Genomic DNA, 56,987 nt, shown 5'->3' with positions numbered 1-56,987 from the left:
GCTGCGACCGGGACGAGGACGCGGGGCTTGAGCGAGAACATCGTGTTCGCAGTCCTTGGGCGGCAAGCCGCGACATGTCGAGATGGGGTGTGCGGCCGCGTTTAGACAGGGTTTGGCCGCGCGGCGATGAGGCGGAGCGCCTTGGGCAGGAGCCGGTACGCCAGCGTGCCGGCCTTGCGCTCGACCTCACCATCGAAGGTGATGTGCCCGCGGCGCTTGTCGCGACGCGTCAGCGTAACCTCGTCGCCGGTGAAGGATTCGAGGTTATGCGACTCGCGCCATGAGCCCGAGACCACGGACAGCGCCGCCTTGCAGCGCGAATAAAGCCCCCCAGCGTTGAGTATGTGGACCTCGAAGACGCCGCCATCGAGCTGCGAGCGCCGCCACTCTGCACCGTCGAAGCTGTTGATGGTGACGAGCACGGCATCGGCCTCGACCTGCCGGACGGCATCTCCGATGCGGATCTCGACGCTGATGGGGCGGGTGAACAGGATCGAGCGGGTCGCTGCGAAGGCAAAGGCGATCGCACGGCTGAAGGGGAAGCGGCGGCGCGCATGCTCACGCTCCCGCGCCATGAGACTGAAGAAGCCCATGCCGGAGATCGAGTGGAACAGCCGGTCATTCACGCGGCCGATATCCATCACCACGGGTTCGCCCTTGCAGAGCGCCTCGATCTGATGCTCCAGCGCGCCATAAAGCCCGAGGTCGCGACCAAGTACATTCACCGTTCCGAGCGGAAGTATCCCGATCGGGCGCTCGGCCTTCAACAGGATAGGGAGCACGCGATTGATGGTGCCGTCGCCGCCAGCGATGACGGGAATAGCCGCCTGGTCCTCGATCGCGAGCGCCAGCGCGTCATCGAGTTCGCGCGGCGGCACAAGCTTGACCTCGGCCGAACAGCCATGGGCCTCGAACGCCGCGCAGACGCGGGCTGCGAAGGCGTCTCCGCCCGCCTCCAATACCGTGCCTGCCCGCGCATTGATGATGATGGTGTGACGCATCGCCCCCCGGCTCAGTGTCCGCACCGTATCGGAGCGGGCCGATTGCTTCCGTTCTATCCCGGAGCAACCAGCAGATTACGACAATCGCGGCTGCGGCGACCAATGGCCGTTGATCGCGAGCATCGGAGCCTCCGCGACCGCCTCCTCGACCTCCTCGGTGATGACCTCGAAGTGCCTGAGGCCATGGAGGCCGAACGAATTCACCATCGCGACATCGGTGGCGTCGCGCCCGCGGGCAATTACCACACGACCGATCCGTCGCATGTTATGGCGTGCATCGAATGTGTACCAGCGCCCTTCCAGGAAGACCTCGAACCAGGCGTTGAAATCCATCGGAGCCGGATCCTTGGGCACCCCGATATCGCCGAGATAGCCGTTGCAATAGCGGGCGGGGATATTGAGGCAGCGGCAAAGCGTGACCGCAAGATGCGCGAAATCGCGGCAAACGCCGATGCGCTCCTCGAACGCTTCGGCGGCCGTGCGGGTATTGCGCGCAAAATGATAGCCGAAGGTCAGGTGGTTATGGACGAAGTCGACCACCGCCTGAACCCGCTGCCAGCCCGGCTGAACGCCACCGAACAGGCTCCAGGCCTGGCCGGCGAGCTTGTCGGTCTCGCAATAGCGACTGCCGAGAAGATAGACGAGCGCCTCATCGGGCAGTCGCGACGGCACAACCTCGCGCGCATCCGGGTTGCACGCGTCGAGTTCACCTGAATCGAGCACTACGCCCTCGGATTGCAGCACAACGCCGCCCGCCGGCGCGACCAGCCTCCGGCAGATGTTGCCGAACTGGTCGAGATACTGTCCCACCCGCACCTGGCGCGAGGGATCGGCCAGCGCGGTTGCGACCATCTCGTCGGGCTTGATCAAATCATGACGGCGCGAAGGATGGACGTCGAGCATCGTGACGATGGGCAGGTCCTGCTCGCAGGTGATCTCGATGCGGTAGCCGTAGCGGATCTGCATTGCGCTCTCCGTGATGGCGCTGCCAAGCGCTTCCGCTCGGCCGCTTCGTCGAGAGGGCCGTGCGTGATCGCTGTTCGACACGGCGCTCGGCGCCGCATCAGTTCCTACAAAAGGGGAAGATGCGGGCCTTTCGGCCCGCATCCCGCCGCCACGACGGTTCGGCTGGGGGGATAGCAACCGCCGCGACTTGCGTCGGGCCGCCTACATCATCCAGTAGGGCATGGTTCCGTAGTAATCATGGACGCGCTTGCCATAGGCCTTGTCGTCCCAATCAGGTTCGCCCTCGCTGTCGTACATCGGCGCAGCTTCGAGCTTTTCCTTGGTCAACGGTACGACATAGCCACCGCGACTGGTGTCGTAGTCGAGCACGCTCCAGGGAATCGGATGGTATTTCTCGCCCAGCCCGAGGAAACCGCCGAAGGACATGATCGCGTAGGCGACCTTCCCAGACTGCTTGTCGAGCATGACGTCGTAGATCTCGCCGAGATGGTCGCCGGACGCGTTGTAGACGTCGGTTCCGGCGACACGTGCACCAGCGATCAGCGGATTCGATGAGATGGCCATGGTTTGGTCGGTCATCAGCTTTTCCTCCGTATTGCAGCGGCATGGATCGCCGCGGTGCTGATCGAAAAACGTCGCTTCCGCACAAAAGGTTCCTGTCCAAATTCATCCGATGTTCAAAACCGGCGCGGCAGGTTGTCGCCGTCTGGAGCCCGCTCGCGGAACCTTTACCGCCGGCTCCAGTTGACCGCGCAAGGCATCGGCCGATGCCACGACGCCAAGGAGAAACCTGATGAAAAAGATACTGATCCTCGCTGCATTGGCCGCCTCGATCGGCGCCTGCACCCCTCGGGAACAGAATGCGGGTTCGGGTGCCCTCATCGGCGCAGGGACAGGAGCTGTGATCGGCGGCCTCGCCACGGGCAGGGCCGGCGGCGCGCTTGCCGGAGCGGCGATCGGCGGCGTCGGCGGCGCGATGATCGGATCGGCGGCTACACCCGACCAGGTCTGCTACGGCCGCGATGAGTATGGCCGCCGCGTGCGCTTCGCCTGCTGAGCCAGGCACGTTTCAAAGACATGAAGGCCCGCCTTTCGAGGCGGGCCTTTTCGTTTGCGGGCGCTCTTGCCGGGCAGCCTCAGACCGCACCATAGGGGCCGAAGCGGCCGACGAAGCGGTGTCGTGTGCCGGGATAGAGCAGGCGCACCGCCGTGACCGGCGCTCCCTGGTTCCAGGTGCGCCGCTCGACCAGCAGGCAGGGCACGCCGGGCTCGACCGCGAGAAGCCGCGCTTCCTCGACTTCGGCCGCGACCGCGCTGATGGCATGCTCGGCCTGGGACCAGAGGCTGTGGAGCAGGAGCCAGTCGCCCGCCGGTGTCTCGGCAAAGTCCTCCTGCGCGGCGCCCGGCACTGTCCCGAGATGGATGACACGCTCTTCGAGCACATGCGGAGTGCCGTCGCTCAGGTGGAGCGTGACGACATGGGTGACCTTGTCGGAGCGCTTGAGCTCGAAGCGCGCGGCCACCTCCTGCGATGGGCGACCGTCGCGACGCGACAAGATCTGGTGCGAATAGGCGTGACCAAGACTCCTGACCTCATCGGGAATCGAGAGGATATCGAGCATCGCGTGGCTCGCCGGCGGATTGGCGACGATGGTCCCCGAGCGGCGGCGGCGGGTGATAAGTCCCTCGCGGGCGAGCTGCACCAGCGCGCGATGCACCGTCATTCGCGAGGCGCCTAGCTGTTCCATCAGTGCATGCTCGGGCGGAACTGGTGTTCCCGGCGGCCAGACGCCGCCCAGGATGAGATCGCGTACCGCGCGCCTGATCTGGTCATAGACCGGGCCGACGCCGTCGAGCGCTACAGCATCCAACCGGGTTTCCGCCGAATCCATGATCTCAAGCCGCCGTCAGTCGAGCAATTGCCGCATCACCTGCGCGAAACGCGCCTTGACCCGTTCGCGCGCGAGATGCCGCCCGTCGCGAACCAGCGTCCTGCCACCCACACGGACTTCGCGCAATGGCAGCGCATTGCTGGCGAAGATCGCACTGTCGAGCGCGGCCTCGCCTCCCCTGCCGACCAGCGCGGGATGATCGAGGTCGAGCGTCACGAGATCGGCGCGGCAGCCGACCGCGATGCGACCGATGGCGCGTCCGCAGGCCTGGGCACCGCCGGCGCAGGCATCCTGCCAGAGGCTGACGCCAGTGGCACCGCCGACATCGGCCATGAGGGCGCGGCCGAGATCGCGCAGGCGCTGGGAGTATTCCAGTTGTCGCAGTTCCGCCCCGGCATCGATCTGGATATTGGAATCGCTGCCGACACCAAACGCTCCACTCGCAGCGCGATAATTCACGCCGTCGAAAATGCCGTCGCCGAGGCTGGATTCGGTGATCGGGCACAGGCCAGCCACCGCCCCGCTGCGCGCGATGCCGTCGCGCTCCTCGGCGGTGAGATGGGTGGCGTGGATCAGGCACCAGCGCTGGTCGAGTTGGGTATGCTGCATCAGCAGTTCCACGGGCCGCTTGCCAGTGATCCTCAGGCTATCCTCGACCTCGCGCATCTGCTCGGCGACATGGATGTGGAGCGGCCCGTCAGGACGCAAGCCGGCCAGCCAGTCGAGATTCTCGAGCGCAACGGCCCGCAGCGAATGCGGCGCGAGGCCAAGCCGGGCGTCGGGCAGCGGACGCAGCTTCGCATCGCTGGCCTCGATCAGGCGCTGGTAGGCGTCGGGCTCGTTGACGAAGCGGCGCTGGCCGTGGACCGAGGGCGCACCGCCAAAGTTGCCGAAGCGATAGAGCACCGGCAGCAGCGTCAGGCCGAGCCCCGTCTCATCCGCCGCCCCTGCGATGGCGCCGGCCATCTCGGCGATGTCGGTATAAGGGCGGCCGTCCTTGTCGTGATGCAGATAGTGGAACTCGGCCAGCGCCGTGAACCCGCCCTCCAGCATTTCGACGAAGGCCTGCGCGGCGATCGCCTGCACGGCGTCGGGATCTAGCCGGTCGAGGAAGCGATACATCACCTCGCGCCAGGTCCAGAAGGAATCGCTGCTGGCGCCGCGCTTCTCGGAAAGCCCGGCCATGCCACGCTGGAAGGCGTGGCTGTGCAGGTTCGGCATGCCCGGCAGCGTCAGTCCGCGAACCGTCTCGGCATCAGCGGCAGGGGCCGCTCCCCGTTGGATGCCCGTGATGAACCCATCCGCGATCGTCAGCTTCACGCCGTCGGCAAAACCGTCGGGCAGCAGGGCCTGTGCGAGATGCAGGGTCTGGGTCACGGCGCGGCTCCGTCTCTCGTCAGGACGTCAATTGCATATGCAATTAAGCGCTTGCCATTTGCATATGCAATTGGCTATTATAATCGTCAACGAAGATTAGTCGAGAGGATGCGACGTGGCGAAGGTGCAAGACGGGCCCCTGCCCTGCGACAGGCTCTGGACCAATGCGCGACTGGCGACGATGTCCCGCGCCGTGGACGCGCCCTATGGCGCCATCGAGGACGGCGTCATTGCCGCCCGCGACGGTCGCATCGTCTACGCCGGCCCCCGCGCCGAGGCTCCCGCCTTCGCTGCCGCCGAGACCATCGATTGCGCCAGCCGCTGGATCACGCCGGGGTTGATCGACTGCCACACGCATCTGGTCTATGGCGGCGACCGCGCCCATGAATTCGAGATGCGCCTCCAGGGAGCGAGTTATGAGGAGATCGCGCGCGCCGGCGGCGGCATTCTCTCCACCGTCAAGGCGACGCGTGCCGCCAGCGAGGACGAGCTTTTCGCCAGCGCCGACCGCCGGCTGGGCGCCCTGCTCGCCGAGGGCGTGACCACGGTCGAGATCAAGTCCGGCTACGGACTGGAGCAGGCGGCGGAGCTGAAGCAGCTCACCGTCGCGCGACGGATCGGCCGCGAGCGCCCGGTGCGGGTGCGCACGACCTTCCTCGGCGCCCATGCGGTGCCGCCGGAATATAAGGGCCGCTCCGGCGATTATGCCGATCTCGTCGCGGGGCCGATGCTCGATGCTGTCGTGGCCGGTGGGCTGGCGGATGCGGTCGATGTATTCTGCGAAGGCATCGCCTTCTCGCCCGAGGAAACCGCGCGCATCTTCACCGCCGCCAAGGCCAAGGGGCTGGCGATCAAGGTCCATTCCGAGCAGCTCTCGAACCTGTCGGGGACGAAGCTCGCGGCCGAATTCGGCGCGCTTTCGGCCGACCATCTCGAATATCTCGACGAGGCCGGCGTCGTGGCGATGGCCAAGGCCGGCACGGTCGCGGTGATCCTGCCCGGCGCGTTCTATTTCCTGCGCGAGACGCAGAAGCCGCCGATCGAGTTGCTGCGCAAGCATGGCGTGCCGATCGCGCTCGCCACCGACGCCAATCCCGGCACCTCGCCGCTGACCTCGCCGCTGCTCGTGCTCAACATGGGCTGCACCCTTTTCCGGCTGACGCCCGAGGAGGCACTCGCCGGCATCACCCGCAACGCCGCGCAGGCGCTCGGGCTGCAGGACGAGATCGGCACGCTGGAAGCCGGCAAGGCCTGCGACCTTGCGATCTGGGACATCGAGCGCCCGGCCGAACTCGCCTACCGCATGGGTTTCAACCCGCTTCACACCCGCATCTGGAACGGACAATGACAACATTTCCCCTGACCCCGGGCGGCGCTGCTCTCACCGCCTGGCGCACTGTGCTCGACGGCTCCTCCATCACGCTCGCCCCCGAAAGCGCTGCCGCGATTGCAGCCGCGCAAGCTGTCGTCGATGACATCGTTGCCGCCGGAACCGTGACCTATGGTGTCAATACGGGCTTCGGGAAGCTGGCGAGCGTGCGGATTGCCGACGGCGATCTGGCGACCCTGCAGCGCAACCTGATCCTTTCGCATGCGGTCGGCACCGGCCCGGCTCTGCCCGACAGCGTCGTGCGCCTGATCCTGGCGATGAAGGCGGCGAGCCTGGCGCGCGGCGCCTCCGGCATCCGCCCTGTCGTGGTCGAGGCACTGCTCGGAGCGCTCTGCCACGACGCCCTGCCGGTCGTGCCCGCCAAGGGCTCGGTCGGTGCGTCGGGAGACCTGGCGCCGCTGGCCCATCTCACCGCCGCCCTGATGGGTGTCGGCGAGATCAGGCTCAAGGGCATTCCGCTGCCAGCGGCCGAGGCGCTCTCGCAGATTGGGCAGGCGCCGCTGGCGCTGGGCGCCAAGGAAGGGCTTGCGCTGATCAACGGCACGCAGGTTTCGACCGCGATCGCCCTCACGGCACTCAACGACATCGCCCGCGTCTTCGATGCGGCGCTGGTGGCCGGCGCGCTGTCGGTCGATGCGCTGAAGGGGTCCGACACGCCCTTCGATCCGCGCATCCAGGCGCTGCGCGGCCAGCCCGGCCAGATCAAGGTCGCCTCGATCCTGCTGCAGCTCATCGCCGGCAGCGAGATCCGCGACAGCCACCGCTTCGGCGACAGCAAAGTGCAGGACCCCTACTCGCTGCGCTGCCAGCCGCAGGTGATGGGCGCGGTGCGCGATATCCTGGCAAACAGCGCAGCCACGCTTGCGATCGAGGCTAATGCCGTCACCGACAACCCGCTGGTGCTGGGGCCGGGCGAGATCGTCTCCGGCGGCAACTTCCACGCCGAGCCGGTCGCCTTTGCGGCCGATATCCTGGCGCTCGGGCTCTGCGAGATCGGCAACCTCTCCGAGCGGCGCATGGCGCTGCTGGTCGACCCCGTGATGAGCGGCCTGCCGCCCTTCCTGGCGCGCGATGCCGGGCTGAACTCCGGCTTCATGATCGCTCAGGTGACTGCGGCGGCGCTGGCTTCCGAGAACAAGCAGAAGGCCTACCCGGCCTCCGTGGACACTATCCCCACCTCCGCCAACCAGGAAGACCATGTCTCGATGGCGACGCATGGCGCCTACCGCCTGCTCGACATGGCGCGGAACGCCGCCAGCATCGTCGCGGTCGAGTTGATGGCGGCGGCGGAAGCCATCGAGCATCACCGCCCGATGAAGACCAGTGCCCGGCTCGAGCCCGTGCTGGCGCTGCTGCGCTCGCGCATCGCGCCGCTCGAGGCCGATCGCTATCTCGCGCCCGATCTCGCTGCCGCCACCGACATGGTGCTCAGCGGCGCCGTCGCCAGGGCGGCTGGGCTCGATACCTTCGCCGAGTTCTCCGCGCAGTAGCGCACACCGCCTGCGTCATTGCGAGCGCAGCGAAGCCATCCAGCCCATGCCCCTGGATCGCTTCATCGCTACGCTCCTAGCAATGACGTTTCAGCCTTCAGCCAGGAACGGACCTGTCATGACCCGCATCGACAATAGCCGCGTCATCCGCGCTGCCCGCGGCACGGAACTCTCAGCCAAGAGCTGGCTGACCGAAGCAGCGCTGCGCATGCTGATGAACAATCTCGACCCCGACGTCGCCGAAAAGCCGGGCGAGCTCGTGGTCTATGGCGGCATCGGCCGCGCCGCCCGCACCTGGGAAGACTTTGACCGGATCTGCGCCAGCCTGCGCTCGCTCGAAGCCGACGAGACGCTGCTGGTTCAGTCGGGCAAGCCGGTCGGCATCTTCCGCACCCATGTGGACGCGCCGCGCGTGCTGATCGCCAATTCGAACCTCGTCCCGGCCTATGCGAACTGGGAGCATTTCCACGAGCTCGATAAGCTCGGACTGATGATGTACGGCCAGATGACGGCCGGCTCCTGGATCTATATCGGCACCCAGGGCATCGTTCAGGGCACCTACGAGACCTTCGTCGAGGTCGGCCGCCAGCATTTCGGCGGCTCGCTCAAGGGCAAGTGGATCCTCACCGGCGGCCTGGGCGGCATGGGCGGCGCGCAACCGCTCGCCGCGACCATGGCCGGCGCCTCGATGATCGCGGTCGAGTGCAAGCCGTCCTCGATCGATTTCCGCCTGCGTACCGGCTATCTCGACGAGAAGGCGGCCAGCGTCGACGAGGCGCTGAAAATCATCGAAGCCGCCCATGCCAAGGGCAAGGCCGTCTCAGTCGGCGTGCTCGGCAATGCGGCCGAAGTGTTCCCGGACCTCGTCCGCCGCGGCATCCGGCCGGACGTCGTCACCGATCAGACCTCCGCGCATGATCCGCTCAATGGCTATCTGCCGGCCGGCTGGACGCTGGAGCAGTGGGAGGAGCGCAAGGAGCGTGATCCCGCGGGCACCATCGACGCCGCCAAGGCCTCGATGGCGACGCATGTGCGCGCCATGCTCGACTTTCACCGCATGGGCGTGCCGACGCTCGACTACGGCAACAACATCCGCCAGATGGCCAAGGACATGGGCGTTGCAGACGCGTTCGACTTCCCGGGCTTCGTGCCGGCCTATATCCGGCCGCTGTTCTGCCGCGGCGTCGGTCCCTTCCGCTGGGCGGCGCTTTCGGGCGACCCGGAAGACATCTACCGCACCGACCAGCGCGTGAAGGAGCTGCTGCCGGACGACACGCACCTTCACAACTGGCTCGACATGGCGCGCGAGCGCATCAAGTTCCAGGGCCTGCCGGCGCGCATCTGCTGGGTCGGCCTCGGCGACCGCCACCGCCTCGGCCTCGCCTTCAACGAGATGGTGGCCAAGGGTGAGCTCAAGGCCCCCGTCGTGATCGGCCGCGACCATCTCGATTCAGGCTCCGTCGCCTCGCCCAATCGCGAGACAGAAGCGATGAAGGACGGCTCGGATGCAGTCTCCGACTGGCCCCTGCTCAACGCGCTGCTGAACACGGCCGGCGGCGCGACCTGGGTCTCGCTGCATCATGGCGGCGGCGTCGGCATGGGCTATTCGCAGCATTCGGGCGTCGTCATCGTCGCCGATGGCACGCCCGAGGCAGCCAAGCGCCTGGAGCGCGTGCTCTGGAACGACCCCGCCACCGGCGTGATGCGCCATGCCGATGCCGGCTACGACATCGCGTTGGACTGCGCCCGGGAGAAGGGCCTGAAGCTGCCCGGCATCCTGGGCTGACCGTCCATCGTCATTGCGAGCGCAGCGAAGCAATCCAGGGTGGGTAGAGCGCTACGAGCGCTGGATTGCTTCGTCGCTGACGCTCCTCGCAATGACGGCGATGGCGCTAAGAGGTCGAGGATAGTCGACATGCAGATCATCCGCGCCGCCGACTGTAAGGTCATGCCGTGGAGGAACGGCGGCGGGACCACGACGGAAATCGCCATCGCCCCCGAAGGCGCGACGCTCGACGATTTCGACTGGCGCATCTCGATGGCCCATGTCGCCAGCGACGGGCAGTTCTCAGCCTTTCCGGGGATCGACCGCACGCTGGCCGTGCTTTCGGGCGCGGGCGTTGTGCTCGCGTCCAATGGCGGCGAGACCGAGCTGACCCCGCGCAGCGAGCCACACGCCTTCGCCGGCGAGACCGCGATCACAAGCCGCCTGATCGACGGGCCGATCCTCGACCTCAACGTAATGACGCGGCGAGGAAGCTGGCGGCATACGATGCGGCGTCTTTCCGGGACTGGTGAGCGGCGGCTTTCGACACGCTTTGTCCATCACCGACAATGCCGATGGCCCGCTATTCCCAATAGACCTATGGGACCCAGAGGCCTGAAAACTTGGGTTTCAAGTGGAGCGACACGCTGATTCCCGTCATTGCGAGCGAAGCGAAGCAATCCAGCCTCGTAGCGCTGTGCGTCCCTCTGGATTGCTTCGCTTCGCTCGGAATGACGGTGTGGGCTACGACGCCTTCTCCATGTAGCTGCGCGTCATCGGCAACGTGTCGAGCCGCTTGGCGAGTTGGAACTGGAAGACCACGAGGTCGTCATGGCGAAAACTCGCCTCGCAGGAGGCGAGGTAGAACTCCCACATCCGGGCGAAGCGCTCGTCATACATCGCCACGACCTCGGCGCGCTTCGCCAGGAAACGTTCCCGCCAGTGCTTCAGCGTCTCGGCATAGTGCAGGCGCAGCACCTCGACATCGGTGACGATCAGCCCCTCGCGCTCTATCGCCGCCGACACTTCGGACATCGCGGGAATATAGCCGCCCGGGAAAATGTACTTGGCGATGAAGGGATTGGTCGCGCCCGGGGGCGAACTGCGGCCGATGGTATGGACAAGAGCCACGCCATCGCGCGTGAGCAACTCGGCGATCTTTCGGAAGTAGCCGCGATAGTAGCCCACACCGACATGCTCGAACATGCCTACCGAGACGATGCGATCGAACGAGCCGGTCATCGTGCGGTAGTCCTGGAAGCGGAAGTCGACCGGCAGCCCCGATACCGCGGCCCTCTCCTGCGCTATCGCCAGCTGCTCCTGCGAAAGGGTGATGCCTGTTACGCTCGCGCCCGATTCCTGCGCCACTGTGAGGCCCAGGCCGCCCCAGCCGCAGCCGATATCGAGCACCCGGTGACCGCGCTCGATCGCTAGCTTGCTGACAAGGCGATGCTTCTTCGTGGCTTGCGCCTCTTCCAGTGTCGCGTCGGGGCGCGGGAAATAGGCGCAGGAGTACTGCATGTCGTCGTCGAGGAAGAGGCGGAAGAAGTCGCTCTTGAGATCGTAGTGATGCGCGACATTGCGCCTCGCCCAGGACAGCGTGTTGTGCTGGCTGAAGCGGCGCACCGAGGTCCGCAGATGATTGAGGGTGCGCGTCCAGGGCGTCGGGGGCTGGTCATGCGCCCCCGCGATCAGGACGTTGAGCAGGTCATAGAGACTGCCGCGCTCGACAACGACGCGGCCGTCCATGACTGCCTCGCCGAGCGCCAGCTCTGGATTGAGTGCCAGCTTCACTTCAGTCGGCACATCCGTGATGCGCATTCTGAGTGCGGGCGCATCCCCGCATCCCACGGATTCCAGCGATCCGTCGGGAAAGACCACCTCTATTCGCGGTTCCTTGACCAGCCGCGACAGCATGCTTGCAATCAGAGGACGCATTGGCACCACCTCTTTGGCAGGCCCCTTTCTCTGAATATGGCAACAGATCAGTCTCGCCACACTCCATCAAGATGCAAATCGACCCTACGCGCGAAGCATGACACGTCCAGCTAGGGCTCTTGCGCTATCGCAGCATGCCCATCGTCCGAGGCAGCCAGAGCGTCAGCTCGGGGATGAAGGTGATCGCGATCAACGCCGCAAACAGCGGCACCAGCCAGGGCAGGATCGCCATGGTGGTCTGCTCGACCGAGAGTTTTGCCACCCGCGACAGCACGAACAGCACCATGCCCAGCGGCGGATGCAACAGACCGATCATCAGGTTGAGCGTCATGATCAGCCCGAAATGGATCGGGTCGACTCCGAGCTTGAGCGCGATCGGCAGCAGGATCGGGACCACGATGGTGATCGCCGCGATGGTGTCGAGGAAGCAGCCGATGAACAGAAGCAGGATGTTCACGAGGATCAGGAAGACCCACTTGTTCTGGGTGAACCCCAGGATGAGGTCCGAGAGGATCTGGGCCGTGTTCGAAACCGTCAGCAGCCAGGCGAAGATCGAGGCGGCCGTGACGATGAAGAGCACCGAGGCCGTGGTCTCGATGGTGTCGAAGGTCGCCTTGGTCAGGCTGCGCAGGGTCATCGAGCGATAGCGCACGAGCCCCAGGAACAGCGACCAGATCACGGCTGCGGCAGCCGCTTCCGTCGGCGTGAACCAGCCGAGCGTCATGCCGCCGATCAGGATCACCGGCGTCATCAGCGCCATCACGGCCGAGAAGTCGAAATAGTAGTCCAGCGCTAGAAGACCGGCGAGCGCAAGGCCGATGGCGATATTGACCGAAAGCCCGGCCCAGACCAGCAGATAGGCCAGGATCGGGAATCCGAAGACGATTACGACCTCGAGGCCCGCGGCACCGATCTTGCGCCACGAAAACTTTGCGTCCGAGCCCCAGTTGCGCAGCCGCGCGAAGACCGCGACCGTGATCATCATGAACAGGGTCATGACGACACCGGGGATGACGCCACCGAGAAACAGCGCGCCGATCGAGGTGTTGGCCATCATGCCATAGATGACGAAGGGCAGCGAGGGCGGGATGATCGGCCCCAGCGTGGCGGAAGCCGCGGTGACGCCGACGGCGACGTCGGTGGGATAGCCATGGTCCTTCATCGCCTTGATCTCGATCGTGCCGATGCCGGCGGCATCGGCGATCGCGGTGCCCGACATGCCTGAGAAGATCACGGATCCGATGATGTTGACCTGCGCCAGGCCGCCGCGCATCCAGCCGACCAGCGCCACCGCAAAGGCGTAAATGCGCCCCGTAACGCCCGCGATGTTCATCAGGTTGCCGGCGAGGATGAAGAACGGCACCGCCAGCAGCGGGAAGCTCTCGACGCCGGCGATCATGCGCTGCGCCAGGATGACGTCGGGCACGGTGCCCGAAATCAGGATGAAGGCCAGCGAGGCGACAGCCATCGCGATCGCAACAGGCACGCCCAGGATCATCAGGCCGAGAAAGGAACCGAGCAGGATCAGCATGATGTCAGGCCTCAGAGCCGTCGAAGGCGGAGGGATTCTCGAGAACGGAGTAGCCGCGGCGCCAGTTCTGCCAGGCAACCTGGATGGCACGCAGCGTCATCAGCGCGAAGGCGATGAGCACGGCGTTGAACACGATCGATTTTGGCAGATCGACCGTCGTCATCATCTCGTCGGGAATGAGGGAGGCATATTTCCAGACCAGCCGCGTGGCGTAGGCGAAGAAGCCGATCCGCACGATATCGACGCCTGTCGCCAGGATGCGACCGGCGCGCGGCGACAGATAGCGATAGATGAAATCGACCTGGATATGCCGCGACGCGCTTACGCAGAGCGCCGAGCCGAGAAAGACCACCACGACCAGCGCGTAGATCGCGATCTCCTCGGTCCAGGCAAAGCTGTTGTTGAGGACATAGCGCGTGAAGAACTGCAGCACCACGCAACCGACCATCAGCCAGAAGGCGGCGAGCGTGACCCAATCCTCAATGCCGTAGCCGCTGAGATCGGCCGGCGGTGGGGCCTCGTCGAAGACGTGGGCAAGTTCCTCGCCGGTGACCGGCGTATGGATTTCGGGCGTCGTGGTCATGGGCTATGTCCGGTCGGGAAATGAGCTGGGACCGCTGCGGTTCAGGCATTGGCCGTCATTGCGAGCGAAGCGAAGCAATCCAGGCTGGTCGCGCTCGACGTCCCCCTGGATTGCTTCGTCGGCTTTGCCTCCTCGCAATGACGGATGCCGTCGTCGCGAGGAGGCGTTCATGCGATCACTTGATCGCCTGGATGCGGTCCCAGTCGGACTTGCGGTAGCCGAACTGCTCGAAGGTGACGTTCTTCTGCACGTTGGCGAGGAAGTCTGCCTTGTCGATCTCGCCGACGCCCAGCCCCTTGTCCTTGAAGAACTGGATCAGCTTGACCTCGTCGACCTGGATCTTCTTCGTCGTGCGCTCGGCGGCTTCCAGCGCGACGTCGGTGAAGATCTTGCGATCCTCCGGCGAGAGCTTGTCCCAGGTCGCCTTGGCGACGACCGTATTGAGATGGTCGACGATGTGGCCGGTGAGGATGATGTTCTTCTGAACCTCGTAGAACTTCTTGGCCTCGATCGTGGTCAGCGGGTTCTCCTGCGCCTCGACGGTACCGTTCTGCAGGGCGAGATAGACCTCCGCGAAGGCGATCGGCGCCGTGTTCGCGCCGCAGGCGCGCGGCATGGCGAGATAGGCCGGCACGTCTGGCACGCGGATCTTGAGGCCCTTCATGTCGGCGCAGCTCTTGATCGGCTTGTTGGCGGTGGTGTGCCGCGTGCCGTAATAGCTTACCGCCACGATCTGGTGGCCGCTCTTCTCCTGATAGCCCTTCACCATCTCGCCGTAGACGTCGCTCTTTGTGTAGGCGAGCAGATGCTCCGGCCCCCGGAAGGTGAACGGGTAGTAGGTCACGCCGATCGGTGGATAGGCGCGCGCCGCGAAGCTCGAGCCCGAGATGATGATGTCGACGGTGCCCAGGGTCAGCCCCTGGTTGATGTCGGTTTCCTTGCCGAGCTGCGAGGCCGGATAGACCGTGATCTCGTAGCGGCCATTGGTGCGCTTCTTGAACTCGTCGGCGGCCCAGACCGATTCCGTATGGAACGGCTCGGAGGTCTCGTAGACATGGGCCCATTTCAGCTTGGTCTGGGCCTGTGCCGGCGCGTTGGCGATCATCAGGCTGGCGGCTGCCGCTGCCAGTGTCAGATAGGTCTTCATCAATCGAACCTCCCCTGGTTTTCTTGCTGTGATCTTCTTTGCGTCAGGTCTTCTTGGCCGGGCAGGCGTCGACGCCATCCTGCCCGTTTGAACCGCGTCCCTCGCCAAAGCTCTGCGAAAAGCGTTCAGCCGAACTCTGGAGATGGCGGCGCATCGCGTCGCGAGCGGCATCGCCTGTCCGTGCGGCGATCGCGTCCCGGATGGCGCGATGCTCGGCGCAAGCCGCGCTCCACGAATCCGCATTCTCGAAATAGCTCGCGAGTTGGCGAAAATACGGATTGATGCGCTGGTCGAACAATGTCCCAACGAAACGTGTCAGCACCGCATTGCCCAGGATGCCGGCGATCCCGACATGGAATGCGCGGTCGAGCGCGATCAGCTCGTCGCCCGACAGGCCGGCGCTCTCCATATGCGCGAGAATACCGTCGAGCAGCGCGATGTCATGGGGTGTCGCGCAGGTGACAATCTCGGCGCAGACCGCGCTTTCGATCAGCTCGCGTGCCTTCAGGACCTCGAAAGGCCCCTCCGGAGCGACGTCGGAGACCGGGGCGGCTGCGGGGCGCCTGCGCGCGGCTTCCGTGACATAGACGCCGGAGCCCATGCGGATGCGCACGCGCCCCTCGACCTCGAGCGCGATCAGGGCCTCGCGGACAGAGGGACGGGACACGCCGAGCTTCTCGGCGAGCTCCCGCTCGGGAGGAAGCCGGCAGCCGACCGGGAACTCTCGCCGATCCATGAGGTGGCGGAGCTGGTCGGCAATCTGGCGGTAGAGGCGCGGCGACTCGACGGCTTCGAGCGGCACGTTTCACTCCCGGTTCGCGTTTCCCCGCCCTCGTCTTGCGCGAGAGCTGCTTTGGCCATTTGGTCAGGCCAATTGAGACAGACGGAACCATCGCAATGACGCAGAGTCAACTCTGCGATGTCTTGCGCCTTCATCCTGATGATCAGCTTGCGCTGGCCATGACCTCGGATCTGATCTCCTCCACCAGCCGTTCCTTGAGCGCGACGAAGTCCGGGCTGGTCTTGATGGTGTAGGGACGCGGATGCGGCAGGTCGACGGCGATATCGGCCTTGATGCGTCCCGGCCGCGCGCTCATCACCACCACCCGCGAGCCGACGAAAATCGCCTCCTCGATATCATGCGTGACGAACAGCACCGTCTTCTGCTCCCGCTCCCAGATCCCCAGCAGCATCTCCTGCATCAGGGCACGGGTCTGGTTGTCGAGCGCGCCGAAGGGCTCGTCGAGCAGCAGGATCTTTGGATCATTGGCGAGCGCGCGTGCGATCGCCGTGCGCTGCTGCATGCCACCTGAGAGCTGCTTCGGGAAATGGTCGACGAAGCCTGCCAGGCCGACGCGATCGGCCCAGTCGCGTGCCAGCGCCAGCCGCTCGCGCTCGGGCATGCCCTTTTCGCGCAGGCCGAAGGCGATGTTCTGGATCACGGTCAGCCAGGGAAACAGCGTGTAGCTCTGGAAGACGAAGCCGCGATCGGCGCCGGGGCCCGAGACCGGCGCACCGTCGAGCATGATGCGGCCTTCGCTTGCCGTCTCCAGCCCGCCGATGATGCGCAGCAGGGTCGATTTTCCGCAGCCGGACGGCCCCAGGATCGCGATGAAGTCATTGTCGCCCACGCTGAGCGAGGTCGGCATCAAGGCGCGCGTCGGCTGCCCGCCATGCTGGGCCGGGAAGATTTTTCGACATTCTCGATGACGAGCTTGCTCACCGGTTCGCCCATGGAAACAGGCGCTGGTTGACCGCCTTGAACAGGAAATCCGAGACCAGGCCAATCAGCCCGATGACGATGATGCCGAAGATGATCTGGCCGGTGTTCAACAACGCCTGGCTGTCGGTGATCATGTGGCCGATGCCGGACGAGGATCCGATCAACTCGGCGACGATGACATAGGTCCATGCCCAGCCGAGGACGAGCCGGAAGATCTCTGCGATCTCGGGCGCGGCATTGGGCAGGAGCACGCGCCTGACCACCGAGCGATCCGAAGCCCCCAGCGTGTAGGCGGCGTCGACGAGATCGCGCCTGACCCCGCCGACGGCGACAGCGATCATCAGGATGAGTTGGAAGACCGAGCCGATGAAGATGACCAGCAGCTTCTGGGCCTCGCCGATGCCGGCCCAGAGGATAAGCAACGGAATGAAGGCCGAGGCCGGCAGATAGCGCGCGAAGGAGACGAAGGGCTCGAGGAAGGCCTCGACCGGCTTGTAGGCTCCCATGGCAATGCCGAGCGGCAAGGCGACGATCACCGCCAGCACGAATCCGCCGAGTACCCGCCAGATCGTCATGCCGATATCGAAGGCGAAGCCGTAGTCGACCAGCAGGCTGTAGCCCTCGCGGACCATGGTGAAGGGGTCGGCCAGGAACAGGCGCTGGACATAGCCGCCGAAGGTCGCGACCGACCAGACCGCGACGAAAAACGCGAAGAAGGCGATGCCGTAGCCGACCCGCGCGCCACTGGAGACCGGCTGGAGAGGCCTCACGACGCGCGCTCCAGGCCGTTCACCGCTGCGGCGAGTTGCTGCCAGGGCTCGATCGACCAGAAGCCGGCAGCGGCGCCCGACGTCGACGGCAAGACGAAGGCCAGCGCGCCGGCGAGCCGGCCCGTCTGCAGGCCATAGCCCGGGGCGTGGCCCAGCACGGCCTGGGCGGCGCGCTTGCCGTTGAAGCCGACGACGGCGGGCGCGTGCGCCCTGATCTTGTTCATGAAGCCCTCGACGTCGAAATGAGCTGGCAGCAGCGCCGCATCGGGTCCGGACGTCGCCTTGGCGACATCCGTCAACCCGATGCCGTGAAGCGGCAGGGATGGGAAATCGTCCGGCAATAACCGCTCGGGCGTCAGGCCGATTTCATGGAGGGTTCTCCAGAATTTATTGCCGGGCCCGGCGTAATAGGCGCCGCGCAGCGCAGAGACCCGCCCGGCCTGCGTGCCACAAACGACAAGACGCAGGCCCGGCCCAAGCACATCCGGCAGAACCGCCATTCAGCCGCCGTTGACGTATTTCGGCTCGATCAGCGTGCCGAGATCGGGCTTGGCCTTGATCAGCCCGGCCTCGAGCAGCAGGTCGGCGGCCTTGGCAGAGAATGCCTGCCACTCGCCGGAGAAGAACTTCTTGTTCCCGTCGGCATCGGACCAGCGCAGATAGCCGGCCGACTTGCCGAACTGCTCGCCGGTCTGCTTCACATCGGCGCCCATGATGCCGTAGGCCCTGGCCTGGTCGCTCTTGATCAGGTCGAGCGCCTCGAAATAGCTCTTGGTGAGCGCTCTGGCGGCGGCGTCATTGGCGCTGAGGAAGGCAGGCGTGCAGCCGAAGGTGTCCATCACCATCGGGTAGTCGAGCGTGGTGGCGATGATCTTGCCGGCCTCGGGCTTTTCGCGCACGGCGGAGAGATAGGGCTCATAGGTCATCGCGGCGTCGTTCTGGCCGGCGATGAAGGCCTGCGCGGCAGGACCGGGTTCCATGTTGACCACGGTCACGTCCTTCACGGACATGCCGTTCTCCTTGAGGAACCAGGCCAGCGCGAAATAGGGAGAGGTGCCCGGCGCGGAGGCGGCGACCGTCTTGCCCTTGAGGTCCTTGATCGACCCGGTGGCGCTGCGCACCACCATGCCGTCGGCGCCGTAGCTCTTGTCGAGCTGGAAGATCTGCTTGGTCTTGATGCCCGCCGCATCCCAGTTGATCCAGGTCTCGACCGTGGTCGCGGCGCACTGGATGTCACCGGAGGCTATGGCGAGGTGCCGGTCCTTCTGCGGGATCTTCTTGATCGAGACGTCGAGGCCGTTCTTGGCGAAGATGCCGGCCTCCTTGGCCAGGACGAGCGGCGCAAAGCCGGTCCAGCCCGAAATGCCGATGGCGACCTTGGTCTGCGCCTGTGCGGCTGCGCCAGCGATCAAACTCGCAAGGCCGACGCTGGCAGTGAGCACAATCCGCTTCAAGGTTGACATGATGAGACCCTTCCTCATTGGCGCCCGGTTCGGCGCAATATCTGACGCCGATTGCGCCTGCCGGTCCAGCCCCATGCAACCTTCGTTCCACGGAAGGTTAAATGCCTATGCATATGACGCACGGCGCCGATCAGTGTTGATAACGAAGGCGATGAATTTCTCTTGTTTGACAGCAGGGCGAACATCCCTTCCCCTCGCAGCGCCTGCGCGCCGCGCATCATCTCCCGCCTCAAGGATTGCCTGACAATGAACGGCGCCGACCGCCTCTGCGATACCCTGCTCGTCAACGACGTCGATGTCTGCTTCGCCAATCCCGGCACCTCGGAAATGCATTTCGTGGCAGCGCTCGACCGCAAGCCCGAAATGCGCTGCGTGCTCGGCCTGTTCGAGGGCGTGGTGACGGGCGCCGCCGACGGCTATGCCCGCATGGCCGACAAGCCCGCCGCCACGCTGCTGCATTGCGGCCCCGGCATGGCCAACGCACTAGCCAACATGCACAACGCCCGGCGCGCCTGGACGCCGATGATCAATGTCGTCGGTGACCACGCGACCTACCATCTCAAGTACGACGCGCCGCTGACCAGCGACATCGAGAGCCTGGCCCGGCCGATGTCGCAGTTCGTGCGCCGCATCGCGACGCCCGAGGATGTCGGCCCCGCGATCGGCGAGGCCTATGCCGCCTCGCTCTCACTGCCCGGCGTCACGACCGTGATCCTGCCGGCCGATTGTGCCTGGGGCAGCGTCGAGCCCCGCGCGCTCGAGCCCACCAAGGTGCCCGCGCTCAAGACGGTCGAGGTTGCCTCCATCCGCGAAGCTGCTGCCGCCCTGCGCAAGCATGGCGCACGCGCAGCCCTGATGATGTCCGGCAATGCCTTGCGTGAAAAGCCGATGGAGATGGCCGCCCGGATCGGCACCGCCACGGGCGCGAAGGTGTTCGGCCAGATGTCGAACGGGCGCATCGAGCGCGGCGCCGGCCGGGTCGCTTTGCCAAAGGTGCCCTACCCCGTCGACATGGCGTTGGCTGCGCTCAAGGACATCGATTTGATGATCCTGATCGGCGCAAAAGCCCCGGTCGGCTTCTTCGCCTATCCCGGCAAGCCCGGCCCGCTCACCCATGAGAGCTGCGAGATCACTACGCTGGCCCAGCCCGGCGACGATCTCGTCGGCACGATCGAGGCGCTGGCCGACGAACTCGGGGCGCGCACTCTGGCTCCGGCCTATATCGCCACAGCGCGCGAGCCCGGCACCGCCCTGCCGACCGGCACGCTCGACGCCGACAAGGTCTGCACCATCGTCACGACGCTGCTGCCCGAGAACAGCATCATCTGCGACGAGTCCGTTTCGTCGGGACGTGCCTTTTACCAGCAGTGCCACAGCGCGCCGCAGCACGATTACATCCAGTTGACCGGTGGAGCGATCGGCGAAGGCATTCCGCTCGCCATCGGCGCGGCGGTGGCCTGCCCCGACCGAAAGGTCATCGGCATGCAGGCCGACGGATCCGGCATGTACACGGTGCAGGGCCTCTGGACCCAGGCCCGAGAAAACCTCGACATCGTCACGGTGATCTTCGCCAACCGGACCTATGCGATCCTGCATGGCGAGATGCGCGCCGTCGGCGTCAACGATTTTGGCCGCAACGCCAAGCTGATGCTGAACCTCGACGAACCCGCACTGGACTGGGTTTCGATGGCAAAGGGCATGGGTGTCGAGGCTGCCCGCGCTACGACCGCCGAGGAGTTCACCAAGCTCTTCAAGGCAGCGCTTGGCCGCAAGGGCCCGTTCCTGATCGAAGCCGTGATCTGAGGGGGCTCACCCCGTACGCGCCGCAGCAAAAGTGCTGCTGCGCGTCCGGGGGCCGTATTCCTGCCGGGGCGTCTCTGTCGTCCTACGGTCTCCCGTGTCCACGGCATTGCATGCCGCAACGCGCACGGGATGACAGGCGTTTACTTGAACCCGCCCAGGAAGGCGTCGAGGCACTCGCCGATCGCGCCGATGGCGTAGCCGCCCTCCTGCACCACAAGCGTCGGTAGGCCAAAGCCCTTCACGGACTCGCCGATCCGGCCGAAATCAGCGGCTTCGAGCTTCAGCACGCCGATCGGGTCGTCCTTATGCGCGTCGTAGCCGAGCGCCACGACGAGAGCCTCTGCGCCGAAATCCTTGATCGCCGCGCCGGCACGCTCGACCGCGGCATCCATCTCCGCGCCGCCTGTGCCATGGGCCAGCGGCATGTTGATGTTGAAGCCCTCGCCCGGCCCGTTGCCACGCTCGTCCTCGTAGCCGGTGAAGAACGGATAGTAGTTCGTGGGGTCCGCGTGGACCGAGATCGTCAGCACGTCGTCGCGGCGATAGAAGATCTGCTGCGTGCCGTCGCCGTGATGCGCGTCGACGTCGAGGATCGCGACCTTGCCGAATTTCGAGCGCAGGCGCTGGGCGGCGATGGCGGTATTGTTCAGGTAGCAGAAGCCGGTGGCACGGTCGGCGCGGGCATGATGGCCCGAGGGCCGGCACAATGAGTAAACCGCGCGTTCGCCGACCAGCAGGGCCTCCGCGCCGGCAACCGCCGTATCCGCCGAGCGCTGCGTCGAGGTCCAGCAATGCTCCCCGACCGGCACCGAGAGATCGCCGAGATACCAGCCGAGCTGGCCCATGATCCCGGTCGGGCGGCAGGGCGGCCGGACGGATTCATCGGTGCGACCGCTCCAATAGGGGAAGGTGTTGGGCCAGGCTTCCGGGCCACGCTCGGGCAGCTCCAGCCAGCGCGCCCAGATCGTCTCCAGGAAGCGTACGAAGCCGGCATCGTGGATGGCCAGCACGGGGTCCAGCCCGGCGGCGCGCGGCAGCTCGGGCGTGACGCCATGCCGCTTGAGGGCGGCGAGCAGCATGTCGGTGCGCTCCGGCAGGTCCTTTGGTGCAACGATCGCGCCGAAACGCATGTATTGCTGGGGATCGTGGAGCGACTGGTCGGGATGATAGAAGGCGCGCATGCGTCGGACGGTCCCCTGAGCGATCGGACGCCGTCGGTGTCGACGGCGAAGGCGCGATGCTAGATCAGGAAAGGGCGTGCTGTCAGGCCGTGATCGCGCCGCACTGCCCTGCGTCGGCGGCGGGCTTGGTGCGAAGCACGCCATGCTCCGGTGCAATCAGCGCGGCAAGCTCCCGCGCAAGCTCAGCCAAATCGAAGCGGCCGGGCCGGTACCAGTCCGTCGAGCCATTGAGGGCCCCGAGCAGAAAGTTGCGCAGTGCCTCGGGCTGCCGCTCCGGCGCGATGGTTCCCGCCGCTTGCAGCTCCCTAATCAGCACACTCCAGACCTCTTCATAAGCGCGCCGCGTCAGGCGCACGCTGTCGGGAGCGGGGGTCGCGCCGAAGATGAAAGCCTTGATGCTGGCGCTGGTGTAGTCGCCATGACCGTGAAGCGCGGTGAGATGGGCGCCGATTGCCGCCTCTAGTCTGGCATGGGGCGATGCGCCATGCGTCTCGGCGAGAGCCGCTGCGACGGCCTCATGCACGAAGCGAACGCCGTCATTGGCGACCGCCTCGACGATCTCCTCCTTGGAGGCGAAATGATAATACAGGCTCGCCTTGCGGATACCGACGGCTTCCGCGATCTCGCGCAGGGTGGTCTGGTGGTAGCCCCCCGAGCGCAACAGCCGCGCGGCGGTATCGAGGATCAGCCGGCGCGAGCCGCCCTCGGCCGCTTCGCGGGCGCTCTTGGCGAGGGAGACGCTCACAGCCGCTTCGCAACCTCTTCCAGCATCACTTCCGTCGCGCCGCCGCCGATGGCCTGGACGCGGGCGTCGCGTGTCATGCGCTCGATCGTGCTCTCGCGCATGTAGCCCATGCCGCCATGGAACTGCAGGCAGGCATACATGACCTCGTTGACGAGTTCGCCGCAGTAGGCCTTCGCCATCGAGACCTCACGCGTTGCCTCAAAGCCCTGCGCGTCGAGCCAGGCGGCGTGATAGACGAGCTGCCGCCCCGCCTCGACCTTGCTGGCCAGCGTCGCCAGCTTCTGGCGGATGGCCTGCTTTTCCCAAAGCGTCGCGCCAAACGCCTTTCGCGTCCGGACATAGTCGAGGGTGAGGTCGATGGCGGCCTGCGCCTCGCCCATCGCCATTGCGCCGATGACGGTCCGCTCGTTCTGGAAGTTGCTCATGATCGCGTAGAAGCCGCGTCCCTCCTGCCCGAGCAGGTTGCCTGCGGGCACGCGGCAATCAACGAAGGAGAGCTCGGCGGTATCCGAGGAACGCCAGCCATGCTTGTCGAGCGCGCGCGAGACGGTGAAGCCCGGCGTGCCTTTCTCCACGAGGAAGATCGAGACCGATTGCGAGGGTTTTGCCCCGGGATCGGTCTTGGCGGCGACGCAGTAGAGATCGGCATGGACGCCGTTGGTGATGAACATTTTCGAGCCGTTCAGCACATATTCGTCGCCCTCGCGCCGCGCGCTGGTGCGGATGCCCTTCACGTCGGAGCCGGCATCGGGCTCGGTGACGGCAACCGCCACAATCTTCTCGCCGGCGATGATGGCGGGCATGTAGTGCTCGCGCTGGGCCGGGCTGCCGCCGTTGAAGATGTGCACCGAGGCCATGTCGGTGTGGACCAGGGCCGTGATCGCGACGCCCGAAAAGGTCGAGCGGCCTAATTCCTCGGCCAGCACGACAGTCGCCAGTGTGTCCATCTCCGAACCGCCATACTCGGCGGGATAGCGGATGCCGAAGAAGCCGAGCGCGCCCATCTTTCGCAGCACCTCACGGGGCACGAAGCCCGCTTCCTCCCAGGCCAGCGCATGCGGCTTGATCTCGGTCTCGACGAAGCGGCGGACCTGGTCGCGCAGCGCTTCATGTTCCTCGGTGAAATAGGGCGAGCGGCGCTGGCCTTCGCCGGGCGTTCCGATTGCAGACATGGCGCTCTCCCACGCTTGACCTCGGCGGCGCAATCCGCCTACCTAACGGACGGTAGGTGAATTCGTGGTGACCTTCAACCCGTCATTGTGAGCGCAACGAAGCAATTCAGGTGGCGTCGAGCGCTCCGAGGCTGGATTGCTTCGTCGGCTCCGCCTCCTCGCAATGACGGTTGGCGGCTGAGGTACTGGGGCGACGCGATGACCGAGATAGCACCCGTAGCGAACGCAAGCACACAGCCTCCTCCCCCGCTCGCCGCCATGATCGACACCCTGCGCGAGCGGCATGCGCTGGTCGCGGCCGGCGGCGGCGCCCGGATGCGCGAGCGGCACGAATCACGCGGAAAGATCATGGTGCGCGAGCGCATCGACCTGCTGCTCGATCCGCAGTCGCCCTTTCTCGAACTGTCGCCGCTCGCAGCCTGGGGGCTCTACGGCAACGAGGTACCGGGCGCCGGAATCGTCACCGGCATCGGAGTCGTCGAGGGCCGCGCCTGCATGCTGATCGCGAATGACGCGACGGTGAAGGGCGGCTCCTTCTTCGCCGAGACGGTGCGCAAGCATCTGCGGGCGCAGGAGATCGCGCAGGAACACCGCCTGCCCTGCCTCTATCTCGTCGATTGTGGCGGGGCCTTCCTGCCCGAACAGGACCGGGTCTTTCCCGACCGTGACCATTTTGGCGGCTCTTTCTACAATCAGTGCCGGATGTCGGCGGCCGGTATCCCGCAGATCTCGATCGTCTTCGGCGGCGCGACAGCTGGCGGGGCCTATATTCCGGCGCTGTCGGACGAGGTCATCATGGTCAAGGGCACCGGCCGCATCCATCTTGGCGGCCCTCCGATCGTGAAGGCCGCGATCCACGAGATCGTCGATGGCGAAACGCTCGGCGGCGCCGAGATGCATGCCCAAGTTTCCGGCGTCGCCGACCATATGGTCCTGAACGAGATGGAGGGGCTCGCCAAGCTGCGCGAGATCGTGGGCTCGCTAGGCGAGGCCGGCCGGCTGAGCCCGCCCCCGGCGACGCCTGCCCCGCCAAATCTCGACCCGGCGGACCTCGTGGACCTCGTCCCGACCGATTTGCGCCGGCCCTATGATGTCCGCGAGGTGATTGCTCGGATCGTCGACGGCAGCAACTTCAACGCCTTCAAGCCCGACTATGGCGCGACGCTGGTGACGGGCTTTGCCCATATCCACGGCCATCCCGTCGGGATCATCGCCAATAACGGCGTGCTGTTTTCCGAGAGCGCCGTGAAGGGCGCGCATTTCATCGAGCTCTGCGACCAGCGCCAGATTCCGCTGCTGTTCCTGCAGAACATCACCGGCTTCATGGTCGGCACGGAGGCAGAGCGCGGCGGCATCGCCAAGCACTCGGCCAAGCTGGTCTATGCGGTCTCCAATGCACGGGTGCCGAAATACACCGTGCTGATCGGTGGCTCCTATGGCGCCGGCAATTACGGCATGTGCGGGCGCGGTTTCCGGCCGCGTTTTCTGTTCTCCTGGCCCAATGCCCGCATCGCCACGATGAGCCCCGAGGTCGCCGCCAATGTGGTGACCGAACTGCGCCGGCAATCACTGAAGGGCGCGGCCGACGAGGGGGCCATCGCCGCGCTCGACGCCAAGACGCGCGCGCAATTCGAAGAGCAGAGCTACCCCTACTACGCCACCGCGCGGCTCTGGGATGACGGCATCATCGAGCCCGGCCAGACCCGCGACGTGCTGGGCCTGTGTCTGTCGCTGGCGGCCGACGAGCCGCGCGATACCTCGCCCCGGCCAGTCTACCGGATGTGACGATGCACCCCGTCATTGCGAGCGGAGCGAAGCAATCCAGGAGCGGCGGAGCACTACGCCCCGCTGGATTGCTTCGCTCCGCTCGCAATGACGACGTTTCGACCAGAAAGCCGCCATGTTCGACACCATCCTGATCGCCAATCGCGGCGAGATCGCCTGCCGGATCATCAAGACCTGCCGCAAGCTCGGCATCCGCAGCGTCGCGGTCTATTCGGCAGCTGATGCGGACGCCCTGCATGTGCGGCTCGCCGACGAGGCGGTTGCCATCGGCCCCGCGCCCGCCCGAGACAGCTATCTGCGCGCCGACAGGATCATCGAAGCGGCGCTCGCCACGGGAGCGCAGGCGATCCATCCCGGCTACGGCTTTCTCTCCGAGCGGCTCGACCTCATCTCCGCCTGCGAGGCGCATGGCATCGCCTTCATCGGGCCGTCCGCCTCCGCAATCGACGCGATGGGCGACAAGATCCGCTCGAAACAGATCGCGCGCGATGCCGGCGTGCCCGGCGTGCCGGGCTATGACGGCGCCGATCAGTCGCCCGAGGTCCTGCGCTCTGAGGCCTTGCGGATCGGCCTCCCTGTGATGGTGAAGGCCTCGGCCGGCGGCGGCGGCAAGGGCATCCGGAAAGTCACCGACAAGACGGAGTTGGATGGCGCGATCCTCGCCGCCGCGCGCGAAGCGCAAGCTGCGTTCGGCGACGGGCGCCTGCTGATCGAAAAATTCGTGACGCGGCCGCGCCATGTCGAGGTGCAGGTCGCGGGCGACCGGCATGGGAACATCGTCCACCTGTTCGAGCGCGACTGCTCGGTGCAGCGCTCGAACCAGAAGCTTCTGGAAGAGGCGCCCGCCCCCAATCTGCGGCCTGAGACCCGCGCCGCGCTGCACGACTATGCGCTGCGGCTGTCGCGGGCGATCGGCTACGACAACCTCGGGACCGTCGAGTTCCTGGTCGATGCGGCGAGCGAGGCCTTGTTCTTCCTCGAGATGAACACGCGCCTCCAGGTCGAGCATCCGGTCACCGAGGCGGTCACGGGGCTCGACCTCGTCGAGTGGCAGATTCGGATCGCGGCCGGTGAGGTCCTTCCGCTTGCGCAAAGCGAGATCACCTGCACCGGGCACGCGGTAGAGGCGCGGCTCACCGCCGAGCGCGCCGATGAAGGCTTTCGCCCCGACACGGGGACAATCCGGCTCTGGCTTGAACCGGCGGGCTTGCGCATCGACAGCGGCATAGCCGAGCGCAGCGAGGTCTCGACGCATTACGATTCGCTTCTCGCAAAGGTCATCGCTCATGCGCCGGACCGTGCCGGCGCAGTCCGAAAGCTGGCCGATGGGCTGGAGCGCATGACAGTTCTCGGGCCGGCGACGATCCGGCCGTTCCTGGTGGACGCGCTGCGCCAGCCGGCCTTCATCGCCGGTGAGGCGACGACGCTTTTCATTGGAGAGACATGGCCGGGAGGCTGGCAGCCGCAACCTCAGGACGAAAGCAAGCGTGACGCGGTAGCGGCTGCGATCTGGCTGTCGGCTGAAGACGCCCCCGGCGGCCCGGCCGGACCGTGGCAGTCGCTGGCAGGGTTCCGCGTGCTGGGCCCAGCCGGCCGGCCTGCGACGAGCCATCTGACGCTCAGCATTGCCGGCGCGGCACGGCGGCTGCGCGTCGAGACGCATGACGGTTTCGTTCGCGTCGGCGGCCCATCCGATGTGCACGACGTCGCCGCAGGCCGGAGCCATAACGGTGGCGTCGCAACCGTCACGGTCGGCGGCACGAGCATCCGTATTCCAGCCGTGCGCGACGGCGATGCTCTATTCCTGCGGTATCGCGGGTTCGAAGGGCGCATCGGGATCGCGCTGACTGTCGCCGCCGAAGCCGCCAAACGGGGCGTCAGCAGCGATGCCGGCAACAGCGTCCGCGCCAGCATGCCCGGCACGGTGGCGTTACTTCATGTCGCGACGGGTGATCGCGTCGCAGCCGGCCAGGTCGTAGCCGTGCTCGAATCGATGAAGCTCTTCATGGAGCTGAAGAGCCCCGCCGCCGGCACTGTCAGCCAGATCGGCACCCGCGCCGGCGCAACGGTCGCGGCAGGCGACGTCCTGGTAGCGATTGAGCCTGATTGAGCTACGCCGTCATTCCGGGCGCCCCTTAGGGGCGAGCCCGGAATGACGGAGGTAAACCCGCTCAGAACCCCGCTGCCAGTCCATCCTTGCGGTGGTCGGAGCCGGCGACGTAGCCGTCCTCGAGCCGGTGGATGAGCTGCGCTCCGCCAAAGCCAAAGGCGTTGTCGGGCTCTTCCAGCGAGATTTCGTGGCCCATCGCGGCGAGGGCGTTGAGCGACGCCTGCGGCATCACGCTCTCGATCGCGACCTCGTTGCCCCTCACGAAGCGCCAGCGCGGGGCGTCGCTTGCGGTCTGCGGGTTCTGGCCGAAGCAGCGGGTGCGCAGGACCATCTGGAGGTGCCCTTGCGCCTGCATCGGCCCGCCCATTAGGCCAAAGCTCATCAGCGGCGCATCGTCCTTCATGACGAAGCCCGGGATGATCGTGTGGAAGGGGCGCTTGCACGGCGCGACCTGGTTGGCGTGGCCGGGCTGCAGCGTGAAGCCGAGGCCGCGGTTCTGCAAATGGATGCCGGTGCCGGGCACGACCACGCCGGAGCCAAAGCCGCTGTAGTTCGACTGGATGAAGGACACCATCATGCCCGACGCATCGGCAGCGCTCAGATAGACGGTCCCGCCTGTGGTGGGCGCACCGACCGGCGCAAGTTGCGCCTGCGTGCGCGAGATCAGCTGCGCGCGCTTCTTCAGATAGGACGGATCGAGAAGCTGCTCGGTGGTGACGGTCATGGCGGCGAGTTCGCCGACATAGGCGTCGACATCGGCGAAGGCGAGTTTGATCGCCTCGATCTGGAGATGCAGCGCCTCGGGGCTTTCGGGCGCGAAGGCGTCGATATCGGTGTGCTCGAGCATGCCGAGCGCCATCAGCGCGGCGATGCCCTGGCCGTTGGGCGGGATCTCGTGGACGTCGACGCCGCGAAAGCGCGTCGAGATCGTGCCGCACCAGTCGGATTCATGCGCAGCCATGTCCTCGCGCGTCAGCGCCGCGCCGTGCTCGGCAGCGAAGGCTGCGATCTTGCCGGCGAGATCGCCGCGATAAAAGTCCTCGCCCTGGCTGGCGGCGATGGCTTCGAGCGTGCGTGCGAGCGCCTCGTTGCGCACGATCTCGCCGGCCCTAGGCGCGCGTCCACCCGGCATGAAATTCTCGCGGAAACCGGGCTGCTCGGCGAGCACGGCTGCGCCCTTCTCCCAGAGCACCGCAATCGTCGGCGAGAGCGGAAAACCGTTGCGGGCATAGTCGATCGCCGGCTCGAACAGCTCGGCGAAGGGCAGCTTGCCGAAGCGCTCGGAGAGCTTGACCCAGGCCGAGACCGCGCCGGGCACCGTGACGCTTTCCCAGCCGCGCTGCGGCATGCTCTTGAGCCCGGCGAAGCGCTCGGGCGTCCAGCCGGCCGGCGAGCGGCCCGAGGCGTTGAGGCCGTGCAGCTCCTTGCCGTCCCAGAGAATGGCGAAGGCGTCGCTGCCGATGCCGTTGCCGGTCGGCTCGACCACGGTGAGCGTGATCGCGGCGGTGAGCGCCGCATCCACCGCGTTGCCGCCGCGCGCCAGCGCGCGCACGCCGGCCTGAGCCGCCAGCGGCTGCGAGGTCGTGACGATGTTGCGGGCCATCACCGGCACGCGCCGGACAGAGTACGGAGAGGCGTAAGAGAAGGACGTCATCGAAACTCTTTCGGCTGCTGGTGATGTGATCTCGGCTATCGAATGGCGTAAGGGCAAGGGAGCTGCCAACAGGTACGGCCGGCCTATCCCTGGTTCGTCGCGGCAGCGCGGCTCTCGCGCAGCCAGTCCATTGCCTGATAGCTCCAATAGGTCAGCTGCGCAGCCGCCACGCCTGCAGGGCCGCCATTCCAAACCAGGCCGAACGGGGCGAACTGGCGGATGCGATCCGACTGCCCGGTGATCGCCTCGGCAACCACGCGCCCGCCGATCGCGGTGGTGTTGAGGCCATGCCCCCCAAAACCGTGGCAGTGCCAGACATTGGGCCGGATCTGGCCGATCTGCGGCATCAAATGGCGTGCATAGGACATCAGCCCGCTCCAGGCGACATCGACCTTGATGCCGGCGAGTTCGGGATAGGTCTCGATCATGGTCTTGCGCAGCATCTGCGCCAGCCGGCGCGGCTCGCTGGTGCGCGTGGTGATGCGGCCGCCCCAGAGCAGCCGGCGACCATCGTCGACGAGGCGGTAATAGTCGCCCGCGCGCCGGTCGTCGCTGACGGCGGCCCGCGTGCGGATGCTGGCCGACAAGGCCTCCGGTACGGCCTCGGTGATCAGCACATAGGTCGCGATCGGCAATTGGCTGGAGCGCAATTCCGGCATCAGACTGTCGGTGTAGCCGCCGCCGGTGAATACGACATGCTTCGCCCTGACCTCTCCGGTCGCGGTGCGGACGATCTTTTCGGGCGCGTCGAGCTCGGTCGAGATCGCGTGGGAGCCCTCGTAGATCCGGCCACCGCCTGCCTCGATGGCGGCAGCCAGCGCACGCGCATAGTTCAGCGGATGGATGTGGAAGGCCTGGGGGTCGTGGAGCCCCTGGAAATAGCGCTTCGAGACCAGGCGTTCGCGCACCGCCTGCGTGTCCAGATAGTCCACCCGGTAGCCGTTGCGCGACTGCAGCCGCTCCTGCTGGCGCTTCATGCCGTCGGGATCGTGATAGCGGATCACCTTGAGCCAGCCATCGACGCGCTTTGCATCCGAGATGCCGAGGTCGCGGATGTTGTCGCCGACGATGTTCACGCCCTCGATCGAGAGATCATAAAGCTTCTGCGCCGGGTCCTCGCCGAGCGCCTGCTCCAGCGAGGCGAGCCCGCGCGCATAGCCGGCGCTGACGAAACCGCCATTGCGGCCCGAGGCTCCCCAGCCGACCGCCTGCGCGTCGAGCACGACCACGGAGCGGCCAGCGCGCGTCAGTTCGAGCGCAGCCGTGAGACCGGCAAAGCCCGCGCCGACGATACAGACATCCGCCTTTTCGACCCCGGTGAGGGAGGCACGCTGGCGACGGTCGGTGAGCGTGCGTGTGTAATAGGTGTCGATGTAAGGCGTCATCTGGAATCCGGCAGGCTGGAAGGGCGTGGCAAGTATCGCCAACGGCTTGCAATGGACGCTCCATAGGACTTTCGCGCGAAGATTGACAACCTGCGAAAACGCCCCCGCCGCGAGCAGCGACGGGGGCGTAACTATCGGGGGAGTGGATCGATCAGGCGCCGAAGGTTGCGCCGTAACTGGCGGTCTCGCCATTGGCGAAGCCGGTCAGGATGGCGTCCGCGCGCGCTTGATAGACCTCGCCGGCATCAACGGCGGCATAACCGACGATCTGGCCGAAGACGGCGCCACGCGCCTGGATGTCGGCCTGCGCCTCGCTGAGGCCCGCGCCCGTGTAGAGATTCTCGAAAAACGCGATCTGCGACATCAGCGAGGCCTGCTGAGCGGTGTTGGGCACGGAGCCGAAAATGTCGACATAGGCGCCCGCCACGAAGGCGTCGTCGGTGCCGCCGGCATATTTCGCCTGGAATTCGGCAGTCGAGGCGAAGCCACGTCCCAGGGCCTCGTAGGGGCCAAGCTGCGGCGAACTGCTGCCCAGTACGTCCTTGTAGTAGTCATATTGCTGCTGGGCGAACACCGTCAGCGAATCCAGCTTGTCCGAAGTGGGGATCGTGCCGTTGACGATGCCGGCGACGAGCAGCGCCGGAATGGTCGAGTTCCCCGCGTCCTGGATCAGCGCATCGACATAGGCGTCGAAGCTGAACTTGTTCTGGGCGAGGCCGACGCCGACCGTCTCAGCCACCCCTGCCGGAGCCTCTGCCCTGACGACAGCACGATAGGCGCCGGCGGAGTCGTTGAGCGTATCCTGGGGAACGAAGGTGTTGGTGGCGATATCGACGCCGCCATCCTTGAACTGCAGGAACTCCATGTTGCGCAGCGTGTCGGTGCCGTCACGGGCCGCGTTGGCGTCCGCTACCGTCATCGCGCCGCCCGTTGCCGCGAGCGTGTAGTCGGTATGGTTGCCCTGGTAGATCCCGATGTCGAAGCCGCTGGCACCGTCCAGGATATCGTCTCCGGCAGCGCCGAAGAGCTTGTCGTTGCCGACACCGCCTTGCAGGAAATCGTTTCCGGCCGTGCCGGTCGCGCTCGTGCCGCCGTTGATGGGCACCACGACGATGCCGGGACCATTGCCGCCCGGCGTGCCCGGAGTGCCGGGCTCGCCAGTGCTTCCCCCGAGAAGGCCGCCAAGGCCGCTGCCGATGCCTGACAAGGCATCACCCAGCCCGCCGCCAATGTCTGAAACCGCCGAGCCCGTTCCCGCGAGCAGGTCGCCCAGGCCATTGTCGACAGCGCCGAGCAGGTTGCCCAGACCTGAATCCGGGCCGAGCAGGCCGCCACCCAGAATATCCCCTGCCCCGTTCGTGCCCGGCAGCACGGCGACGTCCGCGATCCCCGGGATGTTGAGATTGATAAGCCCATTCTGCCAATTGCTCGACGTTCCGACGCCGACAGTGAGCAATCCGCCCAGGTTAAGCAAATTTGCCATAGCGCTTACCTCCAGTTGCGATAAGCCGTTAACGCCTGGATACGCAAAGCAGATGCATATGAGATCGCGATAGCGGCCATCATCATGGAGGAATGATTGACGGTTGTAGTGGCCTTTGACGGAGAAATTGATTCATGTTTGCAGGAAATGTAACCAGATAACTTCGCCACTCGAAGGAAACTCGGAACATTACCTGAGGGAAGCTCGCGCGTGGGGCCGCGTGTCCGCTCTGCGCGCAATCGCGGACCTGCCCCCACATGCACGCGCTTCCGGTTCTGCGCGCGGCTGGTAGAGAACGACACGGTGGCGCGCGTCGACGCGGCGGCGCCGCGGTTGGCTATGGGATCCCGATGACCGTTGAACCGTCCGACACCGGCGCGCAGGGCGATGCTGCGAATGCGCCGGCAAACCGGGCTCGCTTTCGCGCGCTGTTCTCATCGATCGCCCTGCCGATGTTTCTCGCGATCGTCGACCAGACCATTGTCGCGGCGGCGCTCCCGGCGATGGCGGCGACACTCGGCAATGTCGAGAATGTCTCCTGGGTCGTGGTCGGGTATCTCGTGGCCGCAACCATCGCGGCACCTGTGTACGGCCGGCTCGGGGATGCATTTGGCCGCCGGAGCATGATGTTCGTGGCGCTCGGCATCTTTTCGGTCGCCTCTATGCTCTGCGCCGTCTCGCAAAGCATGATGATGCTGGTCATCTGTCGCGTCCTACAGGGACTTGGTGGCGGCGGGCTGATGACGACATCGCAGGCGCTGATCGGCGAGACGATCCCGCCGCGAGAACGGCCGCGCTACCAGGGCTACCTCGCGACCATCGTCGTGGCGTCGAGCATGTTCGGGCCGGTCGCCGGCGGCTTCATGACCCATGCCTTCGGCTGGCGCTCGATCTTTCTGGTCAACCTGCCTGCAGTCCTGTTCGCCGCCCTGCTGGCGCGCCGCCTGCCGGCCCGCTCGCTCAGGCCGCAGACGCGATTCCGGTTCGACTTCGTCGGGCTCGGCCTGTTCATGGTGCTGGTCGTCTCGCTGCTGCTGAGCCTGTCCTACCTGCCGCGCCACGGGTTTTCGCTGGCGCCATGGTTTCTGGCGGCCGGTGGCGTCGCCTGGCTTTCGGTGCTGGCGCTGCTGATCGCGCATGAGAGCCGCACGCCGCAACCGCTGATCCCGGTCCGGCTGCTGCGGCACCCGGCGATCTGGCGGGCCGACATGCTGGCGACCTGCCATGGCGCGGCGCTGGTCTCGCTGATCACCTATCTGCCGATCTATTTCGTCGTGGCACGCGGCACGAGCCCGGCGCAGACCGGCCTTCTGCTGCTGCCGCTGACGGCATGCGTAGGCATGGGATCGATGCTGACCGGCAAGCTCGTCACGATGAGCGGGCGGGTCGCGATCGTTCCGACGATCGGGCTGGCCTGCTCGACCCTGGCATTGCTGGCGCTGGCGCTATCGGCTCGTTATCTCAGCCTGCTGCAACTCAGCGCCCTTCTGGGGCTGATCACCTTCTTCATGGGCTCTGTCATGTCGGTGGTCCAGCTGACGGTCCAGTCATCGGCACCGCCCGAGAGCATCGGCGCTGCCGCCGCGTCCGTGCAGCTGTTTCGAACCATGGGCTCCGCTCTTGGGGCCGCAATCGTCGGCGCGGTGCTGTTTGCCATGCTCGCCTCGACCGATCCGGGCACAGCCGCGCATTTCACCGCAATCCTCGAGCGAGGTCCCGCAGCCTTCGAGACGCTTGCCGAAGGCGACCGGCTGGCGCTGCGCGAGGCTATCGCCGATGTCTTCCGGGTGGCCTTCCTTGCCATCGCCGGCTTTACCACGCTTGGTACGATCCTGGCCGGAACCAATCCCCGCCGGCGTCTCTGAGGCGCGCCATCAGGCGGCCTCGTCGTTATCAGCGAGACGGTTCTTGAACAGCCGCCAGAGCGACTTGCCGAGCCGCCGCGAGCTCAGATGCGCTCCGGCGAGACGCTTCTCGAGCGTGATCTTGCGGTCGTGGAACTCTTCCAGACCTGGGCGATGACCGACGCTGATGACAGTCGAGGCGGCAAGCTCGGCCTCGAACAGCGCAAGCAGGGAATTCTGGCTGTCCTCGTCGAGCGCAGAGGTCGCCTCGTCCATGATGACGATGTCGGGCGTCTGGATCAGGAGGCGCGCAAAGGCGACCCGCTGGCGCTCGCCCCCCGAGAGGATGCGGTCCCACTTGTCCTCGTCGTCGAGGCGCTTTGCCATATAGGCCAGGCCGCACCGCTTCAGCGCCGCGAGCACGACCTCGTCGTCCACCGGCGTCTCGGCCTCCGGATAGAGCAGCACGGTGCGGAAGGTGCCGAGCGGCAGATAGGGTTTTTGCGGCACGAAGGCGATCGACATGCCGCGTGGTACCGTGATCGAGCCCGAACCCCATGGCCAGAGGCCGGCCAGGGCGCGGATCAGCGTGCTCTTGCCGGTGCCGCTTTCGCCGACGATCAGGACCTTTTCCCCGCGCGCGATCGCAACCGTGGCATCGGCGATGACGACCCGGCCATTGCTGTGGGCGATGGAGAGGTTGTCGAGATGGATCGCGCCGTCGTCGCTCTCGCCGAACTCGATCCGCGTCTCGCCTTCCATGATCGTGCCGATGTCGAGCCCTTCGAGCGCCTCCTGCAGTTCGTCGACGCGCGCGACGGATGCGAACCATTCGGCCAGGCGGACAAAGTTGTCGACGAACCAGATCAATGCCGCCTGGACGGCGCTGAAGGCGGCGACGACCTGCATCACAGCACCCAGCGTGACTTCGCCCGACAGATATTTCGGGGCGATAAGCAGCAGCGGCACGATCGGGAACAGGGCGCCGTTCGTGTTGAGCACCAGGGCGATGACGCCCTGCTGGCGCACCACCTTGAGCCAGGCTGAAACCACGCGCCCATAATTCTCGCCGACCGATACGCGCTCATCGGCGTCGCCGCGGATCAGCGCGATGCTCTCGGCATTTTCCCGCAGGCGGGTCATTTCCGCGCGGAACTGAGCCTCGGTCTCGTTCTTGGCCGAGATCCGCGCGACCAGCGGCCGGCCTGCCCAATAGGCGGCAAGGGAAGCGACCAGCGCATAGAGTATCGCCGCAAGGGCCATGTAGCTCGGGATCACCAGATCGTAGCCGGCGATCGTGAAGCTGGCCGAGCCGGCAACCCGCCAGAGGATCGCGGCGAAGGTCGCCGCGGTCACCGCCGCACTGATCAGCCCGATCGCGAATTCGACGAGTGGCTCGATCGACAGGCGCACATCCTCGGCGATGCGATATTCCGGGGCGCTCTGTTCGGTCGCCGTGAACTGCATGCGGTAATAGCGCTGGTCGGCGATCCACCAGCCGGCGATCCTGCGGGTCAGATACTCGCGCCAGCGCACCTGGAGCAGCATGCGGCTGATCACCAAAGCCGACAGCGTCAGGGCCGACACCGCGATCAGGACAGGCAGCCACGCCACGACGGTCCAGACGCGCGACACGTCGTGCTTCTCCAGCGCGTCGAAGAACAGGCGGTTCCACAGGTTGACGGCAACGGCGGTCGCGATCTGTGCCGCGACGAAGAGCAGAACCGTCAGGGTATAGCCCCAGGCCCGCAATCGCGTCGGCCCTGTCCAGAACCCCAGCGCCGTGGAGAAGAACCGGCGCATGCGCGAGCGAGGGGGAACGCGCGGTGAATCTGGCATACTCTGGCTACTCCGCTCGACCCCGCAGCTGCTTGGTGCTGCACTGCGAAACGTCGCGCGTCTGACGGTGTTCCAGAGGAGCCGGAGTTAAGTGCGCTGGCTGCGGGCATGGCGCGCCTCAGGGCCGGGCGCGGCATGTCGCCTTGGGGCTCAGATCCTGGCTTCGGCGACGCCCAGCTTATGGAGGAGTTGCTCGCGGTTCATGCAGGAGACGTCATAGGTGACATGGCGCCCCTTGAAATCCGTGCGCTGCGCGAGCGACCTCGTCATCGAGCGGGTGACATCGTCGATCCGCGCCTCGCAGGCCGCGACGGAGGTGAAAGCGGGCTCGTTCACGCGGGTGGTGGTGCAGCTCGGCTCGCCCGACACGCAGGCGAGGACGATCATCGTGAAGGCATCCATTCTCCGCTCCGCTGTTGCGAAGGCCTGCGATCGAGATCGCTCGAGCTTGCCGGCGGATGGTTAACCGATGCTTTCGAGAGCGGGCGGGATGCCCCTGATTTTTGCGACGGCGGCCGGTGGCCGCCATCGCTTGTTGTCACTGCCGGCACCGGAACCGTTCAAGCGGCCCCGGGCGCAGCTTGCCTAGCTGCGGTACCAGGCACCGATATTCCAGGTCGTAACGTCCCAGCCCGAGATATCGGGCTGCAGGCTGTTCACCGCCGCGCCGACCGCCGTGCGGGAGCTGACGGGCAGGATCACATTGGCCTGGCAGAAGATCTCATCGACCTTCATCAGCAAGGCTGCGCGCTTGACCGGGTCGAGTTCCTTCTGGGCTGCCAGATAGGCCTCGTCAGCCGCCTTGTCGGAGTAGCGGGAGACATTGCGCCCCTGCCACTTGTTCTCCTTGTTGGCGACCTCCCAGGAGACGAGCTGGTTGAGCAGCCGCTCCGGGTCGGGCTGCAACTGCGTCGTCGTGTACATTTCGATGTCGCAGTAGAGCTTGGTGTAGGTGTCGGGGTTCGCCACGTCCGAGGAGAAGAACACCGATGCGGTCACCGACTTCAGCTCGAGGTCGATGCCGGCACGCTGGCAGGCCTGCTTGACGATGGCCTGGATCTTCTGGCGCGGCGCGTTGATCGAGGTCTGGAAGACGTATTTGAGCTTCTTCCCGTCCTTCTCGCGAACCCCGTCGGCGCCGCGCTTGTAGCCGGCGTCGTCGAGGATCTTGTTCGCCTTCTCGACATTGAACTCTCAGCTTAGGAGACTTGAAGCGCTTGGGCGCGTTGACGAAGCTGCCCGTCGCGACGCCGCCGCGACCGAAGATGAACTTCTCGATCGAGTCGCGGTCGATCAGCAGGTTGATCGCCTGCCGGACGGCCGGATCGCTCAGCGTCGGGTGCCTGGTCTTGATGCTCGAGCGCTCGCCATCGACCTCGGTCCACGGATCGGTCGTGTTCAGGATGATGAACTCGATGCTGCCGGCCGGCACGGCGATGACGCGGCCGCGTCCGCCAGTTTCCATGCGCTTGAGGATGTCGTCCTCGACCTGCAGGTTCCAGGCATAATCGTACTCGCCGGTCTGCAACACGGCGCGGGCGGCCGAGACAGCATCGCCACCGCCCTTGACCTCGACGGTGTCGAAATGTGGCTGGTTCTTGACGTGGTAGTTTTCGTAGCGCGCAGCGGTGAGGATATCGCCCGGCTTGAACTCGACGAACTTGTAGGGGCCGGTTCCGACCGGCTTGAGATTGGCCGGGGCCTCGCGCGAGGTCTTGCCCTTGAAGTTCTCGAAATGATGCTTCGGCAGGATCATGCCGACCACGCCGACGAAGGCGTCCGCCCAGAAGGGCGTGGGCTTGTCGAAGATCACCTTGACCGTGAAGTCGTCGACCTTCTCGACCTTGATCTCCCTGTAGGAGCCGTTGGTGTAGGCGGCGGTCTCCGGGTCACCCGCATAGGCTGCCGTGAAGACGACGTCATCGGCGGTGAACGGCTTGCCGTCGTGCCAGGTCACGCCGCGCTTCAGCTTCCAGGTCACGCTCAGGCCGTCGGCCGCGAGACCGCCATTCGCCCGCGAGGGGGCCTCGGCCGCCAGGAACGGCACGAGATTGCCGTCGGCATCCCAACCGGCCAGCGGCTCGTAGAAGACGCGCGAGGCCAGCTGGTCCTTGGTGCCGGAGGCAAAATGCGGGTTGAGAAGGGTCGCAGCCTGCCAGATCAGGATCTTGAGGGGCCCGCCGCCGCCGGCCTTGGTCGGCTTGTAGTCGAAGGCCGACTGCGCCATCGCGACGTCGTTCCAGGCCAGAAGCTGGCTCGCCACCGGCGCGGCGATGCCCACGGCAGCCATCTTTTGCATAAAGGAGCGACGCGATACTTCACCGCCCTTCACGCCCGAGATCAGACCGTGAATATCTTTCTCATTCATTTTGAATTCCCCAACTCGGCACGACAATAGCTGGCGTCGATGCATTGTTCTTATCCGCCAGTGCGCCAGCAGGGCACGGCCGGCCGGACGGGTCAACCGACGTCGATGCACGTTGCTGCGTCACCCGATGCAACCCGGCCGGGTGATCGGCCCGGCGCAAGCGCCGAGGCGAGCTTGCGGCGAGCCTGGACCAAGCCATTGAAGAAGCTGTCCTCGGCTGCGCGAAGGAGCCCGCGGGGGCGTAGCCAGCGCGTCCCGAAGCGCTTGATCAGAGCTCGCGATGTCGCAGGCCCCGCGCGGGCTATCGCTGGCTTGGGCCGCGAAGTATATCTCCCCGATACCAAGTAGATCTCACATGGAGTAAAACTTGCGGCCCATCTGCGCGCTCCCGGACGGACTTGATTTTTTCCAAAGCGAACCCGGGAACGAATGGCGGTGAAGCGCGTTAGAGCGTGTTGGGTTGACGTTACCGGGCATTGGGGGTGTCCACGAATATGGTGCTTGAGCGCAATCAAACGGACGATCGGTATCGGCTGCTGATCGATGCCGTGACCGACTACGCCATCTATATGCTGGACCCGACCGGCCTGGTCTCGAGTTGGAATCCGGGCGCCCGCCGCTTCAAGGGCTACCAGGACCACGAGATCATCGGGCACCATTTCTCGCGCTTTTACACGCCCGAGGACCAGGCCTCCGGCCTCCCTGCCCGTGCGTTGGAGATCGCCCAGAAGGAAGGACGCTTCGAACATGAGGGCTGGCGCGTCCGAAAGGACGGCACCCGGTTCTGGGCCCATGTCGTCATCGATCCGATCACACACCCGGTCAGCGGGCGCGCGCTCGGCTTCGCCAAGATCACGAGGGACCTGACGGAGCGGAAGAAACGCGATGAGGCGCTCCGGCGCAGCGAACAGTCGTTTCGACTGCTCGTTCAGGGCGTCACCGACTACGCAATCTACATGCTCGATGAGAAGGGCATCGTGACCAATTGGAACGCTGGCGCCGAACGGATCAAGGGCTACAAGCCCGAGGAGATCATCGGCCAGCATTTTTCGGTGTTCTACACGCCCGAAGAGCGCGGGCGCGGGGTTTGTGATCACGCGCTGGAGATCGCCAGGTCAGCAGGGAGTTACCAGACAGAGGGCTGGCGCGTCCGCAAGAGCGGCGAGCAGTTCTGGGCCAGTGTCGCGATCGACCCGATTCACGACGACGAAGGAAGCATCATCGGCTTCGCCAAGATCACCCGCGACATGACAGAGCGGCGGCGCTCCGAGGAGGCCCTCGAAGTCGCCAGGGAAGCGCTCTATCAGTCGCAGAAGATGGAATCCCTCGGCCAGCTCACCGGCGGCATCGCGCATGATTTCAACAACCTGCTCAACGCCATCACCGGAAGCCTCGAACTCCTGCGCAAGCAGGTGACGGACGAACGGCAGCTCAGCCTGATCGGCAACGCCCTGCAGGGCGCTAGCCGCGGTATCACCTTGACCCAGCGCATGCTCGCCTTCGCCCGCAAGCAGGAGCTGCAGCCGAAGCCGGTCGGGGTCGCGCCACTGGTCGCAGGCATGATGGATCTGCTGAGCCGCTCGCTGGGCCCGACAATTGCGGTGGAGACCGATTTCCCGGACGATCTGAAGGCCGCCTTCGCCGATCCCAACCAGCTCGAGCTCGCGATCCTCAATCTCGCTGTGAACGCGCGCGACGCCATGCCGGCGGGCGGAAAGATCGAGATTTCGGCTGAGAACGCCGTCGTGAGCGAGGAAAACCGCGGCACGCTCTCGCCCGGCAACTATGTCCGGATTGTCGTCGCCGACAACGGCACCGGAATGGACGGCAAGACGCTGACCCGCGCTCTCGAACCGTTCTTCACCACCAAGGGCGCAGGCAAAGGGACCGGCCTTGGGCTTTCGATGGTTCTGGGCACGGCCGAGCAGTTGGGCGGGAGCCTCAATCTGGCAAGCGCCCCCGGCAAAGGCACGACGGCGATCCTGTGGTTGCCCGCAAGTGAGTCCGAGGCAACGGCCGTGTCAGATGATGCCCCCTCCTATCTCGCAGCAGAAGCGTCCAAGGCCTTGCGCATCCTTGCGGTGGACGACGATGCGCTCATCCTGATGAACACCGTCGCGCTGCTCGAGGATCTTGGCCACGTCGTCGTCGAGGCCAGTTCCGGCCGTGAGGCTCTGGCGAGGCTCGAGGAAGGCCGCGGCTTCGACCTGATCATCACCGACCACGCCATGCCGCAGATGACCGGCGGACAGTTGATCACGGAGGTGAGCAAGCGCTGGCCGAACCTGCCGATCATCCTTGCGACCGGATACGCCGAGATTCCCGAAGGGCTGCGCCCTGGCGTGAAACGCCTGAACAAGCCGTTCTGGCAATCGGATCTCGAAAAGGCGATCGCAGAGTCCGCCGTGCCACCTCCGCTTCAGTAGGCGGGATGGCGGCAGCGCCAGGAAGTGGGCTCGCGGCGGGGCCGCCTGCCCTCACCCTTGCTCTATTGTCGAGGCCGGCTTCTGCATGCGCCGGATCCAGTAGTTTGCAGCCGCGCCGATCGCCACGCCGATGACGACGCCGCTCGCTTTCACGAGAAAATCCTCGAACCTGCCATGGCGATCCGGAAGGACGTTCTGCAGCCATTCGAGCGTTCCCGCGCAGGTGACGATGAGGGTCAGGAGGAGAAGCGGTCGGCGCGGCAGCGCCAGCGCGAAGGCGATGCCGACCACTGCAAAGGCCGCGAACCGTTCGACGCTGACCGGCAATGCCGAGATCGGCCGCATCTGGATCGGTGACAGCGTCGCCATTGCGACAGCCGCCAGTGCGGCGCAGCCACCGATCAGGGCAATCTTGCGGATGTGACGAAGCGAGAAGGCGATGGGCATCGCCGCCCGGTAGCACAAGCCGGGCCAAGGTTACATCCCAGCGTTGCGACAGCGAACCGCCAGGCTGCGAAGCGCTGCGCTGGCGCCAGCGCGCTGCCGCTGACTGCTGCAGAGGGCGACGCGTGGTTGACGTAGGAAATCCACGCCGGGCGAGACCACGACATTTACCATTCTCCTGAGTAGTCTCAAATGTTTAGAGATTATCCGCGCCTCGATAGATATAGTCCGGCCTGCATTGATGGAATCGGAAAACATCTCGGCATGTGCGGGTTCGGCGGATATTTCGGCACAGTCCGGGATGGGAGGGCACTCCTTGAACGGATGACGGCTGCCATCGCGCATCGCGGCCCCGACGAGCAGGGATTTTTCACCGCGAGGACTGCCGGCCTTGGCCATGCGCGCCTGTCGATCGTCGGCCTCGGCGATGGGCAGCAGCCCATGTCGGACGCCTCGGGCGAGCTGACGATCGCCTTCAATGGCGAGATCTTCAACTATGTCGAGTTGCGCGACCAGTTGCGCGCCAAGGGCCGCGTCTTTCGGACCAGCAGCGACACCGAGGTGATCCTGCATCTCTATGACGAGATGGGCGACGACTGCGTCACCGTGCTCAACGGCGACTTCGCCTTCGCGATCTGGGACGGCCGCCGCCGCCGCATGGTGCTGGCCCGCGACCGCATGGGCGTCAGGCCGCTGTTCTACACGCGCAGGGGCGAGCAGCTCTTCTTCGCCTCGGAGGTCAAGGCGCTGCTGCAGGTGCCGGGCGTCAGGGCGGAGATCGACCCCGTCGCGCTCGACCAGATTTTTACGCTATGGGCGCCAATCGCGCCGCGCACGGCCTTCCGCGACATCTACGAGCTCGAGCCCGCCAGCCTGATGATCGTGCAGGAGGGCAGCGTCTCGACGCGGCCCTATTGGAGCCTGAGCTATCCCGACCGGGACGCACCGCCCCAGTATCGCGACGAGCGTGTCGCGGCGGAGGAGTTGCGCGCCCTGCTGACGGAGGCGACCCGCATCCGCATGCGCGCCGATGTGCCGGTCGGCGCCTATCTCTCGGGTGGCCTCGATTCCTCGATCACCTCGGCTCTGGCGGCCGGAATGGCGCCCGGCGGGCTTCGGACCTTCTCCGTGACCTTCGACAGCGCCGAACACGACGAGAGCCCCTTCCAGCTCGAAATGGCGCGTGCATTGGGCACGCATCACAGCGCTGTGGCGTGTGGCGATGGCGATATCGCCTCTGTCTTTCCCGATGTCATCCGCTTCACGGAACGACCGATCCTGCGCACGGCGCCGGCCCCGCTCTACAAGCTCTCGGGCCTGGTCCGCGAGGCCGGCCTCAAGGTCGTGCTGACGGGCGAAGGCGCCGACGAAGTGTTTGCCGGCTACGACATCTTCAAGGAGGCCCGCGTGCGCCGCTTCTGCGGCCGGCAGCCGGGCTCGCGGATCAGGCCGCATCTGTTCCGCAGGCTCTATCCGTATCTGCCCGGCCTGAAGCAGCAATCGGCCGAGTATCTCGCGTCCTTCTTCGGGGCGGGAGGCACGGGCCTCGACGATCCCCTGTTCTCGCACCGCGCGCGCCTCGACGGCACGGCGGCAACGAAGCTGTTCTTCTCCGGCGATCTCCGGGCGAGCCTGTCCGGTTACGATGCGGCCGAGGATCTCGCCGCACAGTTGCCCGCGGACTTTGCTCGCTGGCACCACCTTCACCAGGCCCAGTACCTGGAGGCCCGCTTCCTGCTGCCGGGCTACATCCTGTCGAGCCAGGGCGACCGCATGGCCATGGCCCATGGCATCGAGGGTCGGTTTCCCTTCCTCGACCACAACCTGGTCGAGTTCGCCTCAAAGCTGCCCCCCGGGATGAAGCTCAAGGGGCTGGTCGAGAAGCATATCCTGCGCGAGGCGACCAAGGACCTCCTGCCGCCGTCCATCGGCCAGCGGACCAAGCAGCCCTACCGCGCACCCGATAGCCAGTCTTTCGTGGGCGCGGGCTCGCGGGACTATGTCGGCGCGATGCTGGGCGACGCGGAGATCAGCGCCGGCGGCCTGTTCAATCCCAAGGCCGTAGCCAAGCTGCACGAGAAATGCACTCGCCAGCCGGCTTCGGGTTTTCGCGACAATGCCGCCTTCGTCGGCATCCTGTCGACGCAGCTCTGGCTGAAGACCTTCACCGACACCAAGACTTCGAGCGCGATTGCCGCGTGACATCGCCAAGACGGGGACAACCATGACCGATACCATCCGAGACGCAGTGAAGGCCTTTGTCGTCGAGAACTTCCTGTTCGGCGACACCAGCCACCCCATGGCCGACACGGACTCGCTGATCGAGAACGGCATCATCGATTCCACCGGCGTGCTCGAGCTCGTGGCCTTCATCGAGGACCACTATGCGATCACCGTCGCCGATGCCGACATCGTGCCGGCCAACCTCGATTCCCTGACGCGCATCACGGCCTTCATTGCATCGAAGACCGCCTCGCTCGCCGCAGCCTGACAGCGACAAGCGAAAGTCCCGGCCGATGCGCGTCGAGCAGTTTCTCATCACGAACACGGCCGCGCATGGCGCGAAGACCGCTGTCGTCACCGACCGGAAGCGGCTGAGCTACGCCGAGCTCGGCGATCTCTCGGACCGGCTGGCAACCGCTCTGGCCGTGAACGGCGTGAAGCGGGGTGACCGCGTCCTCGTCTTCATGGACAATTGCTGGGAAGCAGTCGTCTCGATCTTCGCGATTCTCAAGGCCGGAGCGACTTTCAGCCCGGTCAACGCCTCCACCAAGGCCGACAAGCTCGCCTATGTCATCGGCGATTGCGAGGCCGCCGCTATCCTGACGCAGGCCAGGCTGATGCCCGTGGTGAGCCAGGCGCGCGCACTTGCGAGCCGGCCGCTCTTCGTCGCTTCGACGCATGGGGCCGGCGGAGTACCGCCCGAGGGCGCCGCTGCCTTCGAGGCCTGCCTCGAGGTAGCACCCGAGCCTGTCGATCACGGCGGGATCGACATCGACCTTGCCATGCTGATCTACACCTCGGGTTCCACCGGACGCCCCAAGGGCGTGATGATGACGCATCGCAACATCGATGCCGCCGCCGAGTCGATCACGACCTATCTGCGCAACACGCCCGACGACATCATCCTCAACGTCCTGCCGCTGGCCTTCGACTACGGCCTCTACCAGATGCTGATGTCCGTGCGGCTCGGGGCCACACTTGTCCTTGAGAAGTCGTTCGCCTTTCCGCAGGCGATCTTCGAGCGAATCCGGACCGAGCAGGTCACCGGTTTCCCGCTGGTGCCGACGATGGCCGCGCTCATCCTGCAGATGCGCGATCTCGCGCCGGGCTTCCTGCCGAGCCTTCGATATATCTCCAACACCGCCGCTGCGCTGCCGCCGGGCCATATCGCGCGGCTGCGCGAGCTTTTCCCCGGCGTGCAGCTCTATTCGATGTACGGGCTGACCGAGTGCAAGCGCTGCACTTATCTGCCGCCCGAGGAACTCGACCGCCGCCCGGGCTCGGTCGGCATCGCCATTCCCAACACGGAAGCGATCGTCATCGACGATGACGGCAACCCGGTCGCTCCAGGCGAAGCCGGAGAGCTTGTCATCCGTGGCCCGCACGTCATGCAGGGCTATTGGCACAACGACGTCGCAACGGCGCAGATGCTGCGCGCGGGCCCGCAGCCCTGGGAAAAGCGCCTGCATACCGGCGACCTGTTCCGGACCGACGAGGATGGTTTCCTCTACTTCGTCGGGCGCAAGGACGACATCATCAAGACGCGCGGCGAGAAGGTCGCGCCGAAGGAAGTCGAGACGGTCCTGCACGCCCATCCCGGCATTGCCGAAGCCGTGGTGACCGGCGTGCCCGACCCCGTTCTGGGCCAGGCGATCGCGGCTCTCGTCGTGCTTTCTGACCCCGGCCTGAGCGCGCGCGAGATCATCCGGCACTGCGCGCTGCACCTGGAAGATTTCATGGTGCCGAAGCTGATCGAGTTCCGCGACGAATTGCCGAAAACAGATACCGGGAAGGTCAGCCGTAGGCTGGCAGCCGAAACATTGGGATCCGCCGCATGACGATCGCCCTCGCACCGGGCCGGCCCGCCTTCTCGGCCGCTACACTGACGCTCGACAATGCCGCCGAGACCGATCGCATCGTCGCCGCCTTGCGCGAGCAGCTTCGCGGCATGCGCAAGCGCGGTCTGGTGCTGGGCCTTTCCGGCGGCATCGATTCCAGCGTCTCGGTGGCGCTCGCCGTCCGGGCCGTCGGTGCCAAGAACGTCTTCTGCCTGTTGATGCCCGAGAGCGATTCTGATCCCGAGAGCCTTCGCCTCGGCCGGCTCGTCGCCGAGACCTTCGGCGTCCAGGCCATCGTCGAGGACATCGCCCCGTCGCTCCAGGCGATGGGCTGCTATGACAGGCGCGACGCCTTCATCCGCGAACTCGTGCCGGAGTACGGGCCGGGCTGGGAATCAAAAATCGTGATCGCCAATTCGCTGGCCGGCGATGGCTACAACATCTCGTCGCTGGTGGTTCAGGACCCGGACGGTCGCCAGACCAAGCAGCGCATGCCGCCGGCGGTCTATCTCGGCATTGTCGCGGCCACCAACATGAAGCAGCGCACGCGCAAACAGATCGAGTATTATCATGCCGATCGGCTGAATTTCGCGGTACTCGGCACCCCGAACCGGCTCGAATACGACCAGGGCTTCTTCGTCAAGAACGGCGATGGCGCAGCCGACGTCAAGCCGCTCGCCCATCTCTACAAGACCCAGGTCTACGCGCTTGCGGCCTATCTCGGCATCCCCGCGGAGATCTGCGCGAGGCCGCCGACGACCGACACCTATTCCCTCGCGCAGACGCAGGAGGAGTTCTACTTTTCCCTGCCCTATGACCGCATGGACCTCTGCTTGTACGGCCTCAATAACGGCCTGACGGCCGAGGACGTCGGCACCGCCGCCAAGCTGTCAGCTGTCGAGGTCGAACGCGTCTGGGCCGATATCGCGGCCAAGCGCCGGGCGACGCGCTATCTGCATCTGGGCCCGCAACTGGTGCGCCTGGTCGACGAGGTCGCCTGCTAGCGCTTGTGGTCATTCGGGCTCAGGCATCGCGATCGGGAATCGTCATTGCGAGCGAAGCGAAGCAATCCAGGGGGGGCGAAGTGCGCTGCCGCTCCTGGATTGCTTCGCTTCGCTCGCAATGACGGGTGAGGCCAGGCCATCAGTCAACTCATCGGGACATGGGCCTAGTCGAAGCGGCCTCCGGCCAGGCGGTTCCAGTGCTCGCCGGCCAGCCCGTTGAAGAAGCCCTCCCCGCTCAGGAGCGCATTCACAAGTTCCTTGTCGCGGGAATGGACGACCGTCGAGGCCGGCTGCGTCATCGCAACCCGCCGCCCCAGCATCGCAGCAAGCAGCGCAGGTTGCGTACGGCCGCGCAGGCCAGCCGCGCCGCGCTGCGCGGCATCGCCGATCAGGCAGTCGATGACCGCCCCGGCCTGCCCCGGCAGCGCCAGCACCTGCAGGACGCGCGCAATCCCGCCCGGACGCACATGATAGAGGAAGGCGCCAACCAGCGCCCCGCTGGGGCTCGATACCGATGCGAACACCGCCTCACCATAGTCGGGCTTGTCGGCGGCCTCGGCCAGGATATGCGCCAGCGGCGCCTCGCTCCAGTCGGGACGAAGCGCGAACTGCCGTGTCAGGGGCTCCATAAAAGCCGCGAAGGCTGGCTGGTCGACCTCCGTGACCTTGAGGCCGGCCTTGCTGGTCCAGACCAGCGGGGTGCCCGACCAGCTCAGCGCGTTTTCCGGCATTCGGCCACGCAGGTAGCGATCGATCGCGCGCGCCAGTGGAGCGAGCAGGCGCGCTGCACTGACGCGCCGCGACACCACTGCCAGCACGAAGGCAGAGGGTCGGATGACCCGGAGCCAGTCGAGGCTGTACGGCGGCAATGTCACGCCGCGCAGCTTCGTCCACATCTCGGCCGACAGGGCATTCGAGGTTTCGCTGAAGGAGATGTCCTGCGGCCCGGCGAGGAACGCCCGCAGCAATCTGGCTCCCGCCATCGCATCGTTGGCGCGGGGGTCGACCATCAGCGAACCGCAGACGGCGGCGCGCAGCTTGCGATCGCCATGCCGCATCGGCAGCGCGTTGACGCCGATGAAACCTGAAATTCCGCCATCAGTCGCGATATGGACAAGCGGCGCGATCTCTGCATCGTATCCCGGTGCCTCGAGATAGAGCTGGCGCAGATAGGTCTGCAGCGCCGGGGATGGCGGCTTGCGGGCGTCGCGGAAGCTTCGCTGAAAGAGCGCGGCGACCTCTGTAATATCCGCAGCCTGAAGAGGGCGGATCTGGCTCATGCCAAGCCCGCCGGGGATGAGGTCGCGGGCGCGTCTGTCCGCAGCTTGCGGAGCAGAGCGACACGCGGAATATCGACCTCGTCCCTGGCGAACGTCACGGGCTCATAGGCTTTGGTGCGGGCGATCAGGGCCGCCACCTGGCGGTCCTGCCCCTGCCCGAACTCGAACAGCAGCCAGCCGCCCGGCTTGAGGAACGCGACCGCGTCCCGCACGAGCCGCTGGTGGATCGATATGCCGTATGGCCCCCCGTCGAAAGCCTCGCGCGGCTCGGCCTCGAGCAGATGGGCGCTCTCCCCTTCTAGGCGCGCGCTCGAGATATAGGGCGGATTGCAGACGATCATGTCCGCAGCGTCGGCCAGGCCATCACCCTCCAGCGCGGCAAACAGGTCGCCCTTCCGGATGGTGACGCGGCCCTCAAGGCCGAGGCGCGCGGCATTGCTGCGGGCGAGCGCCACCGTGTTGTCGGTCAGGTCCGCGCCGAAGACCCGGGCTGTGTCGATCTCGGCTGCGATGGCCAGAGCCAGATTGCCGGAGCCGCAGCACATGTCGATCACGGTGGCGCCGGAACCGCCCTCGCGGAGGATCGCGACGGCGCTGCGTCCGAGCAACTCCGTTTCCTGCCGGGGCACGAGAACGTCGGGGGCCAGTTCCAGCGTCACGCCCATGAAACGGTGCAGGCGGGGCGAGGCGTCCCCGGCTTGGTCGGCAACTCTGGGCGGCACGGCGCTTCCTTACGTCACTTGGCGGCCATTTATGCACAAAGGCCTAGCGTGTCCCGGTAAACACCCGCTGAAGAATATCCTTCCTCTATTTCCGTGGGCAGAATAATTGCCTCTGCAAGAACAAGCCGGATGAATCTCGCCTCCGCAATGATGGCGCTCCAGATCTCCGAACCTTGGCAGGGATATGCTGCTCATCCCGCAGTGGACTTCATCTACACAACCTTGAGGGCCTTCCGGGAAGAGCACTCCACGGCCCGAGCCGGCCCTCTCGCGGGATGCCGCTCGTTTTGAATTTGTCGCAGGAACAACTGTCGCCGGTTGCGGTTGAGCAGCAGTCACGGTGCCGCGGGGCAATGCCCGGTGTCTATGACGCCACTCCGCGCCGCCCGGACGCACCCGATCCGTCGGGCTGAACCAGACGATCCCGCCTTCTGCGGCAACCGCTTCGTCGTAGCTGCCGCAGAGTATTGTCAGTCTGGCCTGGCCCACCGTGCAGCAATAACGGGAGTGAGCCTGCGATGCACTTCACCATCAATGGGAGACGCCTCGAGGTCGAGGCGGATATCCGGACGTCGCTGCTCGATCTGCTGCGCGAGACCTTGGGCCTGACTGGCTCGAAGAAGGGCTGCAACCAGGGCGCCTGCGGAGCCTGCACCGTGTTGGTCGACGGCGAGCGGATCAACTCCTGCCTCGCCCTGGCGGTCCAGTATGAGGGTCGCGCGATCACGACCGTCGAGGGGTTGGGCGAGCCCGGCGCGTTGCATCCGCTGCAACAGGCCTTTGTCGAGCATGACGGCTTCCAGTGCGGCTACTGCACGCCCGGGCAGCTCTGCTCGGCGATCGGCATGGCCGACGAGGTCCGGCGCGGCATTCCCAGTGTCGTCACGCAGGATCTTCGAGCGGGGACAATCACGCTGGACCATGCCGAGCTGCGCGAGCGCATGAGCGGCAATCTCTGCCGCTGCGGAGCCTATAACGGCATCGTCGAGGCGATCACGGAAACCCTTGGCAAGGAGGCCGCATGATCCCCTTCAGCTATTCCCGACCGCAGGACGCCGCCGATGCAATCCGGCTGGCCGGCGCCTCCAGCGCCGCGAAATACCTTGGCGGCGGCACCAATCTCGTCGACCTCATGCGCGAATCCGTCGAGGCGCCTGACAGCCTCGTCGACGTCACTGGCCTGTCGAGCGCCATCGAGGCGAGTCCAGATGGCAGCCTGATGGTCGGCGCGGCCGCCAAGAACACCGCGCTGGCGGCGGACCACAACGTGCGCGAGCGCTTCCCGGTCCTGTCGCGAGCGATCCTCGCCGGCGCCAGCGGCCAGATCCGCAACATGGCGACCGTCGGCGGCAACATCCTCCAGCGCACCCGCTGCACCTATTTCTACGACGGGGCCGCGCGCTGCAACAAGCGCCTGCCCGGCGCCGGTTGCGATGCGATCGACGGCTTCAATCGCTATCACGCGGTGCTCGGCGCGTCGCCGTCCTGCGTCGCCACGCACCCGTCCGACATGTGCGTTGCGCTGGCGGCCCTCGACGCAATCGTTCATCTGGAAGGCCCCGGCGGACGCCGCACCGTAGCCCTGGCCGATTTTCATCTCCTGCCGGGCGGGACGCCTCATATCGAGACGGTTCTGGAGGCCGGAGAACTGATCACCGCCGTTGAAATTCCGACCGTCTCCTTCGGCTCGCGGTCGACCTATCGCAAGGTGCGCGACAGGGCGAGCTATGCCTTCGCCCTCGTCTCGGTCGCGGCTGCGCTCGACATCGACGAGCGAGGTCTCGTTCGCGACGTCCGGATCGCGATCGGCGGCGTCGCCCACAAGCCCTGGCGCGCCCATGCAGCCGAGGCCGCGCTGAGGGGTCAGCGCGGGCAGGCTGCGGCCTTCGCGCAAGCCGCAAGCGTCGAATTCGCTGAGGCAGCCGGCCTTCAGCACAACGCCTTCAAGATCGGCCTCGCCCAGCGAACCCTGGCGGCCGTGCTCGAGGAACTGTCGGGAGACATGGCATGAGCCTGATCCAGGATGTGATGAAGACGGCTATCGGGCTTGCTCCGGAAAGCTGGCTGCCGGGTGGAACGCCGGATCCGCTGATGCGCAAGCATGGCATTCTCGGCAAGCCGGTGTCGCGCATCGACGGGCCGCTCAAGGTCATGGGGCGAGCGCGATTCGCAGCCGAGGTCACATTCCCCGGCATGGTCTATGCCGCCCTCGTCTACAGTACGATCGCGCGCGGACGGATCGCGACGCTCGACACCTCGGCCGCCGAGGCTGCACCCGGCGTCGCGCTGGTTATGACGCATCGCAATGCACCACGCATGAAACCGCCGCCGTTGATGAACTCCAAGCCGAAAGCCGCAGGCCCGAGCGACCTGCCGATCATGCAGGGTCCGGAAATCCACTGGAACGGCGAAACGGTCGCGGTCGTCCTGGCCGAGACGCAGGAACAGGCGGACTTCGCCGCCGGCCTGATCGACGTCACCTACGAGGCCATGCCCGCCGTGACGGCATTCGAGGTGGCCAAGACCAGGGCGCGCGCGCCCGACAACGTGCTGGGCGAGCCTCCCGAACTCGATATCGGCGATGCGGAGGCTGCCCTGAAGGCTGCGACCTATGCGGTCGACATCGACTACGAGACGCCGCGCCACAACCACAATGCGATCGAGCTGCATGCAGCCACCATCATCTGGGAAGGCGATCAGCTCGTCGTCCACGATGCAACGCAGATGGCCAACGGCACGGCCTGGACGCTGGCAGAGATATTCGGGATCAAGGAAGACCAGGTTCGTGTTTTGTCGCCCTATGTCGGCGGCGGGTTTGGCGGAAAATGCCTGTGGGACCATCAGATCCTGGCCGCCGCGGCCTCTAAGCTCGCTGGCCGCCCGGTGCGCATCATGCTGTCGCGCGAGGGCGTCTTCCGGCTCATCGGCGGCCGAACCTGCTCGCACCAACGCGTCGCGATAGGCGCAGACGACGACGGCAAGCTGAAGGCGCTGATCCACACCGGCGTGGTGGCTATGACCACGCATAACAACTGTCCCGAGCAGTTCAGCTTCCCGGCCCGCCATCTCTACGCATCCGAAGCGATCAAGGTGTCGCAGAAGGTCGCGGACATGGACATGCTCGCCAACACCTTCATGCGCGCGCCCGGCGAATCCATCGGGACTTTCGCCCTGGAGTGCGCGATCGACGAACTCGCCGAACGGATGGCGCTGGACCCGATCGCGTTGCGGCAACGCATCGAGCCCGAGAAGGACCCGACGACCGGCAACGCCTTCTCCTCCCGGCATCTGATCGAGGCGTATCAAAGCGGTGCCGAACGCTTTGGCTGGCGGGAGCGCAGCGCTACGCCACGCGCGCGTCAGGACGGCGAATGGCTCATCGGCCTGGGTTGCGCGACCGGCACCTACCCGTACTACCGGATGCCGGGCGGCGCGGCCCGCATCCGGATCGGCGCGGATGGCCACGCGACCGTGTCGACCGCGGCACATGAGATGGGCATGGGCACCGCGACCGTACAGAGCCAGCATGCCGCCGAGCGGCTCGGGCTGGAGCTCGACCAGGTCAGCTTCGAGCATGGCGACACGAGGCTGCCGCCAAGTGCGCTGGCTGGAGGCTCCTCACAGACCGCCTCGATCGGCGCGGCCATCATCGCGGCCCATGAAAAGCTCGTGACGGAGTTGCTCCGGCTGGCCGGAAACGATTCACCGCTCGCAGGCCTGAAGCCCGGCGACATCGAGGCGCGGGCAGCAGGCCTCGGCAAGATCGGCGAAGCCAGTCGCCATGAAACCTATGTCTCGATCCTGGCACGGGCAAAGCGCGACGAGATCGTCAGCGAGGCGGACGCACCGATGCCGCTCGAGACCATGAAATACTCGATGCACTCCTACTCCGCGCAATTCTGCGAGGTCAGGGTCAGCACGGTCACCGGCGAGATCCGCGTCAGTCGCATGCTCGGTTCCTTCGACTGCGGTCGCATCCTCAACGCCAAGACCGCCGCCAGCCAGTTCAAGGGCGGCATGGTCATGGGATTGGGGCTGGCGCTGACGGAGGAGACGCTGTTCGACGAGCGGATGGGCCGGGTCATGAATCCCTCGCTCGCCGAGTATCATGTGCCCGTGCACATGGACGTGCCGCGCATCGAGGTGCTGTGGACCGATAGGCCGGATCCGCATGCGCCAATGGGCGCTCGCGGCATTGGCGAAATCGGCATCACGGGTGTCGGCGCTGCTGTCGCCAATGCGGTCTACAACGCGACGGGCAAGCGCATCCGCAGCCTGCCGATCACGCTCGACAAGGTGCTCGGCTAGGCAAGCGTTGCGCTAGACTAGGCACTGCCGGGTTGGGGGCGCGTCGGCGCCTTTCACCAGATCGGCGCTTCATTCATGGTCGAGACGTGGGCGGAGATCACTTTCCAGCCGATCTCGGGAAAGCGCACCCAGCTCTGGCTCTGCCTGCCGATCAGGTCGCGCCCGCGCACCTTGAACTCGAGGTTCACGGTCGCGATGTCGCGTCCCAGCGTCAGGATCTCGAGCCGGATCCGCTTCTCCTTGATCCCCGGCCCAGGCGGCCTTGCGACGCGATGACCATGTATTTCAGCGAAGCCGTAGCCGTTCTCGTGAAGGGCGTAGCGGATTGTATGCGGGCTGTTCCAGAAGGTCGCGTCGAGGACATCGACATTCTTGTCGATCAGAGCCTGCTCGTAGGTCTCGAACAGGGTTGCGACTTCGGCGACGATATCGGGAAGATTCGGAGCAAGATCGGTCACGCTGTCATCTCCAGGGCCTGTGCGACGGCAATCAACGCGGCATCGGCGCCGCGGCCGCCAATGATCGACAGTCCAACCGGGGCCCCGTCCACACTGGCGCCGGGCAGGTTGACCTGCGGCGAGCCCGTGAGGCCGCCTTGCGCGCAGAGGCAACTGATACGGTCCCGCAGGGGCTGCAACTCCGCCAGAGGCAGGCCACGCTGCGGCGCGGGAAACGGCGTCGTCGGCAGGCACAGGATGGTGCCCGGCGGCAGCAGGAACCTCAGCCTTGCCCGCGCCTCCTGGCGCATCAGCGCCGCCCAGTTGCGATCGGCAGCAGGCATCTGCGCCCCAATGAGAAGGCCCGATACGACGCTGAACGCCATCCGCGGATTGGCGCGCTCGATCCAGGGCTGGAACGTCTGCCAGGCCTCGACAGGCTGAAGGGTACGCTGCGCCCTCGCCCAGACGGAAAGGCCCTGCGGCGCCATGCTGTCTTCGCGCACCCGGCCGATCAGCCGTCCGAGCCGTTCGACCATGGGCTGCAAAGCGTCGGCCACCTCGGGATCGGCAAAGCCGAAGGCATCGGTTGCAATGAGCAGCGTCGTCGGCAGGGCGGCCGGCGCTTCGCCTAGCATCGCCGTAGATACCCGGGCGAAGACGTCCGCATCGCGCGCGAACCACCCGGTGGTATCGGAACTCGGGGCCTGCGGCATCATGCCGGACACGTCGACGCGGCCATGCGTCGGGCGGATGCCATAGAGTCCGCAGAAGCTCGAGGGCACCCGCACGGAACCGCCGGTGTCCGTGCCCAACGCGAAATCGCAGAGGCCGGCGGCCACTGCAGCGGCCGAGCCCGACGACGAACCGCCGGGCACCCGGTCGGGTGCCGCGCTGTTGATGGGCGTACCATCGAACGGGTTTTCCCCGAGAATGCCGAGCGAGACCTCATCGGTGACGGTCTTGCCGACGAGTTCGGCACCGGCGTCGAGCAGGGTCTGGACGGCCCAGCCATGGCGCTCCGGAACGGGATTGAATTTTGCCCAGTCATGATTGCCGCCGCCCGTCGCGACGCCCGCGACGTCGAACAGATCCTTGGCGGCGAAGCTCAAGCCCGAGAGTGGTCCGCCTGCCCGACCGGGGATGCGGATCCGCGATCCGGGCACGAATGCATTGACACGATCTTCCACTGGCAACCCTCGCTGAGCCGTTCCGGCGAGAGAACGGTAGACACGCCATCCACCGCTATCCCGGTCTCGCAGGCGGGTGTCCAGCCTGAAGATTGGTCATTGCTGGTCATGCGCTGGGCGGTACAGAGGCGTCGTGAATAACAGCCATGGGCCGGCCTTGCGCAAGGGCGAACCTCGCGGCCCAGCGGGGCGCATCGGGGCTGGCACTTTTCCTGCCGAAATGCGGCACTGACCACGAAAGAGCCGACATCGAGGGCAGTTCGCGGGCGCCGGTCCAGCGAAGCAGCTTGGGGATAGGTAACTTGGGGAGTGGTGCCGCTTGAGGGATTCGAACCCCCGACCCCCTCATTACGAATGAGGTGCTCTACCAGCTGAGCTAAAGCGGCGACGTGCAGGCATCTAGCAGCACGCCCGATTCTTGGCAAGGCGATCCCTGGCCCAAACTTCGAGAAACCGTCAGGGCTTCCGCAGTTTCTCCGTCTCGGGCTTCTCCTGCCCGAGCGCGACGATGCCGCGCCGGATGGCGCGCGTTCGGGTGAAATGCTTGTGCAGCGTCTCGCCATCGCCATAGCGGATCGCGCGGGTCAGCACCGACAGATCCTCGCTGAAGCGGCCGAGCATCTCCAGCACCGCATCCTTGTTGTGCAGGAAGACGTCGCGCCACATCGTCGGGTCGGAGGCCGCGATGCGCGTGAAATCGCGGAAGCCGCCGGCCGAGAATTTGATCACCTCGGACTGCGTCACCGCCGCCAGGTCCTCGGCCGTGCCGACGATGTTGTAGGCGATCAGATGCGGCAGGTGGCTGGTGACCGCGAGCACGAGGTCATGGTGCTGCGCCGTCATGATCTCGACGATGGCGCCCATCCCCTCCCAGAACTGGCGCGTGCGCTGGATGGCCTCGGGGGCGGTGTCCTCCGGCGGCGTCAGGATGCACCAACGGTTCAGGAAGAGGCTCGGGAAGCCGGCGTCCGGGCCCGAGTTCTCGGTGCCCGCCACCGGATGGGCCGGGACGAGATGGACGCCGGCCGGCAGATGCGGTGACACCGCGTCGACCACGGAGGCCTTCACGGAGCCGACATCGGAGAGAATTGCGCCCGGCTTCAGGAACGGGGCGATCTCTGCGGCGACCGCGCCGCACGCGCCCACCGGCACGCACAGGATGATGTGGTCGGCATCGCGGACCGCATCGGCGGCGGTCGCGGCGATCTCGTGCCCGAGCCGCAATTCGCCCGCCCGCATGCGGACGGCCTCGTCGCGATCCGACAGCACGATATGCCCCGCCAGGTTCAGCTCGTTGGCCGCATGCGCGATCGAGGAGCCGATCAGCCCGATGCCGATTATGGCGAGGCGGCCGAAGACCGGCTCGTCGCGGCGCGGGGCGAAGCTCTCGGCCATCACTCCTTGCCCAGGAAGCTGGCGAGCGCGGCGACGACGAGGCGGCTGGCCTCCTCCGAGCCGATCGTCAGACGCAACGCATCGGGCAGGCCATAGGCGGCGACGCCGCGCAGGATCAAGCCTCGCTGGGTCAGGAAGGCATCGGCCTCCTTGGCGCTCTTGCCCGGCGTGGCGGGGAAGTGGATCAGGATGAAGTTGCCAACCGACGGCGTGACCGTGAGGCCAAGCTTCTCGATCTCCGCCGTGGTCCAGGCGAGCCACCTGTCGTTATGGGCGATGGCAGCCGCGATATGCGCCTCGTCGGCAACGGCCGCGACGCCGGCTTCGAGCGCCGCTCCATTGACGTTGAAGGGGCCGCGAATGCGATCCAGGGCATCGACGACATGCGCGGGTCCGTAGAGCCAGCCGAGGCGCAGATTGGCGAGGCCATAGATCTTCGAGAAGGTGCGCGCCATCACGACGTTCTCGCTCTCCGCGACCAGTTCGATCCCGGCCGCATAGTCGTTGCGGCGGACATACTCCGCATAGGCCGCGTCCAGGACCAGCAGCACGTTCGAGGGCAGGCCGGCATGGAGCCGCTTGACCTGCTCGAAGGGGAGATAGGTGCCCGTGGGGTTGTTGGGGTTGGCGAGGAAGACGATTTTCGTCCGTGGCGTCACGGCCGCCAGGATCGCGTCGACATCGGCCGTGAAGTTGGTCTCGGGCACGACGACCGGCTTCCCGCCGGCCGCCAGGATGGCGATGCGGTAGACCAGGAAGCCGTGCTGCGTGAACACGCCCTCATCGCCGTCGCCGATATAGGCCTTGGTGATCAGTTGCAGCAGTTCGTCGGAGCCGGTGCCGCAGAGAATACGCGAGGCGTCGAGGCCATAACGGCCGGCGATGGCTTCACGCAACTTGGAGGCAGAACCGTCCGGGTAGAGCTCGAGCTTTCCGGCCAGCGCGCCATAGGCGGCCACCGCCTTGGGGCTCGGGCCCAGCGGGCTCTCGTTCGAGGACAGCTTGTGCAGCTTGACGCCCGCGGGCGCAGCCGACTTGCCGGGCACATAAGCCTCGATGTCGAGGACGCCGGGGCGGGGAACGGGGCGGGATGTGGCAGCGGCCATAGCCAGTCGACTTTCGGTTTGATCTCCTCGCCGTCATCACGGCCGGAGCGAAGCGAAGAGGCGGGATCCATTCCTGAACGTCGTCGGTCGAGGTTTGGAAATGGATCCCGGGTCTCCCTGCGGTCGCCCGGGATGACGGTGCGGACGTCAGTTAAGATAGAACATCAGCTTCAGGAACGGGCGGATTTGAAAGCGAAGCGGGCGGCGTG

At 66.0% G+C, this 56,987-nt stretch carries 48 protein-coding genes, 1 tRNA gene and 1 pseudogene (2 of these 50 cut by a window edge); 17 read left to right on the top strand and 33 right to left on the bottom strand.

The features are described 5' to 3' along the window. From AC1D2L_RS15230 to AC1D2L_RS15215, 4 genes are all read right to left on the bottom strand, one after another. Positions 1 to 41, bottom strand: partial view of a phosphatase PAP2 family protein gene (locus AC1D2L_RS15230; RefSeq protein ID WP_476846723.1) — the 5' portion only. It extends 640 nt beyond the left edge of the window; only the first 41 of its 681 coding nucleotides appear in the window; it begins with the start codon at positions 39 to 41; its stop codon lies off the left edge, out of view. 60 nt (positions 42 to 101) lie between these two features. Continuing rightward, entirely contained in the window at positions 102 to 1,001 is a 900-nt protein-coding gene (locus tag AC1D2L_RS15225) for a diacylglycerol/lipid kinase family protein (protein WP_476846722.1), read from the bottom strand. A gap of 75 nt (positions 1,002 to 1,076) precedes the next feature. After that, entirely contained in the window at positions 1,077 to 1,967 is an 891-nt protein-coding gene (locus AC1D2L_RS15220; protein ID WP_476846721.1) for a transglutaminase-like domain-containing protein, read from the bottom strand. Positions 1,968 to 2,168: 201 nt separating this feature from the next. Then, positions 2,169 to 2,546, bottom strand: coding sequence for a PRC-barrel domain-containing protein (locus tag AC1D2L_RS15215; RefSeq protein WP_476846720.1), 378 nt, complete (start codon positions 2,544 to 2,546; stop codon positions 2,169 to 2,171). A 214-nt stretch (positions 2,547 to 2,760) separates the two neighbouring features. Between AC1D2L_RS15215 and AC1D2L_RS15210 the strand changes: the two genes are divergently transcribed. Next, entirely contained in the window at positions 2,761 to 3,024 is a 264-nt protein-coding gene (locus AC1D2L_RS15210; protein ID WP_476846719.1) for a glycine zipper domain-containing protein, read from the top strand. 79 nt (positions 3,025 to 3,103) lie between these two features. On the opposite strand, the gene AC1D2L_RS15205 is transcribed toward AC1D2L_RS15210, so the two are convergent. Together AC1D2L_RS15205 and AC1D2L_RS15200 are read right to left on the bottom strand one after the other, a co-directional pair. Beyond that, complete coding sequence (locus AC1D2L_RS15205) at positions 3,104 to 3,838, bottom strand: UTRA domain-containing protein (RefSeq protein ID WP_476846718.1); 735 nt, start codon at positions 3,836 to 3,838, stop codon at positions 3,104 to 3,106. 36 nt (positions 3,839 to 3,874) lie between these two features. Then, positions 3,875 to 5,236: a formimidoylglutamate deiminase gene (locus AC1D2L_RS15200; RefSeq protein ID WP_476846717.1), complete on the bottom strand. Its 1,362-nt coding sequence runs from the start codon at positions 5,234 to 5,236 to the stop codon at positions 3,875 to 3,877. 181 nt (positions 5,237 to 5,417) lie between these two features. Between AC1D2L_RS15200 and hutI the strand changes: the two genes are divergently transcribed. From hutI to AC1D2L_RS15180, 4 genes are all read left to right on the top strand, one after another. After that, entirely contained in the window at positions 5,418 to 6,584 is a 1,167-nt protein-coding gene (hutI, locus tag AC1D2L_RS15195; protein WP_476846784.1) for an imidazolonepropionase, read from the top strand. Then, complete coding sequence (gene hutH, locus AC1D2L_RS15190) at positions 6,581 to 8,116, top strand: histidine ammonia-lyase (protein WP_476846716.1); 1,536 nt, start codon at positions 6,581 to 6,583, stop codon at positions 8,114 to 8,116. The genes hutI and hutH overlap by 4 nt, the downstream gene beginning before the upstream one ends. Positions 8,117 to 8,234: 118 nt before the next feature. Then, the gene (gene hutU, locus AC1D2L_RS15185) at positions 8,235 to 9,902 is read left to right on the top strand and encodes a urocanate hydratase (RefSeq protein WP_476846715.1); all 1,668 of its coding nucleotides are present in this window, start codon (positions 8,235 to 8,237) and stop codon (positions 9,900 to 9,902) included. Between the two features lie 129 nt (positions 9,903 to 10,031). Continuing rightward, the gene (locus tag AC1D2L_RS15180; RefSeq protein ID WP_476846714.1) at positions 10,032 to 10,532 is read left to right on the top strand and encodes a HutD/Ves family protein; all 501 of its coding nucleotides are present in this window, start codon (positions 10,032 to 10,034) and stop codon (positions 10,530 to 10,532) included. Between the two features lie 93 nt (positions 10,533 to 10,625). Here the strand turns inward: AC1D2L_RS15180 and AC1D2L_RS15175 are convergent, their stop codons facing one another. The 9 genes from AC1D2L_RS15175 to AC1D2L_RS15135 all read right to left on the bottom strand — a co-directional run bounded on the left by AC1D2L_RS15175 (position 10,626) and on the right by AC1D2L_RS15135 (position 19,036). Further along, positions 10,626 to 11,819, bottom strand: a complete 1,194-nt coding sequence (locus tag AC1D2L_RS15175) for a class I SAM-dependent methyltransferase (protein ID WP_476846713.1) — start codon at positions 11,817 to 11,819, stop codon at positions 10,626 to 10,628. 124 nt (positions 11,820 to 11,943) lie between these two features. After that, on the bottom strand, positions 11,944 to 13,350 hold the full coding sequence (locus AC1D2L_RS15170) for a TRAP transporter large permease (RefSeq protein WP_476846712.1): 1,407 nt from the start codon (positions 13,348 to 13,350) through the stop codon (positions 11,944 to 11,946). Between the two features lie 4 nt (positions 13,351 to 13,354). After that, complete coding sequence (locus AC1D2L_RS15165; RefSeq protein ID WP_476846711.1) at positions 13,355 to 13,933, bottom strand: TRAP transporter small permease; 579 nt, start codon at positions 13,931 to 13,933, stop codon at positions 13,355 to 13,357. Positions 13,934 to 14,108: 175 nt separating this feature from the next. After that, the gene (locus AC1D2L_RS15160; protein WP_476846710.1) at positions 14,109 to 15,080 is read right to left on the bottom strand and encodes a sialic acid TRAP transporter substrate-binding protein SiaP; all 972 of its coding nucleotides are present in this window, start codon (positions 15,078 to 15,080) and stop codon (positions 14,109 to 14,111) included. A 43-nt stretch (positions 15,081 to 15,123) separates the two neighbouring features. Further along, on the bottom strand, positions 15,124 to 15,882 hold the full coding sequence (locus tag AC1D2L_RS15155; RefSeq protein ID WP_476846709.1) for a FadR/GntR family transcriptional regulator: 759 nt from the start codon (positions 15,880 to 15,882) through the stop codon (positions 15,124 to 15,126). Positions 15,883 to 16,024: 142 nt separating this feature from the next. Beyond that, entirely contained in the window at positions 16,025 to 16,729 is a 705-nt protein-coding gene (locus AC1D2L_RS15150) for an ABC transporter ATP-binding protein (RefSeq protein ID WP_476846708.1), read from the bottom strand. A gap of 70 nt (positions 16,730 to 16,799) precedes the next feature. After that, on the bottom strand, positions 16,800 to 17,573 hold the full coding sequence (locus tag AC1D2L_RS15145; protein ID WP_476846707.1) for an ABC transporter permease: 774 nt from the start codon (positions 17,571 to 17,573) through the stop codon (positions 16,800 to 16,802). After that, a complete protein-coding gene (locus AC1D2L_RS15140) occupies positions 17,570 to 18,073 on the bottom strand; it encodes a mismatch-specific DNA-glycosylase (protein ID WP_476846706.1) in 504 nt (167 codons plus the stop codon). Before AC1D2L_RS15140 ends, AC1D2L_RS15145 begins: the two co-directional genes overlap by 4 nt. Then, positions 18,074 to 19,036, bottom strand: a complete 963-nt coding sequence (locus AC1D2L_RS15135) for an ABC transporter substrate-binding protein (protein ID WP_476846705.1) — start codon at positions 19,034 to 19,036, stop codon at positions 18,074 to 18,076. It abuts the gene before it with no gap. Positions 19,037 to 19,282: 246 nt separating this feature from the next. On the opposite strand from AC1D2L_RS15135, the gene AC1D2L_RS15130 reads away from it, so the two are divergent. Next, positions 19,283 to 20,839: an acetolactate synthase large subunit gene (locus AC1D2L_RS15130; RefSeq protein WP_476846704.1), complete on the top strand. Its 1,557-nt coding sequence runs from the start codon at positions 19,283 to 19,285 to the stop codon at positions 20,837 to 20,839. Positions 20,840 to 20,979: 140 nt separating this feature from the next. On the opposite strand, the gene AC1D2L_RS15125 is transcribed toward AC1D2L_RS15130, so the two are convergent. The 3 genes from AC1D2L_RS15125 to AC1D2L_RS15115 all read right to left on the bottom strand — a co-directional run bounded on the left by AC1D2L_RS15125 (position 20,980) and on the right by AC1D2L_RS15115 (position 23,937). After that, entirely contained in the window at positions 20,980 to 22,020 is a 1,041-nt protein-coding gene (locus tag AC1D2L_RS15125) for a histone deacetylase family protein (RefSeq protein ID WP_476846703.1), read from the bottom strand. An 82-nt stretch (positions 22,021 to 22,102) separates the two neighbouring features. Beyond that, entirely contained in the window at positions 22,103 to 22,765 is a 663-nt protein-coding gene (locus tag AC1D2L_RS15120; protein ID WP_476846702.1) for a TetR/AcrR family transcriptional regulator, read from the bottom strand. Then, positions 22,762 to 23,937 carry an acyl-CoA dehydrogenase family protein gene (locus tag AC1D2L_RS15115; RefSeq protein WP_476846701.1) on the bottom strand — a complete coding sequence of 392 codons (1,176 nt, stop codon included), beginning with the start codon at positions 23,935 to 23,937 and terminating at the stop codon, positions 22,762 to 22,764. Before AC1D2L_RS15115 ends, AC1D2L_RS15120 begins: the two co-directional genes overlap by 4 nt. A gap of 198 nt (positions 23,938 to 24,135) precedes the next feature. Between AC1D2L_RS15115 and AC1D2L_RS15110 the strand changes: the two genes are divergently transcribed. Continuing rightward, entirely contained in the window at positions 24,136 to 25,722 is a 1,587-nt protein-coding gene (locus AC1D2L_RS15110; protein ID WP_476846700.1) for an acyl-CoA carboxylase subunit beta, read from the top strand. Between the two features lie 115 nt (positions 25,723 to 25,837). Further along, a complete protein-coding gene (locus tag AC1D2L_RS15105) occupies positions 25,838 to 27,832 on the top strand; it encodes an acetyl/propionyl/methylcrotonyl-CoA carboxylase subunit alpha (RefSeq protein WP_476846699.1) in 1,995 nt (664 codons plus the stop codon). Between the two features lie 61 nt (positions 27,833 to 27,893). Here AC1D2L_RS15105 and AC1D2L_RS15100 read toward each other — a convergent pair whose 3' ends face one another. The 3 genes from AC1D2L_RS15100 to AC1D2L_RS15090 form a co-directional block, all read right to left on the bottom strand. Continuing rightward, complete coding sequence (locus tag AC1D2L_RS15100) at positions 27,894 to 29,486, bottom strand: gamma-glutamyltransferase family protein (RefSeq protein ID WP_476846698.1); 1,593 nt, start codon at positions 29,484 to 29,486, stop codon at positions 27,894 to 27,896. A gap of 83 nt (positions 29,487 to 29,569) precedes the next feature. Then, the gene (locus AC1D2L_RS15095) at positions 29,570 to 30,871 is read right to left on the bottom strand and encodes an NAD(P)/FAD-dependent oxidoreductase (protein ID WP_476846697.1); all 1,302 of its coding nucleotides are present in this window, start codon (positions 30,869 to 30,871) and stop codon (positions 29,570 to 29,572) included. Positions 30,872 to 31,022: 151 nt separating this feature from the next. Continuing rightward, positions 31,023 to 32,354: a calcium-binding protein gene (locus AC1D2L_RS15090; RefSeq protein WP_476846696.1), complete on the bottom strand. Its 1,332-nt coding sequence runs from the start codon at positions 32,352 to 32,354 to the stop codon at positions 31,023 to 31,025. Between the two features lie 350 nt (positions 32,355 to 32,704). On the opposite strand from AC1D2L_RS15090, the gene AC1D2L_RS15085 reads away from it, so the two are divergent. Then, positions 32,705 to 34,219, top strand: a complete 1,515-nt coding sequence (locus tag AC1D2L_RS15085) for an MFS transporter (RefSeq protein ID WP_476846695.1) — start codon at positions 32,705 to 32,707, stop codon at positions 34,217 to 34,219. 9 nt (positions 34,220 to 34,228) lie between these two features. Here the strand turns inward: AC1D2L_RS15085 and AC1D2L_RS15080 are convergent, their stop codons facing one another. The 3 genes and pseudogenes from AC1D2L_RS15080 to AC1D2L_RS15070 form a co-directional block, all read right to left on the bottom strand. Further along, positions 34,229 to 36,037 carry an ABC transporter ATP-binding protein/permease gene (locus AC1D2L_RS15080; protein ID WP_476846694.1) on the bottom strand — a complete coding sequence of 603 codons (1,809 nt, stop codon included), beginning with the start codon at positions 36,035 to 36,037 and terminating at the stop codon, positions 34,229 to 34,231. Positions 36,038 to 36,187: 150 nt separating this feature from the next. Then, entirely contained in the window at positions 36,188 to 36,439 is a 252-nt protein-coding gene (locus AC1D2L_RS15075; RefSeq protein WP_476846693.1) for a hypothetical protein, read from the bottom strand. 183 nt (positions 36,440 to 36,622) lie between these two features. Next, positions 36,623 to 38,405 (bottom strand): annotated as a pseudogene (locus AC1D2L_RS15070) (peptide ABC transporter substrate-binding protein). 494 nt (positions 38,406 to 38,899) lie between these two features. Here AC1D2L_RS15070 and AC1D2L_RS15065 point away from each other — a divergent pair. After that, positions 38,900 to 40,831 carry a hybrid sensor histidine kinase/response regulator gene (locus AC1D2L_RS15065; protein WP_476846783.1) on the top strand — a complete coding sequence of 644 codons (1,932 nt, stop codon included), beginning with the start codon at positions 38,900 to 38,902 and terminating at the stop codon, positions 40,829 to 40,831. A gap of 51 nt (positions 40,832 to 40,882) precedes the next feature. Here the strand turns inward: AC1D2L_RS15065 and AC1D2L_RS15060 are convergent, their stop codons facing one another. Next, positions 40,883 to 41,278, bottom strand: a complete 396-nt coding sequence (locus AC1D2L_RS15060; RefSeq protein ID WP_476846692.1) for a VanZ family protein — start codon at positions 41,276 to 41,278, stop codon at positions 40,883 to 40,885. A gap of 261 nt (positions 41,279 to 41,539) precedes the next feature. Between AC1D2L_RS15060 and asnB the strand changes: the two genes are divergently transcribed. The 4 genes from asnB to nadE are packed head-to-tail and all read left to right on the top strand — an operon-like array spanning position 41,540 to position 46,340. Further along, positions 41,540 to 43,477, top strand: coding sequence for an asparagine synthase (glutamine-hydrolyzing) (gene asnB / locus AC1D2L_RS15055; protein ID WP_476846691.1), 1,938 nt, complete (start codon positions 41,540 to 41,542; stop codon positions 43,475 to 43,477). Positions 43,478 to 43,499: 22 nt separating this feature from the next. Then, entirely contained in the window at positions 43,500 to 43,766 is a 267-nt protein-coding gene (locus AC1D2L_RS15050) for an acyl carrier protein (RefSeq protein ID WP_476846690.1), read from the top strand. Between the two features lie 25 nt (positions 43,767 to 43,791). Further along, complete coding sequence (locus AC1D2L_RS15045; RefSeq protein ID WP_476846689.1) at positions 43,792 to 45,336, top strand: class I adenylate-forming enzyme family protein; 1,545 nt, start codon at positions 43,792 to 43,794, stop codon at positions 45,334 to 45,336. Next, positions 45,333 to 46,340 (top strand): NAD(+) synthase, encoded by a 1,008-nt coding sequence (gene nadE, locus AC1D2L_RS15040; protein ID WP_476846688.1) that lies wholly within the window; start codon positions 45,333 to 45,335, stop codon positions 46,338 to 46,340. The genes AC1D2L_RS15045 and nadE overlap by 4 nt, the downstream gene beginning before the upstream one ends. Before the next feature lie 164 nt (positions 46,341 to 46,504). On the opposite strand, the gene AC1D2L_RS15035 is transcribed toward nadE, so the two are convergent. Both AC1D2L_RS15035 and AC1D2L_RS15030 read right to left on the bottom strand, forming a co-directional pair. Then, the gene (locus AC1D2L_RS15035) at positions 46,505 to 47,620 is read right to left on the bottom strand and encodes a hypothetical protein (RefSeq protein WP_476846687.1); all 1,116 of its coding nucleotides are present in this window, start codon (positions 47,618 to 47,620) and stop codon (positions 46,505 to 46,507) included. Next, entirely contained in the window at positions 47,617 to 48,285 is a 669-nt protein-coding gene (locus AC1D2L_RS15030) for a N5-glutamine methyltransferase family protein (RefSeq protein ID WP_476846782.1), read from the bottom strand. Before AC1D2L_RS15030 ends, AC1D2L_RS15035 begins: the two co-directional genes overlap by 4 nt. Before the next feature lie 575 nt (positions 48,286 to 48,860). Between AC1D2L_RS15030 and AC1D2L_RS15025 the strand changes: the two genes are divergently transcribed. From AC1D2L_RS15025 to AC1D2L_RS15015, 3 genes are read left to right on the top strand one after another with little or no spacing between them, the layout of a single operon-like run. After that, positions 48,861 to 49,367, top strand: coding sequence for a 2Fe-2S iron-sulfur cluster-binding protein (locus tag AC1D2L_RS15025; protein WP_476846686.1), 507 nt, complete (start codon positions 48,861 to 48,863; stop codon positions 49,365 to 49,367). Continuing rightward, positions 49,364 to 50,353: an FAD binding domain-containing protein gene (locus tag AC1D2L_RS15020; protein ID WP_476846685.1), complete on the top strand. Its 990-nt coding sequence runs from the start codon at positions 49,364 to 49,366 to the stop codon at positions 50,351 to 50,353. Before AC1D2L_RS15025 ends, AC1D2L_RS15020 begins: the two co-directional genes overlap by 4 nt. Beyond that, positions 50,350 to 52,650, top strand: coding sequence for a xanthine dehydrogenase family protein molybdopterin-binding subunit (locus tag AC1D2L_RS15015; RefSeq protein ID WP_476846684.1), 2,301 nt, complete (start codon positions 50,350 to 50,352; stop codon positions 52,648 to 52,650). The genes AC1D2L_RS15020 and AC1D2L_RS15015 overlap by 4 nt, the downstream gene beginning before the upstream one ends. Positions 52,651 to 52,703: 53 nt before the next feature. On the opposite strand, the gene AC1D2L_RS15010 is transcribed toward AC1D2L_RS15015, so the two are convergent. The 6 genes from AC1D2L_RS15010 to AC1D2L_RS14985 all read right to left on the bottom strand — a co-directional run. Continuing rightward, positions 52,704 to 53,108 carry an AtzH-like domain-containing protein gene (locus tag AC1D2L_RS15010; RefSeq protein ID WP_476846683.1) on the bottom strand — a complete coding sequence of 135 codons (405 nt, stop codon included), beginning with the start codon at positions 53,106 to 53,108 and terminating at the stop codon, positions 52,704 to 52,706. Continuing rightward, positions 53,105 to 54,277: an amidase gene (locus AC1D2L_RS15005; protein WP_476846682.1), complete on the bottom strand. Its 1,173-nt coding sequence runs from the start codon at positions 54,275 to 54,277 to the stop codon at positions 53,105 to 53,107. Before AC1D2L_RS15005 ends, AC1D2L_RS15010 begins: the two co-directional genes overlap by 4 nt. Positions 54,278 to 54,587: 310 nt before the next feature. Further along, a tRNA-Thr gene (locus AC1D2L_RS15000) sits at positions 54,588 to 54,663 on the bottom strand. Positions 54,664 to 54,733: 70 nt separating this feature from the next. After that, a complete protein-coding gene (locus tag AC1D2L_RS14995; RefSeq protein ID WP_476846681.1) occupies positions 54,734 to 55,672 on the bottom strand; it encodes a prephenate/arogenate dehydrogenase family protein in 939 nt (312 codons plus the stop codon). Beyond that, the gene (locus AC1D2L_RS14990; RefSeq protein WP_476846680.1) at positions 55,672 to 56,778 is read right to left on the bottom strand and encodes a pyridoxal phosphate-dependent aminotransferase; all 1,107 of its coding nucleotides are present in this window, start codon (positions 56,776 to 56,778) and stop codon (positions 55,672 to 55,674) included. Before AC1D2L_RS14990 ends, AC1D2L_RS14995 begins: the two co-directional genes overlap by 1 nt. A 170-nt stretch (positions 56,779 to 56,948) precedes the next feature. Next, on the bottom strand, positions 56,949 to 56,987 hold the end of the coding sequence (locus AC1D2L_RS14985) for a chorismate mutase (RefSeq protein ID WP_476846679.1). The gene runs 798 nt beyond the window's last position; only the last 39 of its 837 coding nucleotides appear in the window; its start codon lies off the right edge, out of view; its stop codon occupies positions 56,949 to 56,951.

This window comes from Allobosea sp. P1_B10, from assembly GCF_056406735.1.
The sequence above is the reverse complement of the archived record's forward strand: the minus strand, read 5'-3'. Positions and strand labels throughout refer to the sequence as shown.

What these genes read in the sequence shown, in the direction of transcription:
- AC1D2L_RS15225 (WP_476846722.1), bottom strand. Translation starts at nt 1,001, where the DNA reads ATGCGTCACACCATCATCATCAATGCGCGGGCAGGCACGGTATTGGAG.
- AC1D2L_RS15220 (WP_476846721.1), bottom strand. Translation starts at nt 1,967, where the DNA reads ATGCAGATCCGCTACGGCTACCGCATCGAGATCACCTGCGAGCAGGAC.
- AC1D2L_RS15215 (WP_476846720.1), bottom strand. Translation starts at nt 2,546, where the DNA reads ATGACCGACCAAACCATGGCCATCTCATCGAATCCGCTGATCGCTGGT.
- AC1D2L_RS15210 (WP_476846719.1), top strand. Translation starts at nt 2,761, where the DNA reads ATGAAAAAGATACTGATCCTCGCTGCATTGGCCGCCTCGATCGGCGCC.
- hutI (WP_476846784.1), top strand. Translation starts at nt 5,418, where the DNA reads ATGTCCCGCGCCGTGGACGCGCCCTATGGCGCCATCGAGGACGGCGTC.
- hutH (WP_476846716.1), top strand. Translation starts at nt 6,581, where the DNA reads ATGACAACATTTCCCCTGACCCCGGGCGGCGCTGCTCTCACCGCCTGG.
- hutU (WP_476846715.1), top strand. Translation starts at nt 8,235, where the DNA reads ATGACCCGCATCGACAATAGCCGCGTCATCCGCGCTGCCCGCGGCACG.
- AC1D2L_RS15180 (WP_476846714.1), top strand. Translation starts at nt 10,032, where the DNA reads ATGCAGATCATCCGCGCCGCCGACTGTAAGGTCATGCCGTGGAGGAAC.
- AC1D2L_RS15175 (WP_476846713.1), bottom strand. Translation starts at nt 11,819, where the DNA reads ATGCGTCCTCTGATTGCAAGCATGCTGTCGCGGCTGGTCAAGGAACCG.
- AC1D2L_RS15170 (WP_476846712.1), bottom strand. Translation starts at nt 13,350, where the DNA reads ATGCTGATCCTGCTCGGTTCCTTTCTCGGCCTGATGATCCTGGGCGTG.
- AC1D2L_RS15165 (WP_476846711.1), bottom strand. Translation starts at nt 13,933, where the DNA reads ATGACCACGACGCCCGAAATCCATACGCCGGTCACCGGCGAGGAACTT.
- AC1D2L_RS15160 (WP_476846710.1), bottom strand. Translation starts at nt 15,080, where the DNA reads ATGAAGACCTATCTGACACTGGCAGCGGCAGCCGCCAGCCTGATGATC.
- AC1D2L_RS15150 (WP_476846708.1), bottom strand. Translation starts at nt 16,729, where the DNA reads ATGCCGACCTCGCTCAGCGTGGGCGACAATGACTTCATCGCGATCCTG.
- AC1D2L_RS15140 (WP_476846706.1), bottom strand. Translation starts at nt 18,073, where the DNA reads ATGGCGGTTCTGCCGGATGTGCTTGGGCCGGGCCTGCGTCTTGTCGTT.
- AC1D2L_RS15135 (WP_476846705.1), bottom strand. Translation starts at nt 19,036, where the DNA reads ATGTCAACCTTGAAGCGGATTGTGCTCACTGCCAGCGTCGGCCTTGCG.
- AC1D2L_RS15130 (WP_476846704.1), top strand. Translation starts at nt 19,283, where the DNA reads ATGAACGGCGCCGACCGCCTCTGCGATACCCTGCTCGTCAACGACGTC.
- AC1D2L_RS15125 (WP_476846703.1), bottom strand. Translation starts at nt 22,020, where the DNA reads ATGCGCGCCTTCTATCATCCCGACCAGTCGCTCCACGATCCCCAGCAA.
- AC1D2L_RS15115 (WP_476846701.1), bottom strand. Translation starts at nt 23,937, where the DNA reads ATGTCTGCAATCGGAACGCCCGGCGAAGGCCAGCGCCGCTCGCCCTAT.
- AC1D2L_RS15110 (WP_476846700.1), top strand. Translation starts at nt 24,136, where the DNA reads ATGACCGAGATAGCACCCGTAGCGAACGCAAGCACACAGCCTCCTCCC.
- AC1D2L_RS15105 (WP_476846699.1), top strand. Translation starts at nt 25,838, where the DNA reads ATGTTCGACACCATCCTGATCGCCAATCGCGGCGAGATCGCCTGCCGG.
- AC1D2L_RS15100 (WP_476846698.1), bottom strand. Translation starts at nt 29,486, where the DNA reads ATGACGTCCTTCTCTTACGCCTCTCCGTACTCTGTCCGGCGCGTGCCG.
- AC1D2L_RS15095 (WP_476846697.1), bottom strand. Translation starts at nt 30,871, where the DNA reads ATGACGCCTTACATCGACACCTATTACACACGCACGCTCACCGACCGT.
- AC1D2L_RS15090 (WP_476846696.1), bottom strand. Translation starts at nt 32,354, where the DNA reads ATGGCAAATTTGCTTAACCTGGGCGGATTGCTCACTGTCGGCGTCGGA.
- AC1D2L_RS15085 (WP_476846695.1), top strand. Translation starts at nt 32,705, where the DNA reads ATGACCGTTGAACCGTCCGACACCGGCGCGCAGGGCGATGCTGCGAAT.
- AC1D2L_RS15080 (WP_476846694.1), bottom strand. Translation starts at nt 36,037, where the DNA reads ATGCCAGATTCACCGCGCGTTCCCCCTCGCTCGCGCATGCGCCGGTTC.
- AC1D2L_RS15075 (WP_476846693.1), bottom strand. Translation starts at nt 36,439, where the DNA reads ATGGATGCCTTCACGATGATCGTCCTCGCCTGCGTGTCGGGCGAGCCG.
- AC1D2L_RS15065 (WP_476846783.1), top strand. Translation starts at nt 38,900, where the DNA reads ATGGTGCTTGAGCGCAATCAAACGGACGATCGGTATCGGCTGCTGATC.
- AC1D2L_RS15060 (WP_476846692.1), bottom strand. Translation starts at nt 41,278, where the DNA reads ATGCCCATCGCCTTCTCGCTTCGTCACATCCGCAAGATTGCCCTGATC.
- asnB (WP_476846691.1), top strand. Translation starts at nt 41,540, where the DNA reads ATGTGCGGGTTCGGCGGATATTTCGGCACAGTCCGGGATGGGAGGGCA.
- AC1D2L_RS15050 (WP_476846690.1), top strand. Translation starts at nt 43,500, where the DNA reads ATGACCGATACCATCCGAGACGCAGTGAAGGCCTTTGTCGTCGAGAAC.
- AC1D2L_RS15045 (WP_476846689.1), top strand. Translation starts at nt 43,792, where the DNA reads ATGCGCGTCGAGCAGTTTCTCATCACGAACACGGCCGCGCATGGCGCG.
- nadE (WP_476846688.1), top strand. Translation starts at nt 45,333, where the DNA reads ATGACGATCGCCCTCGCACCGGGCCGGCCCGCCTTCTCGGCCGCTACA.
- AC1D2L_RS15035 (WP_476846687.1), bottom strand. Translation starts at nt 47,620, where the DNA reads ATGAGCCAGATCCGCCCTCTTCAGGCTGCGGATATTACAGAGGTCGCC.
- AC1D2L_RS15030 (WP_476846782.1), bottom strand. Translation starts at nt 48,285, where the DNA reads ATGGGCGTGACGCTGGAACTGGCCCCCGACGTTCTCGTGCCCCGGCAG.
- AC1D2L_RS15025 (WP_476846686.1), top strand. Translation starts at nt 48,861, where the DNA reads ATGCACTTCACCATCAATGGGAGACGCCTCGAGGTCGAGGCGGATATC.
- AC1D2L_RS15020 (WP_476846685.1), top strand. Translation starts at nt 49,364, where the DNA reads ATGATCCCCTTCAGCTATTCCCGACCGCAGGACGCCGCCGATGCAATC.
- AC1D2L_RS15015 (WP_476846684.1), top strand. Translation starts at nt 50,350, where the DNA reads ATGAGCCTGATCCAGGATGTGATGAAGACGGCTATCGGGCTTGCTCCG.
- AC1D2L_RS14995 (WP_476846681.1), bottom strand. Translation starts at nt 55,672, where the DNA reads ATGGCCGAGAGCTTCGCCCCGCGCCGCGACGAGCCGGTCTTCGGCCGC.
- AC1D2L_RS14990 (WP_476846680.1), bottom strand. Translation starts at nt 56,778, where the DNA reads ATGGCCGCTGCCACATCCCGCCCCGTTCCCCGCCCCGGCGTCCTCGAC.